Annotated in this window: 61 protein-coding genes, 1 tRNA gene and 3 pseudogenes (1 of these 65 cut by a window edge); 30 read left to right on the plus strand and 35 right to left on the minus strand. The window is 52.0% G+C overall.

Annotated features, from left to right (window positions below):
• Positions 1-77: 77 nt before the first annotated feature.
• Positions 78-527, plus strand: a pseudogene (locus AMM03_RS13670) (ATP-binding protein); the annotation flags it as partial.
• Positions 528-719: 192 nt separating this feature from the next.
• On the opposite strand, the pseudogene AMM03_RS13675 reads toward AMM03_RS13670, so the two are convergent.
• Positions 720-929: pseudogene (locus AMM03_RS13675) on the minus strand (IS256 family transposase); the annotation flags it as partial.
• 403 nt (positions 930-1,332) lie between these two features.
• Here AMM03_RS13675 and AMM03_RS13685 point away from each other — a divergent pair.
• A pseudogene (locus tag AMM03_RS13685) lies at positions 1,333-1,578 on the plus strand (transposase); the annotation flags it as partial.
• A 163-nt stretch (positions 1,579-1,741) separates the two neighbouring features.
• Here the strand turns inward: AMM03_RS13685 and AMM03_RS13690 are convergent.
• From AMM03_RS13690 to AMM03_RS13700, 3 genes are all read right to left on the minus strand, one after another.
• Positions 1,742-2,074, minus strand: a complete 333-nt coding sequence (locus tag AMM03_RS13690) for a hypothetical protein (protein WP_228764710.1) — start codon at positions 2,072-2,074, stop codon at positions 1,742-1,744.
• Positions 2,075-2,224: 150 nt separating this feature from the next.
• Positions 2,225-2,713: a hypothetical protein gene (locus AMM03_RS13695; protein WP_090132515.1), complete on the minus strand. Its 489-nt coding sequence runs from the start codon at positions 2,711-2,713 to the stop codon at positions 2,225-2,227.
• A gap of 10 nt (positions 2,714-2,723) precedes the next feature.
• Positions 2,724-3,521 (minus strand): SDR family NAD(P)-dependent oxidoreductase, encoded by a 798-nt coding sequence (locus tag AMM03_RS13700; RefSeq protein WP_090132517.1) that lies wholly within the window; start codon positions 3,519-3,521, stop codon positions 2,724-2,726.
• Positions 3,522-3,764: 243 nt separating this feature from the next.
• Between AMM03_RS13700 and AMM03_RS13705 the strand changes: the two genes are divergently transcribed.
• The 4 genes from AMM03_RS13705 to AMM03_RS13725 all read left to right on the plus strand — a co-directional run bounded on the left by AMM03_RS13705 (position 3,765) and on the right by AMM03_RS13725 (position 6,374).
• Complete coding sequence (locus tag AMM03_RS13705) at positions 3,765-4,226, plus strand: MerR family transcriptional regulator (RefSeq protein ID WP_090132520.1); 462 nt, start codon at positions 3,765-3,767, stop codon at positions 4,224-4,226.
• Positions 4,227-4,646: 420 nt separating this feature from the next.
• The gene (locus AMM03_RS13715) at positions 4,647-4,916 is read left to right on the plus strand and encodes a type II toxin-antitoxin system Phd/YefM family antitoxin (RefSeq protein WP_090132524.1); all 270 of its coding nucleotides are present in this window, start codon (positions 4,647-4,649) and stop codon (positions 4,914-4,916) included.
• The gene (locus AMM03_RS13720; protein ID WP_228764711.1) at positions 4,855-5,238 is read left to right on the plus strand and encodes a CcdB family protein; all 384 of its coding nucleotides are present in this window, start codon (positions 4,855-4,857) and stop codon (positions 5,236-5,238) included. Before AMM03_RS13715 ends, AMM03_RS13720 begins: the two co-directional genes overlap by 62 nt.
• Positions 5,239-5,276: 38 nt before the next feature.
• Positions 5,277-6,374: an MBL fold metallo-hydrolase gene (locus AMM03_RS13725; RefSeq protein ID WP_090132529.1), complete on the plus strand. Its 1,098-nt coding sequence runs from the start codon at positions 5,277-5,279 to the stop codon at positions 6,372-6,374.
• A gap of 54 nt (positions 6,375-6,428) precedes the next feature.
• Here AMM03_RS13725 and AMM03_RS13730 read toward each other — a convergent pair whose 3' ends face one another.
• Positions 6,429-7,007: a GNAT family N-acetyltransferase gene (locus AMM03_RS13730; protein ID WP_194942911.1), complete on the minus strand. Its 579-nt coding sequence runs from the start codon at positions 7,005-7,007 to the stop codon at positions 6,429-6,431.
• Positions 7,008-7,219: 212 nt separating this feature from the next.
• On the opposite strand from AMM03_RS13730, the gene kynU reads away from it, so the two are divergent.
• Positions 7,220-8,506: a kynureninase gene (gene kynU / locus AMM03_RS13735; protein ID WP_090132535.1), complete on the plus strand. Its 1,287-nt coding sequence runs from the start codon at positions 7,220-7,222 to the stop codon at positions 8,504-8,506.
• A gap of 113 nt (positions 8,507-8,619) precedes the next feature.
• On the opposite strand, the gene AMM03_RS13740 is transcribed toward kynU, so the two are convergent.
• Together AMM03_RS13740 and AMM03_RS13745 are read right to left on the minus strand one after the other, a co-directional pair.
• Positions 8,620-9,765: an FAD-binding domain-containing protein gene (locus tag AMM03_RS13740; RefSeq protein ID WP_090132539.1), complete on the minus strand. Its 1,146-nt coding sequence runs from the start codon at positions 9,763-9,765 to the stop codon at positions 8,620-8,622.
• Position 9,766: 1 nt separating this feature from the next.
• Positions 9,767-10,282: a hypothetical protein gene (locus AMM03_RS13745; RefSeq protein ID WP_194942912.1), complete on the minus strand. Its 516-nt coding sequence runs from the start codon at positions 10,280-10,282 to the stop codon at positions 9,767-9,769.
• 310 nt (positions 10,283-10,592) lie between these two features.
• Here AMM03_RS13745 and AMM03_RS13755 point away from each other — a divergent pair, with 310 nt between their 5' ends.
• From AMM03_RS13755 to AMM03_RS13770, 4 genes are read left to right on the plus strand one after another with little or no spacing between them, the layout of a single operon-like run.
• A complete protein-coding gene (locus tag AMM03_RS13755) occupies positions 10,593-11,045 on the plus strand; it encodes a (2Fe-2S)-binding protein (RefSeq protein WP_090132546.1) in 453 nt (150 codons plus the stop codon).
• Positions 11,042-13,309 (plus strand): xanthine dehydrogenase family protein molybdopterin-binding subunit, encoded by a 2,268-nt coding sequence (locus AMM03_RS13760; RefSeq protein ID WP_090132549.1) that lies wholly within the window; start codon positions 11,042-11,044, stop codon positions 13,307-13,309. The genes AMM03_RS13755 and AMM03_RS13760 overlap by 4 nt, the downstream gene beginning before the upstream one ends.
• Positions 13,310-13,353: 44 nt before the next feature.
• Positions 13,354-13,746 (plus strand): Co2+/Mg2+ efflux protein ApaG, encoded by a 393-nt coding sequence (gene apaG / locus AMM03_RS13765; RefSeq protein ID WP_090132675.1) that lies wholly within the window; start codon positions 13,354-13,356, stop codon positions 13,744-13,746.
• Positions 13,747-13,752: 6 nt separating this feature from the next.
• On the plus strand, positions 13,753-14,646 hold the full coding sequence (locus tag AMM03_RS13770; RefSeq protein ID WP_228764712.1) for a DMT family transporter: 894 nt from the start codon (positions 13,753-13,755) through the stop codon (positions 14,644-14,646).
• On the opposite strand, the gene AMM03_RS13775 is transcribed toward AMM03_RS13770, so the two are convergent.
• The 3 genes from AMM03_RS13775 to AMM03_RS13785 all read right to left on the minus strand — a co-directional run bounded on the left by AMM03_RS13775 (position 14,606) and on the right by AMM03_RS13785 (position 15,741).
• Entirely contained in the window at positions 14,606-14,947 is a 342-nt protein-coding gene (locus AMM03_RS13775) for a DUF6172 family protein (RefSeq protein ID WP_090132551.1), read from the minus strand. The two genes, AMM03_RS13770 and AMM03_RS13775, sit on opposite strands and share 41 nt — an antisense overlap.
• Positions 14,948-15,031: 84 nt before the next feature.
• Entirely contained in the window at positions 15,032-15,517 is a 486-nt protein-coding gene (locus tag AMM03_RS13780) for a DUF2442 domain-containing protein (RefSeq protein ID WP_090132680.1), read from the minus strand.
• On the minus strand, positions 15,514-15,741 hold the full coding sequence (locus AMM03_RS13785) for a DUF4160 domain-containing protein (protein ID WP_369793719.1): 228 nt from the start codon (positions 15,739-15,741) through the stop codon (positions 15,514-15,516). The genes AMM03_RS13780 and AMM03_RS13785 overlap by 4 nt, the downstream gene beginning before the upstream one ends.
• 72 nt (positions 15,742-15,813) lie before the next feature.
• Between AMM03_RS13785 and AMM03_RS13790 the strand changes: the two genes are divergently transcribed.
• Positions 15,814-16,602, plus strand: coding sequence for an enoyl-CoA hydratase/isomerase family protein (locus tag AMM03_RS13790; protein WP_090132686.1), 789 nt, complete (start codon positions 15,814-15,816; stop codon positions 16,600-16,602).
• 57 nt (positions 16,603-16,659) lie between these two features.
• Here AMM03_RS13790 and AMM03_RS13795 read toward each other — a convergent pair whose 3' ends face one another.
• Together AMM03_RS13795 and AMM03_RS13800 are read right to left on the minus strand one after the other, a co-directional pair.
• Positions 16,660-19,740: an efflux RND transporter permease subunit gene (locus tag AMM03_RS13795; RefSeq protein WP_090132554.1), complete on the minus strand. Its 3,081-nt coding sequence runs from the start codon at positions 19,738-19,740 to the stop codon at positions 16,660-16,662.
• A 2-nt stretch (positions 19,741-19,742) separates the two neighbouring features.
• Entirely contained in the window at positions 19,743-20,735 is a 993-nt protein-coding gene (locus AMM03_RS13800; RefSeq protein ID WP_194942913.1) for an efflux RND transporter periplasmic adaptor subunit, read from the minus strand.
• A 255-nt stretch (positions 20,736-20,990) separates the two neighbouring features.
• On the opposite strand from AMM03_RS13800, the gene modB reads away from it, so the two are divergent.
• Complete coding sequence (modB, locus tag AMM03_RS13805) at positions 20,991-21,671, plus strand: molybdate ABC transporter permease subunit (protein ID WP_090132560.1); 681 nt, start codon at positions 20,991-20,993, stop codon at positions 21,669-21,671.
• The gene (gene modC / locus AMM03_RS13810; protein WP_090132563.1) at positions 21,668-22,765 is read left to right on the plus strand and encodes a molybdenum ABC transporter ATP-binding protein; all 1,098 of its coding nucleotides are present in this window, start codon (positions 21,668-21,670) and stop codon (positions 22,763-22,765) included. The genes modB and modC overlap by 4 nt, the downstream gene beginning before the upstream one ends.
• 9 nt (positions 22,766-22,774) lie before the next feature.
• Here modC and AMM03_RS13815 read toward each other — a convergent pair whose 3' ends face one another.
• Together AMM03_RS13815 and AMM03_RS13820 are read right to left on the minus strand one after the other, a co-directional pair.
• Complete coding sequence (locus tag AMM03_RS13815; protein ID WP_228764713.1) at positions 22,775-23,176, minus strand: type II toxin-antitoxin system tRNA(fMet)-specific endonuclease VapC; 402 nt, start codon at positions 23,174-23,176, stop codon at positions 22,775-22,777.
• Positions 23,173-23,406: an antitoxin gene (locus AMM03_RS13820; RefSeq protein ID WP_090132689.1), complete on the minus strand. Its 234-nt coding sequence runs from the start codon at positions 23,404-23,406 to the stop codon at positions 23,173-23,175. The genes AMM03_RS13815 and AMM03_RS13820 overlap by 4 nt, the downstream gene beginning before the upstream one ends.
• 195 nt (positions 23,407-23,601) lie before the next feature.
• Here AMM03_RS13820 and AMM03_RS13825 point away from each other — a divergent pair, with 195 nt between their 5' ends.
• The 6 genes from AMM03_RS13825 (at position 23,602) to AMM03_RS14210 (ending at position 28,464) form a co-directional block, all read left to right on the plus strand.
• Entirely contained in the window at positions 23,602-24,594 is a 993-nt protein-coding gene (locus AMM03_RS13825) for a sulfate ABC transporter substrate-binding protein (protein ID WP_090132692.1), read from the plus strand.
• Positions 24,595-24,597: 3 nt separating this feature from the next.
• Positions 24,598-25,464 (plus strand): sulfate ABC transporter permease subunit CysT, encoded by an 867-nt coding sequence (cysT, locus tag AMM03_RS13830; RefSeq protein ID WP_090132568.1) that lies wholly within the window; start codon positions 24,598-24,600, stop codon positions 25,462-25,464.
• A complete protein-coding gene (gene cysW / locus AMM03_RS13835) occupies positions 25,461-26,378 on the plus strand; it encodes a sulfate ABC transporter permease subunit CysW (protein ID WP_090132569.1) in 918 nt (305 codons plus the stop codon). Before cysT ends, cysW begins: the two co-directional genes overlap by 4 nt.
• Positions 26,375-27,457: a sulfate/molybdate ABC transporter ATP-binding protein gene (locus AMM03_RS13840; RefSeq protein WP_090132572.1), complete on the plus strand. Its 1,083-nt coding sequence runs from the start codon at positions 26,375-26,377 to the stop codon at positions 27,455-27,457. The genes cysW and AMM03_RS13840 overlap by 4 nt, the downstream gene beginning before the upstream one ends.
• Positions 27,458-27,540: 83 nt before the next feature.
• Complete coding sequence (gene ypfH / locus AMM03_RS13845; protein WP_090132575.1) at positions 27,541-28,224, plus strand: esterase; 684 nt, start codon at positions 27,541-27,543, stop codon at positions 28,222-28,224.
• A gap of 66 nt (positions 28,225-28,290) precedes the next feature.
• Positions 28,291-28,464: a hypothetical protein gene (locus tag AMM03_RS14210; protein ID WP_194942916.1), complete on the plus strand. Its 174-nt coding sequence runs from the start codon at positions 28,291-28,293 to the stop codon at positions 28,462-28,464.
• Here AMM03_RS14210 and AMM03_RS13850 read toward each other — a convergent pair.
• The 6 genes from AMM03_RS13850 to AMM03_RS13875 form a co-directional block, all read right to left on the minus strand.
• On the minus strand, positions 28,461-29,060 hold the full coding sequence (locus AMM03_RS13850; protein WP_090132578.1) for a LuxR C-terminal-related transcriptional regulator: 600 nt from the start codon (positions 29,058-29,060) through the stop codon (positions 28,461-28,463). The two genes, AMM03_RS14210 and AMM03_RS13850, sit on opposite strands and share 4 nt — an antisense overlap.
• A 94-nt stretch (positions 29,061-29,154) precedes the next feature.
• Complete coding sequence (locus tag AMM03_RS13855; protein ID WP_090132580.1) at positions 29,155-30,501, minus strand: tryptophan--tRNA ligase; 1,347 nt, start codon at positions 30,499-30,501, stop codon at positions 29,155-29,157.
• Between the two features lie 13 nt (positions 30,502-30,514).
• A complete protein-coding gene (locus tag AMM03_RS13860; RefSeq protein WP_090132583.1) occupies positions 30,515-31,171 on the minus strand; it encodes a site-2 protease family protein in 657 nt (218 codons plus the stop codon).
• Positions 31,172-31,183: 12 nt separating this feature from the next.
• On the minus strand, positions 31,184-31,807 hold the full coding sequence (locus AMM03_RS13865; RefSeq protein ID WP_090132585.1) for an L-threonylcarbamoyladenylate synthase: 624 nt from the start codon (positions 31,805-31,807) through the stop codon (positions 31,184-31,186).
• Between the two features lie 11 nt (positions 31,808-31,818).
• Positions 31,819-32,715: a DMT family transporter gene (locus AMM03_RS13870; protein ID WP_090132588.1), complete on the minus strand. Its 897-nt coding sequence runs from the start codon at positions 32,713-32,715 to the stop codon at positions 31,819-31,821.
• Positions 32,712-33,566, minus strand: a complete 855-nt coding sequence (locus tag AMM03_RS13875; protein ID WP_090132589.1) for a 3',5'-nucleoside bisphosphate phosphatase — start codon at positions 33,564-33,566, stop codon at positions 32,712-32,714. Before AMM03_RS13875 ends, AMM03_RS13870 begins: the two co-directional genes overlap by 4 nt.
• Positions 33,567-33,640: 74 nt before the next feature.
• On the opposite strand from AMM03_RS13875, the gene AMM03_RS13880 reads away from it, so the two are divergent.
• Positions 33,641-33,892, plus strand: a complete 252-nt coding sequence (locus AMM03_RS13880; protein WP_090132591.1) for a YfhL family 4Fe-4S dicluster ferredoxin — start codon at positions 33,641-33,643, stop codon at positions 33,890-33,892.
• A gap of 7 nt (positions 33,893-33,899) precedes the next feature.
• Here the strand turns inward: AMM03_RS13880 and pth are convergent, their stop codons facing one another.
• From pth to AMM03_RS13915, 7 genes are all read right to left on the minus strand, one after another.
• Positions 33,900-34,508: an aminoacyl-tRNA hydrolase gene (gene pth, locus AMM03_RS13885; RefSeq protein ID WP_090132695.1), complete on the minus strand. Its 609-nt coding sequence runs from the start codon at positions 34,506-34,508 to the stop codon at positions 33,900-33,902.
• 75 nt (positions 34,509-34,583) lie between these two features.
• Complete coding sequence (locus AMM03_RS13890) at positions 34,584-35,216, minus strand: 50S ribosomal protein L25/general stress protein Ctc (protein ID WP_090132594.1); 633 nt, start codon at positions 35,214-35,216, stop codon at positions 34,584-34,586.
• A gap of 87 nt (positions 35,217-35,303) precedes the next feature.
• Complete coding sequence (locus AMM03_RS13895; RefSeq protein WP_090132596.1) at positions 35,304-36,281, minus strand: ribose-phosphate pyrophosphokinase; 978 nt, start codon at positions 36,279-36,281, stop codon at positions 35,304-35,306.
• A 108-nt stretch (positions 36,282-36,389) separates the two neighbouring features.
• Positions 36,390-36,466 (minus strand) — tRNA-Gln (locus AMM03_RS13900).
• 41 nt (positions 36,467-36,507) lie between these two features.
• Entirely contained in the window at positions 36,508-37,386 is an 879-nt protein-coding gene (gene ispE, locus AMM03_RS13905) for a 4-(cytidine 5'-diphospho)-2-C-methyl-D-erythritol kinase (protein ID WP_090132598.1), read from the minus strand.
• The gene (locus AMM03_RS13910; protein WP_194942914.1) at positions 37,383-37,883 is read right to left on the minus strand and encodes a lipoprotein insertase outer membrane protein LolB; all 501 of its coding nucleotides are present in this window, start codon (positions 37,881-37,883) and stop codon (positions 37,383-37,385) included. Before AMM03_RS13910 ends, ispE begins: the two co-directional genes overlap by 4 nt.
• Before the next feature lie 74 nt (positions 37,884-37,957).
• Positions 37,958-39,658, minus strand: a complete 1,701-nt coding sequence (locus AMM03_RS13915) for a tetratricopeptide repeat protein (protein WP_194942915.1) — start codon at positions 39,656-39,658, stop codon at positions 37,958-37,960.
• A 76-nt stretch (positions 39,659-39,734) separates the two neighbouring features.
• On the opposite strand from AMM03_RS13915, the gene mutM reads away from it, so the two are divergent.
• Both mutM and mutY read left to right on the plus strand, forming a co-directional pair.
• Complete coding sequence (gene mutM / locus AMM03_RS13920; RefSeq protein WP_090132605.1) at positions 39,735-40,550, plus strand: bifunctional DNA-formamidopyrimidine glycosylase/DNA-(apurinic or apyrimidinic site) lyase; 816 nt, start codon at positions 39,735-39,737, stop codon at positions 40,548-40,550.
• Positions 40,535-41,641 carry an A/G-specific adenine glycosylase gene (gene mutY, locus AMM03_RS13925; RefSeq protein ID WP_090132608.1) on the plus strand — a complete coding sequence of 369 codons (1,107 nt, stop codon included), beginning with the start codon at positions 40,535-40,537 and terminating at the stop codon, positions 41,639-41,641. The genes mutM and mutY overlap by 16 nt, the downstream gene beginning before the upstream one ends.
• Here mutY and rapZ read toward each other — a convergent pair.
• Genes rapZ through AMM03_RS13940 form a run of 3 tightly spaced genes read right to left on the minus strand, consistent with a single transcriptional unit; the run spans position 41,617 to position 45,059 of the window.
• Positions 41,617-42,474, minus strand: a complete 858-nt coding sequence (gene rapZ / locus AMM03_RS13930; RefSeq protein WP_090132609.1) for an RNase adapter RapZ — start codon at positions 42,472-42,474, stop codon at positions 41,617-41,619. The genes mutY and rapZ overlap by 25 nt on opposite strands.
• 20 nt (positions 42,475-42,494) lie before the next feature.
• Entirely contained in the window at positions 42,495-44,159 is a 1,665-nt protein-coding gene (recN, locus tag AMM03_RS13935; RefSeq protein WP_090132612.1) for a DNA repair protein RecN, read from the minus strand.
• A gap of 3 nt (positions 44,160-44,162) precedes the next feature.
• Positions 44,163-45,059 (minus strand): NAD kinase, encoded by an 897-nt coding sequence (locus tag AMM03_RS13940; RefSeq protein WP_090132614.1) that lies wholly within the window; start codon positions 45,057-45,059, stop codon positions 44,163-44,165.
• 28 nt (positions 45,060-45,087) lie between these two features.
• Between AMM03_RS13940 and hrcA the strand changes: the two genes are divergently transcribed.
• The 3 genes from hrcA to AMM03_RS13955 all read left to right on the plus strand — a co-directional run bounded on the left by hrcA (position 45,088) and on the right by AMM03_RS13955 (position 46,916).
• Positions 45,088-46,092 (plus strand): heat-inducible transcriptional repressor HrcA, encoded by a 1,005-nt coding sequence (gene hrcA / locus AMM03_RS13945; protein WP_090132617.1) that lies wholly within the window; start codon positions 45,088-45,090, stop codon positions 46,090-46,092.
• A 204-nt stretch (positions 46,093-46,296) separates the two neighbouring features.
• Entirely contained in the window at positions 46,297-46,572 is a 276-nt protein-coding gene (locus AMM03_RS13950) for a type II toxin-antitoxin system Phd/YefM family antitoxin (protein WP_090132620.1), read from the plus strand.
• On the plus strand, positions 46,572-46,916 hold the full coding sequence (locus tag AMM03_RS13955) for a type II toxin-antitoxin system RelE/ParE family toxin (RefSeq protein ID WP_228764714.1): 345 nt from the start codon (positions 46,572-46,574) through the stop codon (positions 46,914-46,916). Before AMM03_RS13950 ends, AMM03_RS13955 begins: the two co-directional genes overlap by 1 nt.
• A gap of 5 nt (positions 46,917-46,921) precedes the next feature.
• On the opposite strand, the gene AMM03_RS13960 is transcribed toward AMM03_RS13955, so the two are convergent.
• The 4 genes from AMM03_RS13960 to AMM03_RS13975 all read right to left on the minus strand — a co-directional run bounded on the left by AMM03_RS13960 (position 46,922) and on the right by AMM03_RS13975 (position 50,471).
• Positions 46,922-47,449 (minus strand): VOC family protein, encoded by a 528-nt coding sequence (locus AMM03_RS13960; RefSeq protein WP_090132623.1) that lies wholly within the window; start codon positions 47,447-47,449, stop codon positions 46,922-46,924.
• A 9-nt stretch (positions 47,450-47,458) separates the two neighbouring features.
• Entirely contained in the window at positions 47,459-48,538 is a 1,080-nt protein-coding gene (gene hppD / locus AMM03_RS13965) for a 4-hydroxyphenylpyruvate dioxygenase (RefSeq protein WP_090132626.1), read from the minus strand.
• A 190-nt stretch (positions 48,539-48,728) separates the two neighbouring features.
• Positions 48,729-50,012: a Y-family DNA polymerase gene (locus tag AMM03_RS13970; RefSeq protein WP_090132629.1), complete on the minus strand. Its 1,284-nt coding sequence runs from the start codon at positions 50,010-50,012 to the stop codon at positions 48,729-48,731.
• Between the two features lie 27 nt (positions 50,013-50,039).
• Positions 50,040-50,471 (minus strand): LexA family protein, encoded by a 432-nt coding sequence (locus AMM03_RS13975; protein WP_228764715.1) that lies wholly within the window; start codon positions 50,469-50,471, stop codon positions 50,040-50,042.
• A 95-nt stretch (positions 50,472-50,566) separates the two neighbouring features.
• Here AMM03_RS13975 and AMM03_RS13980 point away from each other — a divergent pair, with 95 nt between their 5' ends.
• The gene (locus tag AMM03_RS13980; RefSeq protein WP_090132632.1) at positions 50,567-50,854 is read left to right on the plus strand and encodes a DUF1330 domain-containing protein; all 288 of its coding nucleotides are present in this window, start codon (positions 50,567-50,569) and stop codon (positions 50,852-50,854) included.
• Between the two features lie 42 nt (positions 50,855-50,896).
• Here AMM03_RS13980 and AMM03_RS13985 read toward each other — a convergent pair whose 3' ends face one another.
• Complete coding sequence (locus tag AMM03_RS13985; protein ID WP_090132635.1) at positions 50,897-52,018, minus strand: Fic family protein; 1,122 nt, start codon at positions 52,016-52,018, stop codon at positions 50,897-50,899.
• A gap of 157 nt (positions 52,019-52,175) precedes the next feature.
• Here AMM03_RS13985 and AMM03_RS13990 point away from each other — a divergent pair, with 157 nt between their 5' ends.
• From AMM03_RS13990 to AMM03_RS14000, 3 genes are all read left to right on the plus strand, one after another.
• Entirely contained in the window at positions 52,176-53,141 is a 966-nt protein-coding gene (locus tag AMM03_RS13990) for an MBL fold metallo-hydrolase (RefSeq protein ID WP_090132638.1), read from the plus strand.
• 49 nt (positions 53,142-53,190) lie between these two features.
• Positions 53,191-53,838, plus strand: coding sequence for a TetR/AcrR family transcriptional regulator (locus tag AMM03_RS13995; protein WP_090132641.1), 648 nt, complete (start codon positions 53,191-53,193; stop codon positions 53,836-53,838).
• A gap of 105 nt (positions 53,839-53,943) precedes the next feature.
• Positions 53,944-54,088, plus strand: partial view of a Bug family tripartite tricarboxylate transporter substrate binding protein gene (locus tag AMM03_RS14000; protein WP_090132643.1) — the start only. It continues 857 nt past the right edge of the window; the window shows 145 of its 1,002 coding nt (coding positions 1-145); its start codon is at positions 53,944-53,946; its stop codon lies off the right edge, out of view.

The raw sequence follows: 54,088 nt of genomic DNA on the forward strand, positions 1-54,088 counted from the left end.
TAAAGCCCAAATGAAATATTGATTTCAAAGCCTTTGACGCCAGCTTCTGCAATGGCCGGTGTGTTGGGCAAAGAAGGCAAGCGGTAAGGGCCAAGGGCAAGCGAGTTCGCTTCTTCTCAACGGTGGAGCTTGTGAATGCGCTGGAGCTAGAGAAGTCTCAAAGCAAACACGGCCAACTGGCTCACCGCTTGATGTACGTGGACCTGGTTGTTCTGGATGAGATGGGGTACTTGCCGTTTACGCAGTCTGGAGGCGCACTGCTGTTTCATTTGCTGTCCAAGCTTTATGAGAGAACCAGCGTGGTGATCACAACCAACTTGAACTTCTCTGAATGGGCTAATGTGTTTGGAGATGCCAAGATGACCACAGCTCTTCTAGACCGCCTGACGCATCGCTGTCACATTGTTGAAACTGGCAATGAGAGTTGGCGCTTCAAGCAGTCCCAAGCGAGCAATCAAAACGCAAAGAAATCAAAAGGGAAAGGAGCAAAAAACGCAGAACAGTTAAACTTATCCACAACCGACTAGGCCAAATTATTTAAAAACTGGTGGCTCAATATTGGTTGCAAATAGTGGCTCACTTTGCGTTGCAATTCAACATCAGTGAGTAAGCAATGAGGGAAATCGCTCCATCAAGTTGGATGGGGCAAAACTGAATTTGAACCGTACCAATTGCATGCTGTTTTATGTGTCGCTGCCCCGCCAAAGTACAAGCAACGACGCGCCAGCGGGGTGGCTCAGGTGGTGCCCCAACTCGGCAGCCATGGACCGCTCGATCAGCGCCTTCTTAAACGCCATGGAAGCGACGTTAACCGTCTCTCCGTTTATCGGACCGGTCACAAACTCCTCAATCAGTTCTTTGGAAATCTTCGGCAGCGCTGCCGACTTTGCCGCGATCGCGGCGTTCTTCAACTTCGTTTTGGTGGGCATAAATAGTCCTTTTGGTCATGTTGTGCCTCAAACACGGAATTAAGAACTGGCTTCACTCCGGTGGGTTTTTTTGTTCGGGGTAGTGATCCATCACCCACCCCTTTGATCGGCTTGACGGGTTGCATCGGGTATGGTCCTGCTGCGCAACAGGTTGCGCAGGGAAATCAGTAGCAAGGACGGGGCCTGAGCCCATCATTTTTTGGTCGTAACCCATATCCCCGTTAGCTCTTGTTAGGACTCGCATGGAGCAGTGTTCCATGATTCGTAACTTTTAAAGACTAATTGACAACGCTTTGATTGCCTGCTCGCAATTCCTTCGTCTGCAAGGGGGTACTCAAGCCCGGTAATCCCCCCAATAGACCAAAGGCCCGAGAAGTAGAATTTTCCACAAAGGAATTTCTACATGAAGAAGTCAAGATTTACCGACGGCCAGATCATGGCTGCGCTCAAACGGGTTGAGGCTGGCCTGGCAGTACCCGAGATTTGCCGGGAATTGGGCATCAGCAGCGCCACGTTTTACAAGTGGCGCGCCAAGTTTGGCGGCATGGACACCTCCATGATGGCGCGCATGAAGGAACTCGAAGACGAGAACCGGCGCCTTAAAAAGATGTATCTGCAAGAGAAGCTCAAGGTTCCAGCGCTGTCTCAACATTTAGAATGATGAATTGAACCCCAAGTGCTTGATTTGCTTGTCCTTGGGAAACTTAGCCGGTTTGTGATGAGGTATGTTCTGCCCCGCCAAGACTATTTCGAACTGATTCCAATTCGTTCGAACAATTTACAACTCGTTCGGGGCCTCTTTGGGTACGCCCCTAGAGCACTTTCCGGATCAGACAGGCTTCTTCATAGGCCTCAATGTCTTTGAGCCGGTACAAAACTTTCCCCACGATTTTCAAGTACTGCGGCCCCTCGCCGACGGTGCGCCACCGCTGAAGGCGTGCGACTGAACACACCCAACGATCGGCGAGCATTATTTCGGTCAGGAGTTGACGGGTAGGTTTGGCCGGGACCTCTGCAACCAGGAGTTGGGGCTCGAACTTGGGTTCGTTGGCTGCGGTTTTGGCGATGCCGCTGGACAGGACGTCCAGCACGTCACCCATTTTTTCAGCCCGTGGGTTCGAAGATGAGGTGTTGTTAGTAGCCATGGCCTTGCTCCTTGATGCCTATATGCAGTGGTTTCATATAGGTTCATACCGGTTGGCTAGGTGTTTTTTCTCAGCGGGGGGGTTAGTGCATGCACGGGCAAGCATGGCCCTTGCAGTTTCGCAATCCGACCACACGTGGGACCAAGTGACTCAGATTGCTATTCTTTGCACCGCTGACAAGTAATCTGCACCTCTGGCCTCAGCAAATAGGTCCAGCGTCAGAGTGAGTGCAGCCTGCAATACGAGCCCTACGCCAATGCCCGCTGCCATGTCGTGGCGCTGCAAAAAGGCAATCATCCCGACACCTATGATCAGCAGCAGCATTTCGATTCCTTTGTAGATCGAAAAGTTTTTCATGACGGTCTGCATGCGGGTGGTTTCCTCGGCTTTTAGTACCGAAGGGTTCAACTGCAACTGCGCGCTCAAGGTTGACACTTGCAAGTAGGTGCGGAGGTATACGGTGCCACCCACCACTATCTGCATCAAACCAATGACTACCAGCGGATAGGCCATAGACTTCAGGCGGTGCCCATTCACCCAGAGCCAGACGCTGATAGCTAAGGCCAGAAGGCCAACGGCAATAAAAATCACGCTCTCTTGCTTCTCTGCGACGAAGTAGCTGTTCATGTTATCAATCATGGTGTTGGCTTTATGAGATGGGTCTGGTCAAAATTTTCACCACCTTAGTGGCCAGATTTCGCGGCGTGAAACGCATGCTTTGGGCCATCGCCCAATTGACGAAGCCAGGGATGTAGACGCGCTGTCCGCGTTGCATGGCGCGGTAGCCCAATTCAGCAACTTCCTCAGACGTGGGCAGTTTCTTGCCTTTAATCAGGGCAGAGTTTCCAAGGTCAGCCTTGTCCTGAAAACCTGAAGCTGTTGGGCCGGGGCACAGTGCAGTGACAGTTACGCCTGTGTCTTCCAACTCCGATGCAATAGCTTCCGAAAAGCTAAGAACGAAAGATTTGGTGGCGTAGTACACCGCCATGTAGGGGCCTGGCTGAAAGGCCGCTGTGGAGGCTGTGTTGAGAATTTTGCCGCGTGTCGCCAAGAGATCTGGCAGGAAAAGCTTGGTCAATACAACGACTGTGTTCATGTTGAGCTGCATCATGGCCAGCTCAGACATCAATGCAGAGTCTTTGAACTCGCCAAAGGCCCCGTACCCAGCGTTGTTCGCCAGCGCGCTCAGCACGATACCCCGCGCTTTGATATCGGCGTGCAGCCGTGCGGCACCATCATTGGTTTCCAAGTCCGCGCCAATGACAGTGACGGCAACCTTAAACTTCTGCTGCAGCTTATCGGCCAAGGCCTGCATTTTGGCCACGCCCCGGGCTGCCAGCACGAGCTGATAGCCATCTTGCGCAAATTGGTGGGCTAGCGCCATGCCGATACCTGATGAAGCACCAGTGATGAGCGCGGTTTTGTTGGATGTTGATAGTGTGGTCAAGATTATTCTCCATAGTCGTTTTGTCGATTAGGAGATTAAAAACCCGGTAGAAAGGTGCCAGGTCAAGACATTTCTTTGCCTTGATTTTGCGCACACAAACACTTGACCTGGCACCCAGGCGCCAGGTTTAACATGTGTTGACGGCTATGTAGTCGTCTAGGCCGCCCCGAACTTAATCTGGCTTAACGGCCCTGACGCAGGCTTCAGGAATACGCCCTTGCTCTCAATAACCGGAAAAATAATATGAAAAGCGTAATGCCCGTAAAGGCTTTCAAGACTTTGCAGACGACCAGCGCCTTGTGCAAGGCGGCCAACGTGACCCGTGGTCAATTGCGCTTGTATGAAGAAGAGGGGCTGATTGCACCCCAGAGCAGAACGGAAGCTGGCTATCGACAATATGGCAGCGAAACGCTGGACCGGCTCAGGGCCATATTGCATCTGAAGGAACTCGGCCTCACGCTGGCCGAAATCGCACTCCTACTGTCTGATCGCGATCACGGCGTCCTCGATGAACAAGCGATACAGCAACTGGCGGGAGAAGTATTGTCGAAAATTGATGAACGCATTGCTGGTTTGAAAGTTATTCGAGGCTATATGGCTCCGGTTGCCATGGGTGACATGAGCGTGTTGCAGGACGATGACTGCAACTTCGTCTTTGAATTCATGACCGCTCTGTCCGTCGAGAAAACCAAGCGCCGCGCCTGAACCTGACGTTTAGGTAAGGTGTGTTTTATCCAGACCGGCTACTCGAATTGAAGATGTCTCAACATTTAGAATGCTGACCTAGACCCCAAGTACTTAATCGGCTTGTTCTTGGGAAACTTAGGCGGTTTGTGATGAAGCATGTTCTGCTCCGCCAAGTCAATAGCCTCGCTAAATTGCGGGGCTATTTTTTTGCTGGGCTCGCTGGGTGAGTGTGCATTGGGCGGGCGCCTCATACTGGGGTACCAGAAATCGTTGCCCGCCCAATGCACACCCACCCAGACTGCGAACAGCTCAACGCACTTCAAAGAAACACCCTTTAGCGAATCAAACCAATGGTTATCCGCAAGAAAATGCAAGCCTGCGCCATTGCCATGCTAGAGCCATAATGGCTAAAATGGCTAATCACTTTGGAAGCTCGTTATGCGCGTCACCGCCACAGAAGCCAAAAATCGATTCGGCAGCCTTTCTGCTCAAGCAAAGCGAGAGCCAGTCTTCGTGGAAAAATCGGGTCAGCTCGATACCGTCATTTTGTCTGCAGAACACTATCAAGCGCTAAAAGCCAATCATGACAAGAGCACCTTAGCGGCTCGCAAGAAAAAATTTGAAAAAGAGTTTGGCGATTGGATTGATGTTCAAAATTCTCATTGCGAAACTCACGGGATACCTGGCGCTGATCTGCGCCCTTGGTAAATTTCCAATGGCTCAATATGACGTCTATCCCAACCCAAGCAGAAGCGTCTCCGAAGGAATTCCTTATGTGGTCGTTATTCAGAGCGATCTGCTTGACGCATTAGCCACCAGGCTGACCATGCCGCTTGCTATTTCAGATACTGCTCTTAAGACGCCAATCTCGCTGTGCCCAGTTGTTATGGTGAAGGGGCAACGATGCCATGCACTAGCCCATTTTGCTGCACCTTTGCCTGCTAAGTTACTTAGAAAACCTGTTGCCAATGTTGCTGCGCAAGGCAGTGCCCTGGTATCTGCCATGGATGCAGTCTTATCTGGAATTTAAATTGTTTGCTAATCAAGCATTCTTAAAATTCATTGAAGATGAAATTTCGAAAATTCATGGTCTTTAGTGGTGCCATTACTTTGGCTTGCGCATTGCTAGCCGCCTGCGTCAGCATGGCCCCTCGTTCAAACCCCGACTACGACGCTAGCAAACCACATCACCGCCCCGACGGATTCTCCAACCGTTATGTAGAGAGATCAGACAAACCAGGTCTCTTGCGCTGGCAATGGGAACGTCTGCGAGATGGTTTGCCCAAACCGCCTGCTCAGCCCATCATGGGCATCGAGCCAAACCTTGAATTGATTGGTAGTGAAAGTACACAGCCCAGAGTGACATGGGTTGGACATTCAACGCTATTGGTTCAAATCGACGGCTTGAACCTACTGACCGATCCACATTGGGGTCAACGTGCTTCGCCTTTCAGTTTTGCTGGGCCTAAACGGCATCAGGCCCCCGGTATTCCTTTCGACAAACTGCCAACCATCGATGCTGTCGTGATCTCACACAACCATTGGGATCACTTAGACAAAGAAACCATCCAAGCACTCATGTCGGGTCATGCAGGCATTCGTTTTTATGTGCCGCTTGGAATTCAGCATTGGTTCAAGAAAGAAATTAAGGGAACTGTTTTGAAGGGGCCCGCACAAAACGTTTTTGCTTTGGATTGGGATCAACAAGCCAGCCTGCAAGGCAAATCAAAAAATCTCGAGTTGCACTTTTTAGCGGTACAACATTGGAGCGCCAGGTCGGTGAGCGATCGCTACGAAACACTCTGGGGCAGTTGGGCTCTGATGCACCCTGACTTTAAATTTTGGTTTTCTGGCGATCTGGCTTATTCGCCAGACACCCAAGACATTGCACGGCGCATGGGAGGCTTTGACCTGGCGGCCATTGCAATTGGCGCTTATGAACCAAGATGGTTTATGAAGGACTCGCATATCAATCCTTCAGAGGCGCTTCAGGTACAAAAGGATGTCAATGCCAAAGCGGCCATCGGCATTCACTGGGGTACTTTTGACGGTATGAGCGATGAGTCTTTGGATCAGGCTCCCAAGGATTTAGAACTGGCTAAAAAAGATGCTTCTTCGCCTGTTAACTTCTTTGTGTTGAAGCACGGACAGACTTGGCAGAAATAAAACTTCATTTCTACTAAATGGCTGCATCAACCGCTCGCTGAAATTAGCAGTTTTTCAAACGAGATTTCCTTTGAAATTTTCATTTCGCAATGCAAACATCACATGGTCGTGCCAAGCATCATGGATGAACAAGTAGTCTTTCGCAAACCCTTCCCGCTCGAAACCCAGTCGTTCCAATAACTTGAGACTTCGAAGATTTTCAGGGCGTACGTTGGCTTGGATCCGGTGCAAATTCAGTTCAGTAGAGAACGCATATTCAATAGCGGCAGCAAGTGCCTCTTGCATCAATCCCTGGCCCTGAAATTTTTCGTCAATTGCATAGCCGAGCATTGCATTTTGAAAGCCCCCGCGGACGATGGCAGTTAAACCGATGCTACCTACCAAGACATTGGGTTCGTTGCGAAGACAAAGCCACCATCTCACCGCTGTGCCGTCTTTGGCAGCTTGCTCAGCTTGTGCCAATCGATTGCGCTGATGGATTTCGGTATCAAAGGCTAAGGGTTTAGGGGGTTCCCAGGGCGTTAAGTGTGGCTCGTTGCGTTGGTAGAACTCGACGACCCTTTTGGCCAAGTCGATGCTGGCTGGAATCAGTTCTAGGCGCGGGGTGTGGATGATGGATAAAGGCTGACTCATGGGTGGGCATGATAGCGCTACATGTGTCGGCATGCAGAAAGCTTTTATCTAGCTGATTGCACTGGCGCTTGAAGTGGTGAATAATGAATTTCAATCAGCACTTAAGCAGTGCCCATCTTGAACTCAAATACTTTGAGCGTGCTTTGAAATTTGCTGCGCCATAAATCATAGCGACATGCTTGCAGCAGCGCGTTAAACATGAAAGACAGACGATGAGTTCTCTCGTCCCCTCACTTCAAGACTGCGAAGTCTTGGACCTGAACGACCCACTGCGTTCTTTGCGCCAGCATTTTGAGCTACCGCAGGGTGTGATTTACCTCGATGGCAATTCGCTGGGCGTGCTGCCGCGTGCCACCGCGGCACGCGTAGCCCAGGCTGTCACACATGAATGGGGACACGATCTCATCAAAAGCTGGAATACAGCGGGCTGGTTCAAGTTGCCGCAGCAAGTGGGCGATAAGATTGGCCGATTGATAGGTGCGCAACAGGGCGAAGTTGTGGCTGCTGATAGCACCTCCATCAACCTCTACAAAGTTCTGGCGGCAGCACTCAACATCGCTGCAGCTGATGCACCGCACAAAAAGATAATCGTCAGCGAGCGCAGTAACTTCCCCACCGACCTCTACATCGCAGAAGCGCTTTGCAAGGAGCGTGGTTTCACATTGCAATTGGTGGAGGCTGAAGGCATCGCTGAAGCCCTCCAAGACGATGTGGCCGTCCTCATGCTCACCCATGTGAACTACCGAACTGGTGCAATGCACGATATGGCCGCTGTGTCTGCCTTGGCACATGTGCGCGGCATTCTGACCGTCTGGGATCTGGCCCATAGTGCAGGTGCCGTGCCCGTTGACCTGCATGGGGCAAAAGCCGACTTCGCAGTAGGCTGTGGTTACAAATATCTCAACGGCGGACCCGGTGCGCCAGCCTTTGTGTGGGTGCATCCCCGTCATACCGACAGATTCTGGCAACCACTGGCAGGCTGGTGGGGACATGCTGCGCCGTTTGAATTTACGCCGGACTATCGGCCGGCTAAGGGTATTGCCCGTTACCAGTGCGGCACGCAACCCATCCTTAGCCTGACGGCACTGGACTGTGGTCTTGACGCCTTTCTAGCTGCCGAGTCGCTGGGCGGCATGGCTGCGCTGCGGCGTAAATCATTGACCCTCACGGGTTTGTTTATGCAGCTGGTGCGCGCGCGACTTCACGCGCACGGCTTTGACATCGTCACGCCCAACCAAGAGAGCCTGCGCGGTTCTCAGGTAAGTCTTGCGCGAGCCGAAGGTGCCTACGCCATTGTGCAGGCCTTGATTGCACGCGGTGTGATTGGCGACTTTCGTGCAGGTGATGGCGGCCAACACCCCGATATTCTTCGCTTCGGTTTTACACCGCTCTACATTGGGTATGCCGATGTATGGCTTGCCGTGGAGCAACTTTGCCAGGTGATGGACAGCGGCGAGTGGCGCGAGGCACGTTTTGCACTTAAGAATGAAGTGACTTGAAGTTCAAATTTTGTTCTGAGCTCGCTGGGTGGGTGTGCATTGGGCGGGCGCCTCATACTGGGGTACCAGAAATCGTTGCCCGCCCAATGCACACCCACCCAAAAAAGCGAACACTATCGAGAAACAATATTCCACCACTTAGAGAACGAGTCGCAACGTTTATCGACTTCAGCAAACAAAGCGGGCGCAGGACTGAAATGTCCCATAGCAGGCAGCAAAGAAGCAATATGCGCTTCCATCACACCCCTTACACGAGTTGCCCCCTCTAACGCCGCCGCAATGGATAAAGCATCTCCAAACCAACACTCACTTGCCAACTCGTTCATGCGAGTTTGAACGAACATCCAGCGTCTTTCATCCCAAGGCCAATCACGGTGAAACTCAGACAGATAGACGCCAATCACCAAAGTGTTTTGGTCAAGATCTGCAGGCAAATCTCCCAAACTCCAGGGGTGAACCAGCCACACATCACGACCCTGAGCCTTCGAGGCATTGGGCTTTGAAATATTCAAACTTGCAGGAGGCTCGGTCATTAACTCGGGCTCTTGAATCGAGTTTGACGCATCGAACGAAGATGCTAAAGGCAACGGCTGCTTAGCAATCTCATCCAATGCCTCATAAGAAGTATCAATCACGCTACCCGCACTGTGCCAAGCTGCTGGTGCATAACGCGCCACATTTTCTGCATTGAACAAATAGGGTTTGTGACTGCCCGTGCCAGCCACCCATTGCCAACTTAAATGATTGCTGGCCAAGTCGCCATCTAGCAAATGACCATACAACCAGTCAGCACCCGCCCGCCAATGCACCTTGCGCAAATGGACCATGTAACTGGCCAGCCACATGCGCGCGTGGTTGTGTAAGTAGCCGGTGTTGTACAAAGTTTGCACTGACATATCGATGGCAGGAACGCCTGTGCAGCCACTCAAAATATCCAAAGGAATTTCATGGCTGTAGGCCTCTTCAGGCAACACACCTTCATGCAAAGATTTGAAGATGCCATTGCCCCGGTGCTGCCAAACATGCCGGTAGTACTCTCGCCAACCCAACTCAAAAACCAGCTTGTCTTGCGAACTCACTCGGTGTTGTGAACGTACCCCCTCAAGCACCTCGGGTACGCTGACAAACCCATGAGTGAGATAGGGTGAGAGACAGGTCACTGCACCATTCAATGAATTTCGGCTGCGTGCATATTCAGCAGGTTGAACCGCAGCAATGCGAGCCAATGCGGCTTCGCGCGTTGGAGGAAATTGCGTCATATTAGTTGAAAGACTTAGAGCGAGGGGCAAAGCAATTGAGTAATTCTGTGGGTATTTCGGGCACTTGTTTTTTGAGGTAGGTCCGAATTAAAGGCGCCGCCATCCAAGGCTTAGTGAGACCACTCCAAATGCCACGCGGCACGATTCGTGTTTCGTTATCACGGGTCTGAAGGGTCACCACGGCGGGCAGCAATTCATCAAACTCAACCTCAGCCAAGGTCCATTCACCCATTGACCACATGCTGGCTACCTTTGCAGATTGCGATTGGGGTGGGCTGTATGCTTTGATGGCGTTTGACGCTGCTACATGAGTAGTTTCTTCTTTCGGAAGTTGCTTCACGTTTTGGCAATTTTGGGTATGCGTTAGCCATTGGTTTTGCATTTTCCCAAGAACATCTATCTCTATACCGTCCACAACCATCAGGTAACTGTGGTCTGCTTGCTTGACGCTGATGTGCGATGCCGTAACTGCCACCAAGACAATCAATAACAGGGGTAGGGCTACTTTCTTCTTCATCATTTAAGGCAGGAGGTGCTGAGCTCGCTGGGGGAGAACGGGTTGGGTGAGTTCCTCATACTGGAGTACCAGAAATCGTCACCCACCCAACCCATTCTCCCCCAGACTGCGAAGCGGGGTTCTGACCGGCGACAAATTCCCCACCTGCAATAAGTTGAGTAGTCAGCCTATAGGGGGCTGACGATTTCTGGTACTCCAGTATGAGGAAGCCCCCTATAGGCTGACTACTCAACGTTCTAAAAAAGAAACGAATCTCTAACCCTGCTAGCATCACAACATCCAAGCAAATGAGTCATTTAGGAATAACGCCATGAACCTCAACATCAACGGCAACAACGTCACCTTAGACGTCGACCCGCAAATGCCCTTGCTCTGGGTTCTACGAGACTCCCTCAACCTCACGGGTACCAAATTTGGCTGCGGCGTTGCTGCGTGCGGTGCCTGCACCGTTCACAAAGACGGCCAACCTGTTCGCTCATGTGTCACCCCCGTATCAAGTGTGGCAGGCGCCAACATCAAAACCATTGAATCCTTGGGTACCCCCGACAAACCCAGCGCCTTGCAACAAGCCTGGATAGAAGAACAAGTGCCCCAGTGTGGTTACTGCCAAAGCGGCATGCTCATGGCCGCCGCGGCGCTCTTGGCCAGAAAACCCAAACCGACCGATGCAGATATCGACGAAGCCATGACCAACCTGTGCCGATGCGGCACCTACCAACGCGTGCGTGCAGCCATTCACCGCGCAGCAGGAGCACAAGCATGAAGCGCCGCAACCTTATTCTGAGCGGCCTGGGTCTTACCGGTGCACTCGTGGTTGGCTGGGGCGTTATGCCGCCGCGCTCTCGTTTGGGCAGCCCAGGCAATATGCTTCTGACCGAGGGCGAAGTGGCCCTTAATGGCTGGATCAAAATTGCCAAAGACGGTGGTGTGGTGTTGGCCATGCACCGCAGTGACATGGGTCAGGGTATTCACAATGCTTTGACCATGTTGGTGGCAGAAGAACTCGATGTTCCTCTAAATCGCATTCGTTTAGAGCAAGCAGGTCACGACGCTATTTATGGCAACGTTGCCATGTTTGTTGGAACCTTGCCATTTCACCCCATGCAGTCAGAAGGCAAAGAAAAGCCCATGATGGTCAAGACGGGGGAATGGATGGTCAGCAAAGTGGCGCGCGAATTGGGTGTCAATGCCACCGGCGGTTCTTCGTCTGTCAAAGATGCATGGGAACATTTGCGCGCTGCAGCTGCCACTGCCAAAGCAAGCTTGTTGCTGTCTGCTGCAGACCAGTGGAAAGTACCTGCCAAAGAACTGACCGTTAAAGAGGGTGTGATTAGCCATCCATCTGGCAAGTCTGCTCACTATGGTGAGTTGGCTAAAGGCGCTGCAGCGCAAACACCCGCCAACGTCGTTCTCAAAGATCCCAAAGATTGGCGATTGATTGGTCAGGTCACGCAGCGTGCAGATGTACCACCCAAAACAAATGGCAGCGCTGTGTTCGGCATGGATATTCGTCTACCCAATATGCTGTTTGCCAGCATTGTTCAGGTACCGCAGATGGGGGGAAGCCTTACCAGCATCGATGCTAAAGATGCCTTGGCCATGCCGGGTGTTGTCAAGTGCATTCAGCTGGCCAGTGCTGCAGGATCTGCACCTGGTTTTGCGGTCATTGCCAAATCCACTTGGCATGCACAGCAAGCTGCTCAAAAAGTCAAAGCGCAATGGGCTCAGCGCCAAGAAGGCGCTATTGATACAAAGCGCATTGAGTCAGAGCTAATTGAAAAACTTAAATCAGAAAGTGGTTTTACGTTTCACGAGCAAGGTGATGCAGCTAAAGCCGAAGCAGGTGCTGCGCGTGTCGTTCAAACGCAATACAAAGCGCCTTACCTGGCGCACGCCACCATGGAGCCCATGAACTGCACAGCGCAATTCAAAGGCGGTCAATTAGAAATTTGGGCGCCCACCCAAGTGCCGGGCTTGGCACGTGCTGCCGCTGCCAAAGTGGCCGATTTGTCTGAGGACAAGGTCAAACTCAATGTCACTTTGCTAGGCGGTGGATTTGGTCGGCGTTTAGAAGTAGATGTGGTGGTGCAAGCCACACAGTTGGCCATGGCTGCTGATGGCGCGCCAGTGCAGTTGGTCTGGTCGCGTGAGCAAGATATGACGCACGACTATTACCGCCCAATGCATGTGGCTCAGTTGAGCGCTGCCGTAAATGCGCAAGGACAAGTTGAGAGTCTGCAAATTAAATCGGCGGGTGATGCTATTTCACCGCGTTGGATGTCTCGTGTGCTGCCAGCACTGTCTGGCCCTATCGATGCACCCGACAAAACAACAGCCGAAGGCTTATTTGATCTGCCATATGGCTTTGCGCATCAACGCATGACGCATGTTTCTACCAAGATGGGCGTGCACATTGGCTTTTGGCGTTCGGTGGGTCATTCACACAATGCATTCTTCACTGAAAGCTTCATCGATGAGTTAGCGCTTGAATCGAAACAAGATCCCGTAGCGTTTCGGTTGGCACTTCTCAAGGATGCGCCCCGTTATGCGGCAGTTTTAAAGTTGGCCGCAGAAAAAGCCAATTGGGGCGCAGCCTTGCCTTCAGGTCACGCGCATGGCGTGGCTTTGCACGAGTCGTTTGGCTCTATCGTGGCGCAAGTGGCCGAGGTATCGATGCAAGACGGCAAACCCCGAGTTCATCGGGTGGTCTGTGCCATCGATTGCGGCACGGTGGTCAACCCTGGTACCGTGGCGCAGCAGGTTGAGAGCTCAGTTAACTTTGCTTTGACGGCAGCCTTGTTTGGACAAATTGACATTCAAGACGGTGTGGTCCAACAAACCAACTTCACCAATTATCCCTTGGTGAGTCTGGCGCAATCGCCTGTGGTTGAAACATGGATTGTGCCCAGCAACAATTCGCCGGAAGGGGTGGGCGAGCCAGCAGTGCCGCCGTTGGCGCCGGCGGTGGCCAATGCGATATTTAAACTGACTGGTCAAAGAATTAGATCTTTGCCTTTGAAAGCTTAAGACCGTTGAATTCATTGAGTTTGTATTTCGATCAAAATCACACCATGCCAAATTACAAATTCCAAGTTGAAGTCACGCCCCAGTATCTGCCGGAGCAGTCAGATCCCACGGGTGACCTCTATACATTTGCCTACAACATCACCATTACCAATACGGGCACCATCGCCGCACAACTGATCTCAAGATCTTGGAGCGTGAACGATGCCAATGGACTTCATGAGAAAGTGAAAGGCCTGGGCGTTGTGGGCTACCAGCCCTTGTTGCAACCCGGTGAAAAATTTCAGTACACCAGCGGCACGCGCTTAAGAACTCCCACAGGCACCATGCACGGCAGCTATTTTTGCGTGGCCGAAGATGGCGAAAAATTTGATGTCGATATTCCCATGTTTGTTTTGGATGCCCTCAGTAGCGAATCAGGCAAGCGCAACTTGCATTGATGTCTCATGCTTGATTCAGTCCAGGCGCGACGCAACAATTTATTAGGCATTTTTTGGATGATTGCATCCATGGCTGCGTTTGCTATTGAAGATGCATTTCTCAAGACAGTCACCAAGCAGGTGCCGGTGGGACAGGTGTTAATGATATTTGGCCTCGCCGGACTGATTGTGTTTGCCTTCATGGCTAAGCGAGTGAAAGCACCCATTTTTCAAGCGCACGTTTTGACTCGGAACATGCTGTTCAGGGCGATGTTTGAATTTTTTGGTCGCTTGTTTTACATCTTGGCCATTGCCTTAACGCCCATGTCGTCTGCCACTGCCATCTTGCAGGCTGCCCCTTTGTTTGTCGTCTTGGGTGCACGTGTATTTTTGCGAGAAAAAGTGAGTGCTCAAACTTGGGTCGCTATTTTTGTGGGTCTTGCGGGCGTGCTGATTATTTTGCGGCCTTCTGCAGATGACTTTTCAGCTTTATCCTTGCTTGCGGTGGTGGGTACTTTGGGTTTCGTGGGACGAGATTTGTTTTCACGAACTGCCCCCTCATCCTTGACCAAAGAGGTGCTGGGTTTTTACGGCTTTAGCACCATGGTCATTGCGGGTGCTTGTTATGCGGTGTGGGATGGCAAAGCATTTGTCTCTTTGCAATCACATCAGATGTTGATGATTGCCGCAGCGCTGGTTGCCGGGGTCTTTGCATACACAGCGCTGATGACTGCAATGCGAACTGGCTCTATTGGCGCCGTCACACCTTACCGATATTCGCGCCTGTTGTTTGGCACTTCCATTGGTGTGATGGTGTTTGACGAACAACTCAATGCACCCATGGTCTTGGGTTGCGCCGTGGTCATCGGCGCCGGACTATTTATCGGTTGGCAAAACCAGCGTCGTCAACCCGCTCAATGATGATCGGATCGTTTTCTGGGCGAATGACGCGAATGCCATGCTTACTCAAAATCTCTACATAGACCGAAGCTGCGCCTTCTTTGGCCAAGGCATCTAAGCCTTCAATCACGGCACTGACTTTGACTGCTTCAGCGGTCTCTGCGGTCAAACCTACTTTGCAGTCAAAGTCCCAGAAATCAACCTCTTTAGGCAAGACACGGTTGCGTTCCCGTTTGAAGTATTTGCGTATCTCGTGCTTCACAGCTTCCAACACACGGTCAGGGTTTTTGCCTTCAATTAACAGGGGGAAGTTTTTTTTCATCTTGAGATCCTAGAGGGGCAAGCGCCCTTAGAGGACGTTGATGCAAGGCTTGATTATCGCCGAGTGAACCAAGGGTTCAATCAATCATGCAGCTCTTAAGGCTGCATATTCAGTGGATGAAGGCAATTCTCTGGGCAAAGAATGCGTGGGTTTGGTAATTTCCCAGCCTAGACAAGCCAACCAAATGGCGCGCGGAATAGGTTTGGCAGCTGTTCTGTAATAACTGACCATTCTGCGGCTAATTCCCAAAGCGGCTGCTGCTGTACTGAGGGACAAGCTATTTCTAGCGATCCACGCGCCAAACATTTCATGGCTGACTTCACCAGATTGCTCCTTGGCCCAAGCATAGACATTGTCTGCGCCTAGTTCAGTGTCGAACCATTCAATACAGCCTTGATTGAGATGGACTTTTTTGAAAACCTCTGGTTGACGGATCTCTGCAAAGGCTTTGCGCTTGAAAACAGTGTGAAGATTGACCTCGAATGTTTCACCTGTGCTCCAAATCGTCCGGATGATCCAAGGCTCGAGTGCTTTGACGCTTTTTAGAGTGGGGTAGAAATAATCGTTCATGCATTGCACCTTTGCCATTCATGGCCAAGAAAATTTCGTTCAATTTCAATCCAATCCAGGGCGTCTTTAATCTCTCTGTATGAAATTTTGCCTATGATCTTGAGAGTTTCAATTTCTACAATGCAATCTCGGCCATCCGACAATTGAATATGAACGTGGGGTGGTGGATGGTCACCAAAATACATCAAGACACGACTTTGAGGAAAAACTTGTAATGTAGGCATTGTAATAGGTATAGTGCAATCATTGCACTATAGTGAGGAATGCCTTTAGGTCACTTTTTTGCAATTCAATGTATGACTGAAATATCCCAAACTGCCAGTACACCTGTCCTTCATATTAGGGCAGGTATTGCCACCATCACCCTGAACAGGCCAGCTCAACGCAATCGTCTAGAAAACGAAGACTTGCAAACTTTGTTGGCACAGTTTCAACAAGTGAACGACGATCAGACGGTTCGCGTACTGGTTCTCACTGCCAACACTCAGGGCCAGCCCAAGCCTGTGTTCTGTGCCGGTTATGACATCGGCGGCTTTGACGAGCAAGGACAAGGCGCAACGTCATTCGAAAGAGTGCCAGAAGCCTTGGCAGTGTTGCGACCCATCACCATTTGCGCCTTGAATGGCAGTGTGTATGGCGGCGCAACAGACATTGTGTTGGCTTGCGATTTGCGCATTGGGCTACAAGGTATTGAGTGGCGCATGCCAGCCACAGCCATTGGTTTGCATTACTACCCCAGTGGTTTGGCGCGATACATCGATCGAATGGGTTTATCGGCTACCAAGCGGGCCTTCCTGACTGCGCGGCCCTTTACATGGCAGCAGCTGGACAAGCTGGGTTTGTTTGAAGACTTTGTTGCAGCCGACGAATGGCAAGATGGTTTGAACCGATTGACACAAGACATCATTGCCCTTGCACCCATGGCGTCCGAGGAAACCAAGAAGTCGATTAATGAAATTGCCACTGGCCTGGGCGATGAATCGGTTCTGCGTTCGCGCGTTGAGCGAACAAGCCTCAGCGAAGATTTTGCAGAAGGTCGGGCCGCTTTTGCCGAAAGGCGAAAACCGGTTTTTCGAGGTAGGTAAATCAGTCAACGCGAATGGCGGCATGGCCCTCGTAATCGAGGTTGTGCCGCCATCCGATCAAAAATTGAAGCGCTGAGCCAGCTTCTGAAGGCGCCTCCCCCAGGCTTCTCTGGACAACTCGATGCTGTCATAAAAGCTTGGAATGACCAGTAGCGTCAGGATGGTTGATGTGATGGTACCGCCAATGATGGCCACGGCCATGGGCCTGTAAAACTCACTGCCTTCACCAATGCCAATGGCCACGGGCATCATGCCTGCAATCAATGCAAAAGTGGTCATGATGATGGGTCGTAGACGTTTGCGACCGGCCGCCATCAGCGCTTCTTCTCTGTCGACACCTTCAGACTCTAAATGCCTGGCCGCATCAAGCAACAAAATGGCATTCTTGGCCACCAAGCCCATGAGCATGATGACGCCAATCAAGCTCATGAGGTTGAGCGTGCCGCCGGTCATCAGGAGTGCCAGAACAACACCAATCAGCGACAAAGGCAAAGAGAACATCACAGCCAAAGGCGCTGTGAACGAGCTAAATTGCATGACCAAAATAAAGTACATCAAGCCAATGCCCGAAATAAGCGCAATGCCCATTTGAGTAAACACTTCTTTTTGATCTTTGGAGGCGCCTTCTAGCTCTAAGCCATAGCCTTCAGGAAAGTTAATGCTCTTTGCAATTTTGAGTGCATCGGCGGTAACTTCGCCCGGTGAGCGACCTTGCGCATTGGCTGAGACACCGATGTTTCTTTTGCCGTCTGCATGCTCAATTTTGGAGGGGGCTTTGCCCATCGATACTTTTGCAATTTGTGACAAAGGGATGACCGTGTTCATGCCGTTGACCGTAATGGGCAAGCGTTCAATGTTGGATGCGTTCATTCGATCTTCAGGTGCCAAACGAACGGCCACATCGCGTGACTCACCCGTGGGGTCGACCCAATCGCCAACCTCAATGCCTGCAAACGCTACACGAAGCGCATTGGCCGTATCGGTGACAGAGATGCCCAGAGAGTTGGCCAAGCCACGGTCGAGCTCAATTTGCAATTCGTTTTGTGGATCTTGTTGAGACAAACCCACATCAACTGCGCCTGGCACTTGTCGCAACTTCTCCATGAATTCGCTGGTAATTTCTAAGAGCTTTCGCGAGTCGGTGCCGCTGAAGCTAATTTGAACGGGTTTGGCTGCGCCATTGGACAGATCGTCAAGCACTGTGTATTCGGCGCCAACCAGCTGTGCTGTGCGCTTGCGCAGATCGATGGCTATTTCTTGCGCGGAGCGCTTGCGTTTGGTGCTTTCTCCAATGTCCACATAGATTCGTCCACCACTTGGATTGACGTAGCTGTTGGTGGCTTTGGTCTCTGGAAGGCTTCTGGCCAAGACGGCTGCAGCTTCTAGCTTCATGCGGGAATATTCAAGGTTGCTGCTGGAGGGCGATCTAACGTCAATGGCCAGTGTTTTGCCATCCGCTTTGGGCAAGAAACTGGAGCCTCCAAATTTGGCTTGCAAAAAAATTGCACTGAAAAAACTAATGACTGCAAAGGCAATCATCCAGCGACGGTGATGCAAGGCCCAAGCAATGACATTGCCATAGCGATCTGCCTGATGATCAAACCAAGCATTGAATTGTTGTAATTTGAGGCTGATGCCTTTTTTTGTTTTGAGGTGCTCATTGGGTGGATCACCCCAGTAGGCAGACAGCATGGGGTCTAAGGTAAATGAGATCAAAAGACTGACCAATACCGAAGCCACGACTGTCAGGCCGAAGGGTCTGAACCATTCGCCAGATACGCCAGGCATGAAAGCCACAGGAATGAACACCGCCACAATAGAGAAAGTGGTGCCCATGACGGCCATGCCAATTTCGGCTGTGCCATTGAGGGCCGCAGTGCGGCGATCGGCGCCTCGTTCCATGTGCCGCACAATGTTTTCTCGAACCACAATGGCATCGTCAATGAGCACGCCGATGGCCAAAGAAAGGCCCAGCAAGCTCATGAAGTTCAAAGTGAAGCCACAAAGCCACACCGCAATGAACGCCGTAATGACGGACGTAGGCAAGGACAGTGCGGTAATCAGTGTGGAGCGCCATGAGTTCAAAAACACGTAGACCACAAAGATGGTAAGGCCTGCACCAAAGATCAATGCATCCACCACATTGTTCAGGCTATTTTGAGCTTCTTTACCGCCGTCTTGGGTCACTTCCAAAACAGTGCCTTCTGGAAATGTTTTGTTGAGTTCAGCCACCAAGGCCCTGATTTGGTTGGCCGTACTGACGGTAGATGCATCGCGTGCCCGCGTAATGGCCAAGCCAACATTGGGCTTGCCGCTTCGAACGCTCAAGCCCGACATTTCTGCAAAACCATCTGACACGGTGGCAACCTGACCCAAACGAATGAGTTCGTTACCGTTACGTTTGACAACAATTTGATTGAACTCAGCAGGCGTTTCGATGCGGCCCAACAAGCGAATGCTTTGATTTTCAAAAGCCCCCCGAACTTTGCCGACAGGTGCAGTCGCATTTTGTGTCCGCAAGGCGCTCACGACTTCAGTGACCGACAGGTTGACTTCTCGCAATTTTTGCGCGTGCAGTAAAACACTTAGTTCGCGGCGAAGCGCGCCATTGACGTTGACCTGTGCCACGCCTGGAAGGCCACGAAACTTGTCAGATATTTGATCTTCTGCCAGCCGCGAAATTTCGGCATGACTTTGGCTTGAAGAAGACAAGGCCAGTTGCATGATGGGTTGTGCAGCTGGGTCAATTCGCAAAATAACAGGTTCGCGAATTTCTGTTGGCAATTTGTACCGAATTTTGCCGATGGCATTGCGCACCTCATCAGTGGCCTCCACCATGTTCTTTTTAAATTCAAAGAACACCAAGATGTTGGCGTTGCTTTCGTTGGCAGTGCCGCGCAATTCCTTGATGCCGTTGACCGACTGCAAAGCTTTTTCGACACGGTTGAGGACTTCGCGCTCGACGGTGTCTGGCGATGCACCAGGGTAGACAATGTCGACGACCAACAAGGGCACATCGACATCTGGAATTTGGTTGACCTTGAGTTTTTTCAATGCCATGAGCCCTGCGGCCATGAGCATCAACAAAATGACAACCGTGACAATCGGTTTTTTGACGCTGAAGTTAGACAGAAACATTTTTAGGAACCCACTTTGCCAGCTGTCTCAGCACGCAGGGTGTAGGCCTGACCGTCTTTCAAAGAGCTTCCCGAATTGCGAAGGATCTTGTCGCCTGCAGCCAAGCCTGATTGAACGACCCACTGTCCTAGCCGAGTATCGCGATCGCCAATCTCAATGCTTCGCTTGTTGATTTTTGTGCCATCCAACACCCATGCAAAAACTTTGTCACCTTCCCGTCTAAGGCTACTTTCAGACACCATGACTGCAGGTTTGACTTGGGTTTCAATGACACCTTCTGCGTACAGACCCACCACTGGGGGGCGGTCTTTGCCGCTCATTTCAACAATCACCGCAACCTGTCGGGTAATTGGGTTGGCCGCACTGTCAATGCGCTTGACAGTTCCTTTGTTGCCCAATTGATCGCCTGATTGAGCCATGCCATTGATTCGAAAGTTAACGCGTTGCCCCACTTTGACCACGCTCATTTGGTCTGCAGGAACTTGGCCCTCAAATCGCATGCTGCTGGGGTCAATCACTTGAATGAGCTCCTTGCCAATTTGGGCGGTATCGCCGGCAGAAGCCTTTTTAGCGCTCACAACGCCATTGAAAGGTGCACGAACTTCGGTTCTTTCGAGTTGTTGTTTGGCAGCCGCCACACGCGCTTTGCTGGCTACAGATTCACTTTGAGCAGCGTTGCGCTTGATTTCTGATTCCTCAAGCCCTTGCGTTGACACCATGCCCTGCGCTTGCAAAGACTTCATGCGTTGAAACTGTCGCTCTGCGCCATCCAAAGATTGTGCGGCGGCTCTGAATGACTCTTCTGCTGACTGGAGGTTGTCACGCAAGACAGTGCTATCAAGGGTCACTAGCAGATCGCCTTTGCGAACTGCTTCACCGTTTTCTTTGTGCACTTTCACGACCATGGCGCTGACCTCGGCACGCAAGTCGGCGCGAAGTTCGGCTTGCAAGGATCCCGAAATGACGGGGCCTGTACCATGATCACTTGTGCCCATTTGAACAATATCTTCATTGCCTAAGCTCAGGGCAACAGATTCAGTTGATTTGTTGGTGTCTTCAGCGGGCTTATTGCAAGCTAGCAAAAAAAGACTGAGCGAAAGGCAGGATGCAAGTCCAACGGGTTTAAATAAGCTAGCCCAAAAGGATGAACGCAACATGGCAACTCCGAGTACGAAAAAAGTACTGGAATTACATCACGAAAATTCAAGCTAGCGAAGTCTGTATGGAGAGTTAGACGTAAACTTGCGCACATGATTTTGACGCCCGATTCTTGGCAAGCCATTCAATTGACAGTGGCTTTGGCCACATCAACCACCGTGATCTTGTTGATCTTGGCCACGCCATTGGCCTGGTGGCTGTCGCAAACTCAGTCTGTGTGGCGTGCACCCATTCATGCGCTGGTCACTTTGCCCTTGGTGCTTCCGCCTTCGGTCTTAGGCTTTTATTTGCTCATCGTGATGGGGCCACAGGGACCCTTAGGACAGTTCACGCAGGCCATGGGTTGGGGTGTTTTGTCTTTCACATTCACTGGCTTGTTGATAGGTTCTATCTTGTTCTCCTTGCCCTTTGCGGTACAACCGTTACAGCACGCCTTTGATGCCATCGGATCACGACCCATGGAGGTTGCAGCCACTTTGCGTGCCAGCCCCTTAGATGCTTTCTTTTCTGTGGCCTTACCTTTGGCCAAGCCCGGTATGGTGACGGCGGCTATTTTGAGCTTTGCCCACACCGTGGGTGAATTTGGTGTGGTGCTGATGATTGGCGGCAACATCCCTGGCAAAACACGGGTGGTGTCGACAGAAATTTACGGGCATGTTGAGGCCATGGAATATGCGCAAGCGCATGTGTTGGCTGCAGGCATGTTGGTCTTTTCTTTTGTGGTCTTGTTGGCGTTGGCGTTAACGAATCGCCGTCAAAGGCAGGTGGTATGAACAGCCTTCACCTGCACATTCAATTGAACCGATCAGCTTTCAAGCTGGATGTAGACCTTCAATTGCCTGGGCAGGGTATTACCGCTATTTTTGGTCCGTCTGGATCTGGCAAAACAACATTGCTGCGAGCTGTTGCGGGTTTAGAAAAAAACCAGCTTGGCCGCATTCAAATTGGCCCGCACGTTTGGCAAGATACGCATCAAGGCATTGATCTGCCGACTTGGCAACGACCTATGGGCTATGTATTTCAGGAATCAAGTTTGTTGCCCCACCTCCGTGTGAGCGATAACCTCAATTTCGGATTGAAGCGCGCCTTGAAATCGGCTGGCAATGCCCAGTCAGATGCAGCCAGAGCACTCCAAGCTTCCATCGAACTTTTGGGTATTGGCAGTTTGTTACAACGCATGCCCCATCAGCTTTCAGGCGGTGAGCGTCAGCGAGTCGCCATTGCCAGAGCCATTGCCATGCAACCTCAATTGCTCTTGATGGACGAGCCCTTGGCGTCACTGGATGCCGCGCGTCGCCAAGAGATTTTTCCTTGGCTTTCAAAGCTGCGTGATGAACTCAAGATGCCGATGTTGTACGTCACGCATTCAGCAGATGAAGTCGCACGTTTGGCAGACCATTTGGTGGTGCTCGATAAGGGAAATGTCAAAGCGCAAGGTCCGGTGAGTACCGTACTGACGCAAGTGGTGAACCCTGTTGTGGTGGGTGAAGATGCTGGCGCCTTGATTGCAGGGCACATTGGCCAGGTAGATACGCAATGGCATTTGTCGCGTGTCGACTTTGATGGGGGTTTCCTGTGGATGCGTGATGCAGGCCTGCATGTCGGCAAAGCAGTACGCATTCGCATCTTGGCGCGCGATGTCAGTTTGGCCACCACCGAGCCGCAAAACACCAGCATTCAAAACCAACTGCGCAGCAGCATTCAAAGCATTACGCCTGATGCACATCCTTCTCAGGTGATGGTGGTTTTAAAGTGTGGCGCCGAAGAGGTGTTAGCCCGAGTCACAAAGCGGGCGGTGGAAGAGCTAGCCCTGCAGGTGGGCCAGACAGTGTGGGCGCAAGTGAAGTCTGTAGCCTTGGTGGCTTGAACAGGCTGATTAGATTGCCTCAAACCAGTTGTCGAGTTTGAGTTTTGGAACACGCATAAATTCTTTGATGTTGTTCGTCACCAGTGTGCCGTCAATGCTAAGTGCTTGCGCTGCAATCAAGGTGTCCATGGGTCCTATCGACAGGCCTTGTTTTTCTAATGAAGCTCGCAGATCTGCATAAAACCAGAGGCACTGGCTGTCGAATGGAAGAATCTGCAATGGCGCCAAAAACATGTCTAGAGCTTTTCGATTCTTGGCAGACCCAGATTTGGCGACGCCATAAGCTAATTCGGAAGCAGCAATGCTGCTAATACCGACTTCGCCGGCTTTGTACTTGCGAAATTTTTCTAATACGTTGGGGGGGCGATTGTTGATGATGTAGATACACGTGTTGGTGTCTAGCAAAATCACAATAAAACCTCAGGGCGAATTTGATGTTCAGGCTGTTGTCGCTCTATCTTGAAGCCTGGCTCGAAATCGTTCAATGCGGCTTCAATCGTGATCCAGGGATCTTCGATCGGCATCAATAAAACGCCTTCACCCACACGTTTGATCACGACTTCTTTGGTGTTGAATCGGTATTCCTTTGGGAGGCGAACAGCCTGACTGCGACCCGTTTGAAATATTTTTGCAGTGTCCATGTTGGCTCCTGTGGGTGTTAAATGTTGGTATGTATCAATGATATGCATCATATGTCACTTCACTTGAATTCGGTCATACCTTGCCTTGCGATGTCATCTTTATATGACGGATATGCATAAACAAACAACAAATGATTCGTTTGAGTTTTGAGGATGGGCTCAGACAATCACGTCCTTACTCATTTGAGACCCACCATGACCAAAATCAAATCCATTGCCGCCGCCACCTTGCTGGCCGTTTCTGGCCTCAACGTATCCGCTCAAACTTTGCTGAATGCCTCCTACGACGTGGCCCGCGAGTTTTACAAAGACTACAACGCCGCCTTCATTGCCAATTACAAAAAGACCACAGGCAAAGACGTCAAGATTGATCAGGCCCATGGTGGCTCTAGTGCACAAGCTCGCGCTGTGAACGATGGCTTGGATGCCGATGTGGTGACCATGAACACCACCACTGACATCGACTTTCTGGCCAGCAAAGGCATCGTGGCTGCCGATTGGAACAAACGCTTTCCACACGCAGCGTCGCCCACCAGCTCCACCATGTTGTTCTTAACACGCAATGGCAATCCCAAAAATATCAAAGACTGGGATGACTTGATCAAGCCTGGCATTCAGGTCATTGTGGTCAACCCTAAAACCGGTGGCAACGGCCGCATGGCCTACATGGCTGCTTGGGGCTATGTGCGTAAAAAGGGCGGTAGCGATGCCGATGCTGCAGCCTTCGTCGCCAAGCTCTACAAAAACGTGCCTGTTTTGGCCAAGGGTGGTCGCGATGCCACCACCATCTTCTTGCAGCGCAATATTGGCGATGTACTGGTCACGTTTGAATCAGAAGTGATTTCTGTCGACAACGAATTTGGTGCCGGCAAGGTCGATGCCATTCACCCTTCTATTAGCATCGTGGCCGAAAACCCAGTGGCCGTTGTAGAGCGCACTGTGGCTAAAAAGGGCACAGGCGATTTGGCCAAGGCCTATTTGAACTACCTCTATTCCGATGAAGCGCAAGAGATTGCTGCCAAGCACGCCTTGCGTCCCAGCAATCCAGCCATCTTGAAAAAATACAGCAAGACCTTCAAGCCTTTGCAGTTGTTCACTGTGAACGAAGTATTTGGCTCTTTCGCTGAAGCGCAAAAAGTGCACTTCAACGATGGCGGCCAGTTCGACAAGTTGTACACCGTTAAGTAATTCATGCTGTCTCGTTCCGCTGCGGCGGCGCCTGCCAAGCGCAGAGCGCCCGCCCGGGTTTTACCCGGTTTTAACATCACCTTGGGGTACACCTTGATGTACCTCTGCTTGATTGTGCTCATTCCATTGTCGGCACTGGTGTTCAAAACGTTCACACTCACGTGGGATCAGTTTTGGGCAGCAGTCACAGGCCCTCGCGTGATGGCTTCTTACCGCCTCACCTTTGGTGCCTCATTAATTGCGGCACTGGTCAACGTGGTGTTTGGTTTGTTGGTGGCTTGGGTGCTGGTACGTTATCAGTTCTTTGGCAAGAAAGTGGTGGACGCATTGGTCGATTTGCCATTTGCTTTGCCCACCGCAGTGGCCGGTATTTCTTTAACAGCCTTGTTGGCTGGCAATGGCTGGGTGGGCCAGTACCTAGAACCCCTGGGCATTCAACTGGCCTTCAACCCTAACGGCATTGTGATTGCGCTCATCTTCATCGGCTTACCCTTTGTGGTGCGTACAGTGCAGCCCGTGCTGGAAGATGCAGAAAAAGAATTGGAAGAAGCCGCAACGTGCTTGGGTGCCTCACGTTGGCAAACTTTCAGCAAGGTCATCTTTCCTTCTATTGCGCCTGCCTTGCTCACAGGTTTTGCCATGGCCTTTGCACGAGGCATGGGCGAGTATGGCTCGGTCATTTTCATTGCGGGCAACATGCCCATGATTTCTGAAATCACGCCGCTCATCATCATTGGCAAATTAGAGCAATACGACTATGCGGGAGCCACTGCAGTGGCCACAGTCATGTTGGTCATCTCCTTCATCTTGCTCTTGATCATCAATGGCTTACAAGCCTGGCAGCGCCGTCACTCGGGAGCGGCCGTATGAGTATGAATTCGATTCGCCGCGCAGAAGCCGGCACCACAGAGTCTGCATGGATGCGTTACATCCTCATTGGTATTTCGCTCGTCTTCTTGTTTCTGTTTTTGGTGTTGCCTCTGGCTGCAGTATTTGCAGAAGCATTGCGCAAAGGCTTTGATGCCTATTGGGAAGCGCTCAAAGAGCCTGATGCTTGGTCTGCCATTCGCTTGACCTTGATCACTGCCCTGATAGCAGTGCCCCTGAATTTGGTGTTTGGCATTGCCGCTGCTTGGTGTATTGCCAAGTACGAGTTCAGAGGCAAATCTGTGTTGACCACCCTGGTCGATTTGCCTTTCTCAGTGTCACCTGTGGTGGCCGGTTTAGTCTATGTGTTGATGTTTGGCGCACAGGGTTGGTTCGGTCCTTGGCTGCAAGAACACGATATCAAGATTATCTTTGCTGTACCAGGCATTGTGTTGGCGACGGTGTTTGTTACGTTCCCTTTCATTGCGCGCGAATTGATTCCGCTCATGCAAGCGCAGGGCAATGAAGAGGAACAGGCCGCAATTGTGCTGGGTGCAACAGGCTGGCAAACATTCTGGTACGTGACCTTGCCCAACATCAAATGGGGTTTGATCTACGGCGTCATTTTGTGCAATGCGCGTGCCATGGGTGAGTTTGGTGCGGTGTCGGTGGTGTCAGGTCACATTCGCGGCCAGACCAACACCATGCCTTTGCACGTTGAAATTTTGTACAACGAATACCAATCGGTGGCCGCCTTTGCGGTTGCGTCTTTGTTGGCTTTGCTGGCGCTGGTTACATTGGTAATCAAGTCGGTGGCCGAGTGGCGCCACGAACGCGAGATGAAAGCCATTGGCGATTTGTCACCAGAAAATACCAAGGCAGCGCCTTTAGATCTGTCATTGAAAGCTGCATCATGAGCATCGAAATCAGAAACGTTCACAAACAGTTTGGCGACTTTCACGCTTTGCGCGATGTCAGCCTAGACATTGACTCTGGCGAGTTGGTCGCTTTGCTTGGGCCATCAGGCTGCGGCAAAACCACGTTGCTGCGCATCATTGCCGGTTTAGAAACAGCCGACGCGGGTAGCATCGCTTTCAGCGGTGAAGACACTACACACGTGCATGTACGCGAGCGTCAAGTGGGCTTTGTGTTTCAGCATTACGCCTTGTTCCGCCACATGACCGTGTTCGAAAACGTGGCCTTTGGCTTGCGCATGAAGCCTCGCAGTGTGCGTCCTTCAGAAGCGGTCATCAAGCAAAAAGTGCACGACCTGTTGGGCTTGGTGCAACTCGATTGGTTGGCCGATCGTTACCCTTCACAACTCTCGGGCGGTCAACGTCAGCGCATCGCCTTGGCTCGCGCATTGGCCGTCGAACCCAAAGTCTTGTTGCTCGATGAACCCTTTGGCGCCCTCGATGCCAAAGTGCGCAAAGAACTGCGCCGCTGGTTGCGCCGCCTGCATGACGATTTGCATGTCACCAGTATTTTTGTCACGCATGACCAAGAAGAAGCCCTGGAAGTGGCCGACCGCGTGGTGCTCATGAACAGTGGCCGCGTGGAACAAATTGGCTCGCCCCAACAAGTGTGGGACCATCCTGCCAGCCCCTTTGTGTATGGCTTCTTAGGCGATGTGAATTTGTTCCATGGCCGCGCACACGAGGGTGAAATGCTGATTGGTGGCGATGCCGTCAGCTTGAACAGTCCAGAGCATCAACATGTGCAAGACAGCAAAGCCTTTGCGTATGTTCGTCCGCACGATATCGAAGTGAAGCGTTACAGCTCAGGCGATACTGGCATCAAGGCCAAGCTCACGCGAGCCATCGTGGTCGGTCCTATTGCACGCCTGGAATTTGAGCCTGTCGATCACCATGAGTTTGCCAAAGACACGGTCATTGAGGCGCAACTGTCTGCCCACTTGTTTGCAGAACAGCAATACAAAGAAGGCGAAACCTTGGTGCTCACCCCTCGCAAGGCACGCATCTTTGTGGAAAGCTGATCGAACACATCGCTTCCCGCCAAGCCAGCACTGAATTTCAAAAGTGCTGGCTTTTTTTTGCTGAGCCAAGGCAAAATATCAGCATGACTCAAGACATCGTCGTTCAAGCTCCCGCGCAAGCCGCACAACTCTTCTTGCTGTTCCATGGCTACGGTGCTGATGCCCAAGACATGCAGCCTTTGGCCAAGCGCTTTGCAGAAGAATTTCCGCAGTCTTGTGTTGTGTGTGTGCAGGCCACAGAACCGGCAGAGGCTGGTTTTGGCTGGCAGTGGTTTGCGCTGCAAGGCGTGACTGAAGAAAACCGTCCGCAACGCGTGAACGATGCCATGCCTGGATTTGTATCGCTCATTCGCGCATGGCAACAACGCGCGGGCGTGAGTCACGAGGCCACGGCCTTGGTGGGCTTTTCGCAAGGCGGCATCATGTCTTTGGCGGCCAGTTTGCAAGAGGTCAACTTGTGTGGTCGCGTCATGGGCTTCGGCAGCCGCTTTGTTGACTTACCTGTGCAAGCGCCAGAAACGGTCACTTACCATTTGTTCCACGGCAAGTCCGACAACGTCATTCACTATGGTTTTGCGGTCAGTGCGGCCGAGCGCTTGGTGGCCATCGAAGCCGACGTCACAGCCGATGTGCTGCCCTACATTGGCCACGAAATTCATCCTAACATGATCGATTTGGCCATCGAACGGCTCACCACCCATTTGCCCAAGCGCTTTTACAAACAAGTTCAGGAAGCCGATCCAGGTGACTCACCGGTTCGTCACTGAGCACGTTAGAATCGCCATCATTCAAACTTGCTGCCTTGTAGGTGGCGCATTCTTGAGAGCTTGATGATGAAATTTGGTATCGCCTTTGTGTCCCTGGTCATGTGCTTCATGTTGCAGGGCTGCGCCGTGGTTGCAGTGGCAGATGCTGTGGCATCAACGGTGGTTTATACCGGCAAGACAATCATCAATGTGGTTGACGCTGTCACGCCCGACATCGTCAACAAAAAGACAAAAGATTAAATACCCAACCAGCCGTTGGTGCGCGCAAAGTGCAAAGCTTGCGTGCGGCTGTTGACACCCAGACGGCGGAACAAACGCCAGAAGTGAACCTTGACCGTGTGCTCGCTGATGGTCAGTTTGTCGGCAATGTCTTTGTTGCTTAAACCTTGGTCCAACATCAAGATCAATTGCTTTTGACGCTTTGACAATTTGGTGGGTGCGCTAGGGCTACCTTCGGACATCTCTTCTTCAGGCGTTGGCAAGAAAGTGCGCAGACCTTCAATGATGGTGTTGGGGGGGCTGGCTTTTTCTAAAAACAGATTGGCACCCGCTTCTAAACAAGCCGCTTCGCATTCGCTGGCCTCTGAGCCTGTGACCACGACCAAAGGCACATCAGGGAATTTGGCTTTCACAGCATGCACGCCAGACAAACCCAAGGTGTCAGGTAATTTCAAGTCCAAGCAAAACAATTCAGGCGGGCCTTGACGCTCGACCGTCGATTCCAAACTGTTGAGTTTGGCCACTGAGACCACTTTCAAACCAGGGCGTACCCTTTGGACCAACATGGTCAGGGCATCGCGCATCAGAGGGTGGTCGTCAATGACGTAAACGGTCATGGTGTTCTCAAGAATGAAACGTAAAGTATGAGGGTATCAGCAAAGTCAGGAACAAATCAAGCAACTTTTGTGAAAATTGTTAACTTCTTTCGATTCATGCTTTCGATTTTGCCTTTTCAGCCAACTCGGCTCTGAGCACCTCTAAGGCGCTTGTCGCTTCTGAGGCCGCCACGCCTTCACCCAAGCTGACTTGGGCGCCCATTTCTGCCAAAGCTTTGGCGTCGTTTTGTTGCAACTGGCCAATGGCCAATCCAGCTTCTTTGGGAGAGGCAAAGCCAAGGCTTTGCAATAAGACGCGACCCTGTGAGTCAACCAGCTTGAAATAAAAGAGGCTGTCTTTCTCGCGATATTGCTTGAAGGAGGGTGCCGCTGCTCGCGCAGCTTTAGACGTTGAAGGCGCTTTTGCATTGGCTGTGCTGGCCAAAGCCCTCAAGCCCACAGCATGGCGCAATTCTTGTATCAAGGGCGTTGCCAATTCACGCGCTTTGGCTGCACCTTTGAGCAAGATGGCATCGACCTTGGCGGGGTTGTTGATCAATTCTTCATATTGCGCGCGCATCGGTGCCACTTCGCGATCAATGCGCTCAAACAAAATTTGCTTGGCGTCGCCCCAACCAATGCCATCGGCATAAGCTTTGGCCAAGGCCGCGGTTTCTTCGGCACTTGCAAACGCTTGGTAAATTTGAAACAAGGCCGAGCCTTCTGTGTCTTTGGGTTCGCCGGGCGCGCGTGAGTCAGTCACGATGCCTGAGATCAATTTTTTGAGTTGGGCGCTAGAAGAAAACAGCGGAATGGTGTTGTCGTAACTTTTGCTCATCTTGCGACCATCGAGGCCAGGCAGCAAGGCTACAGATTCTTCAATGACCGCTTCGGGCAACACCAAATGCTCGCCATACAAATGATTGAAGCTAGACGCCATGTCGCGCGCCATTTCAATGTGCTGAATTTGATCGCGCCCGACAGGAACCTTGTGCGCTTTGAACATCAAAATGTCGGCGCCCATAAGCACGGGGTACATGAACAAACCAGCAGACACATCGGCATCGGGGTCGTTGCCTGCCAGATTGTTTTTGTCGACGGAGGCTTTGTAGGCGTGGGCGCGATTGAGGACACCTTTGCCTGTGACGCACGTTAAAAACCAAGTGAGCTCTGGAATTTCTGGAATGTCAGACTGCCTGTAAAACATCACGCGATCGGGGTCAAGGCCTGCGGCAATCCAGCTGGCAGCGATCTCCAATGTAGAGCGTTGAATGCGGATGGGGTCATCGCACTTAATGAGCGCGTGATAGTCAGCTAAAAAATAAAACCCTTGCGTGGCAGGATTCAAGCTGGCCTGCACCGTAGGCCGAATGGCACCCACGTAATTGCCCAGGTGAGGCGTGCCGGTAGTGGTAATGCCAGTTAAAACGCGCGTGCGTTGATTGCTTGTAGGAGTCGTCATAGCAAATGGATGTTCAAGAAATTAATTTCAACATGATTTCGATCAAACCAAAGGTGGCACTCATGACAGGGTCTAACCACAAATGATTGACCACACCGGTGACTGCCAAAGCAATCACAATGAAAAATCCGTAGGGCTCGATGCGAGAAAACTGGTAGGCCTGTTTCCAGGGCAACAAGCCCACCACAATGCGGCCACCATCGAGGGGCGGCAAGGGAAACAAATTGAAGGCAAACATCACCACGTTGCTAAGTACGCCAGCCTTGCACATGGCCAAGAAGAACTTTTCTGTGACGCCAAAATCGGTGTACACCACATACAGCAAGGCCCAAACAATGGCCTGAATCAAGTTGATGCCGGGTCCTGCCAATGCCACCCAAATCATGTCGCGCTTGGGATGGCGCAGATTGCCAAAATTGACGGGCACAGGTTTGGCATAACCAAACAAGAGCGCACCACTGGTGCTGAAGTAAAGCAAAAGCGGCAGCAGAATGGTGCCTACCCAATGGATGTGCGAAAGTGGGTTGAGCGTGACGCGGCCCATCATGGCGGCTGTGCGATCGCCAAAATACTTGGCGGCATAGCCATGTGCGGCCTCATGCAAAGTGATGGCAAAGATCACCGGAATGGCATAGACCGAAACGGTTTGAATGAGGTTAGAAGTTTCCACAGCGTGATTGTCTCAAAGTCCAAGTAAAGCCACATCGCCCTGGCCTTGGCGAATGACCTCAATGCCGTCGCCCGAGCAATCTACAACGGTGGTTGGCTCGCGACTGCAAGCACCTGCATCAATCACGCCAGCGATGAGTTTCTCATAACGTTCTCGAATTTCTTCTGGATCGTTCAAGGGGTCATCTTCACCCACAGGAATCAGGGTGGTGGCCAAGAGGGGGGCACCATGCATGGCCAACAGCTCTTGCAAAACAGCATGCTCAGGCACCCGCAAGCCAATGGTTTTTCTTTGGGGATGGCTGACTCGACGCGGCACTTCCTTGGTGGCTTCCAAGATGAATGTGAAAGCGCCCGGCGTGGCTTGTTTGAGCATTCGAAACTGCGCGTTGTCTACCTTGGCATAGTTGGCCAACTCGCGCAGGTCTCGGCAAAGCAGGGTGAGGTGATGTTTTTCATCGACGCCCCGAACTTTGCGCAAATGGTCGGCTGCGGCCTTGTCGTCCATGTGGCAGACCAAGGCATAGCTCGAGTCGGTGGGAACAGCGAGCACGCCGCCTTGATTGAGAAGGGTAACGGCTTGCTTGAGCAAGCGCGCTTGTGGATTGTCGGGATGAACAGAAAAGTACTGTGCCATGATTTAACCCATCAAGATTCAGCGGGCATGACGGCCATTCGACTTTCGCGAACGGTCAATAAGGCGCCCAATGCACCGCACAGGGCCACAATGCCAATGCCCACTAGGGTCCAATGATCGGGTACGTGGTCAAACATCAGCCAACCGCCCAACATCGCAAACGCAATTTGAACGTAAAAGTAAGGCGTCAAGACAGTGGCCGGTGCTTTAGAAAACGCCATGATGAGCAAGTAGTGGCCCACCGTAGCAAAGCTGCCCATGATGAGTAGTTGCAACCACAAGTGCCAGTCGGTTGGCAGTTCCCAAACGAAAGGCAATACCAGTGCGCCCAACAACGTACCGACCCAACCCGTGAGCACATTCATGGTGACAGGGTCTTCCGTGCTGGTCATTTTGCGGGTGAGCAATTGAAAGCTTGCGTTGGTCAAAATGAGCAACAAAGGAAAAATCAAAACCCAATCGAAGTGTTGACTGCCTGGCCTGACAATTACCATGGTGCCAGCAAATGCACCCAGTACCAGAGCCCAGCGTAGCTTTCTAACCTTCTCACCTAAAGAGATGGTTGCCATGAGTGTCACGACCAAAGGCGTGACGGAAGCAATGGCTGTGAACTCGCCCACAGGCAAATACTTGAGGCCATAAAAAGCACACATGCTGCTGCCAAACAAAAGAACACCACGCGCTACTTGAAACCTAGGGTGTTCTGTTTTAAACAAGGCCATGCCGCGTTGAGGCAAAAAGAAAACGGTACTAAACAAAGCTTGTATGAGGTACCTAAACCAAAGCGCCAACATCAAGGACATACTGGCACTGACGTTTTTGGTGACCGTGTCTAAGATGGCAAAACATGCCACTGACAAAACGACATAGGCTATACCAGCAAGGGTGTTGGCAGAGGGGTGTTTCACTGGATTTGGTTTGACAACAATTCCCACACGGGGGTCAGTTGTCCCGGTAGCCAGGGCAGTGTGCCTAAGTCGGTGTGACTTTCGTCAGGACTGTGGAAATCGCTGCCTCGTGAAGCAGCCAATTCAAACTCGAGCGCTGTATCGGCATAACGCAGAGCATCAGCGCTAGAGTGGCTGCCCGTAATGACTTCGACGGCGCGGCCACCATGATTTTTAAATTCAGTGAAGAGTGCGTATTCTTCGTTGGCTGTAAAGCCATAGCGCGCAGGGTGGGCAATGACGGCCACACCACCTGCTTGGGTAATCCACTTGACGGCGTTTTCTAGTGAGGCCCAGCGGTGGGGCACAAAGCCAGGTTTGTTGTCGGTTAGGTATTTGCGAAACACTTCGGAAGTGTCTTTGCACACACCCGTTTCAACCAAAAACCGCGCAAAGTGAGTGCGTGAAATGAGTTCGTGGTTGCCTGCGTACTTGAGTGCGCCTTCGAATGCGCCGTGAATGCCCACCTTGGCCAAGCCATCAGACATTTCTTTGGCGCGTTCGGCGCGGCCACCGCGGGTATTGCGCAGGCCTTGCACCAAGGCTTCGTTGGTATGGTCAAAGCCCAGACCCACAATGTGGACAGTTTTGCCGGCAAAGGTAATGGAGATTTCGACGCCAGTGAGGTACTTCATGCCTTCGGCTTTGGCCGCAGCCATGGCGCGCGCTTGGCCGCCAATTTCGTCGTGATCTGTGAGCGCCCAAAGCTGAACGCCGTTGGCTTTGGCGCGAGAGGCCAAGGCCTCGGGCGTTAGCGTGCCATCGGAGACCACGGAGTGGCAATGAAGGTCGGCGTTGAGTAAGGGTTCCACAGGGGTATTTTAGGGCTTGCGGAAGAGGTCATCGCCTCTGGACGATAATTCCAACTGATTTAAGTGAGATTTCTATGGCCTTGATGATCACCGATGAATGCATCAACTGCGATGTCTGCGAACCTGAGTGTCCCAATCAGGCGATCTACCTCGGCCCTGAAATTTATGAAATCGATCCCAACAAGTGCACCGAGTGTGTGGGGCACTTTGACGAGCCCCAGTGTGTGCAGGTCTGTCCTGTGGCTTGTATTCCGGTCAATCCAGCGCACGTTGAGAACAAAGAGACGCTGTTCCAGAAGTACCAGCGCTTGCAAAACTCGGCTTGAACGTTTTTTAAACGCCTTCTGGGCGGGGCGGCTTGGGCCTAGGCGGCTTGCTGGTGTGAATTTGCACCGTGGCCTTCTCCATCTCGCCTTGAATCAGCATGTCGGCCGCTTTGACAGAGCGGGCAATGCTCTCTTGAATCAGATCGCGCTGCTCGGCCATGGGTTTTTTCAGTACCCAATTCACCACTTCGGCCTTGACGCCTGGATGGCCAATGCCCAAACGCAAGCGCCAATAATCGCCGGTGCCCAGCTGGGCGTGGATGTCGCGCAGGCCGTTGTGCCCTGCGTGGCTACCACCAAATTTGAGTTTGGCTTGGCCAGGGATCACATCGAGTTCATCGTGGGCCACCAAAATTTCTTGGGGTGCTATTTTGAAAAACTTGGCCAAAGCGCCCACTGATTTGCCAGACAAATTCATGAACGTTTGGGGCTCGAGCAGCCAAACGGTTTGACCCTTGACTTGCGTGCGCGCCACTTTGGCAAAGTAACTTTTGTCGGGCACCAAGTTGACATTGAGCTCGCGTGCCAAAGCATCTATCCACCAAAAGCCAGCGTTGTGGCGGGTGTCTTCGTATTCGGCGCCTGGATTGCCCAAGCCTACAAACAGTTTGATCATGGCTAAGTATAAAAACAAAACAACCCGCACAAGGCGGGTTGTTGAAACACAGAAGTGTTTAGGCTGAGGGAAGAATTACTTCTTCTTGGCCTTGCCTTTGGCATCGGCTGCAGGTGCTGCATCGGCAGCAGGCGCTGCTTCTTCAACAGCTGGGGCCACCACAGACACCAACACAGGGTTTTTCTTACCGTGTGTGATGGCTTTCACGCCCTTAGGCAATGTGATGTCGGCCAGGTGCAATGAAACACCTTTCTTCAAACCAGACAAATCAACGTTGATGGCTTCTGGCAAATCGGCTGGCAAGCAAGCGATTTCGAGCTCATTCATGATGTGGTTGATCAAGCAAGCATCCACCTTGACGGCGGGAGATGTGTCTTCGCCAGAATAATGGATTGGCACTTTGCGGTTCAAAGTGGTTTTGGCATCGACGCGTTGGAAGTCGATGTGCAAGACCAATTGTTTGTAGGGGTGCATTTGGAAGTCACGGAGCAACACTTTGGTTTCTTTACCGTTCAATTCCATGTCCAAGATGCTTGCGTGGAAAGCTTCTTTTTTCAGGGCGTGCCACAGGGCATTGTGGTCGAGTTCGACCAATTGGGGTTGTTGATCTACACCGCCATAAACAATACCAGGTGTCTTACCTGAATTGCGCAGACGGCGGCTCGCACCCGTACCTTGCATAGAGCGCTCAAAAGCGACAAATTTCATAACTAACTCCAAGTTGAGCCGACCGCGACCAGTACGACTCTGTTTTAAAAAGGACTGCCAAACGGCAATCCACATTGATGTTCCAGATCAGTCTTTGTCTGAGAACAAACTCATGACCGACTCACCGTGTGCCATGCGCTGGATGGTGTTGGCCAACAGCGGCGCCACAGTAAGTTGGCGAATTTTGGGGCAGGCTGCAGCGGCTTGTGACAACGGGATGGTGTTGGTCACTACCACTTCATCGAGGGCAGAGCCTTTGGCAATGCGATCGATGGCGGGGCCCGAGAAAATAGGGTGTGTGCAATACGCGTAAACTTTTTTGGCGCCGCGCTCTTTGAGTACTTCAGCGGCTTTGACCAAGGTGCCTGCGGTGTCAATCATGTCATCCATGATGACGCAGTTGCGACCGTCGATGTCGCCAATGACGTGCATCACTTCGCTCACGTTGGCCTTGGGACGACGCTTGTCGATGATGGCCAAATCGCAATTGAGTTGTTTGGCTAGCGCACGTGCGCGAACCACACCACCTACGTCGGGGGAGACCACAATGAGGTCTTCGTAGTTCTTTTGGCGCAGGTCGCCCAACAGCACAGGAGAGGCGTAAATGTTGTCGACGGGAATGTCGAAGAAGCCTTGAATTTGGTCGGCGTGCAAGTCCATGGTGAGGACGTGATTGACGCCCACCGCTTGCAACATGTTGGCCACCACCTTGGCCGTAATAGGCACACGCGTAGAGCGTGGGCGACGGTCTTGGCGGGCATAGCCAAAGTAAGGAATGATGGCGCTGATGCGACCGGCTGAGGCGCGCTTCAAAGCGTCGACCATGATCAGCAGTTCCATCAGGTTTTCGTTGGTGGGGGCGCAGGTGGACTGAATGATGAACACGTCGCGCGCGCGTACGTTTTGCTTTAGCTCGACTGTGACTTCGCCATCTGAGAAGCGGCCCACGTCGGCCAAGCCCAAAGAGATGTCCAACTCATACGCCACTTCGGCCGCCAACACAGGGTTGGCGTTGCCAGTGAAGACCATGAAGTCTGATGATGAATTTGTGTTGGATGGCAGCATGAGCGTCTCAGCGATCAAATGATGGGCCGATGCGGGTTAGTGCATCAATTTCAATCCGCAACACATTTGACTGTGTTGTTTGAACGCATGTGACTGCGTGCAGTTATTTGGCAGGGGAAGAAGGACTCGAACCTTCGCATGCCGGAATCAAAATCCGGTGCCTTAACCAACTTGGCGACTCCCCTACACGGGTTAGTAGCTTTAGAAAACCAAAGCTGCCGACCGATCAATCGTCGCTGGAGGCCCAACCCTTTTGGGGGTGAACTTCCAAATTGCCACGCATTTGGATTTTCCAATTTTGCCAAGTTGCTGGAACTTGAGGCATTTGGCTTAAATCTGTACCGCGTGGCACTTGCGCAAACACTGCACTCCCGGAGCCCGTCATTCTGCCTTTGACAACAGCAGAAGCAAGTCTGGCGGAATCTAGCCAGGCGATTGCATCGCTGATTTGGGGGCAGAGGCGCTGGGCCACTGGTTGCAGGTCGTTGTGGCCAAAGCCATACGGGTCTGCTGCAAAGACCGAAATTGTAGCAGGCTTTGTATCCCGCTTTAAAGCCTCTGAGCCAAAAATTTTGGCAGTTTCAAGGCCTTCTGAAGGTTTGATCACCGCAAACTGGGCGGGCGGCAAAGAAATGGGGGTCATGATCTCGCCCACGCCCTCAACCCAAGCGTTCTGTCCGTGCAAGAAAAAGGGGACGTCTGCACCCAGTTTTAAACCCAGTTCAGCGAGCTGTTTGACGGACAAGCCCAAGCCCCAGAGTTTGTTCAATGCCAACAGACAAGTGGCCGCATCTGATGATCCGCCACCCATCCCTGCTTGGGCCGGGATGGACTTTTCAATGGCAATGTGAGCCCCTTGAGCGGTACCAGTGGCATGTTGTAACAAGCGTGCTGCTCGGGTGATCAGGTCATCAGGGGGCAGTGGCACATTAAGGTCTTCACGGCTAATGTGCCCATCACTTCGGCTCTCAAAATGAAGCGTGTCGTACCAATCGATCAACATGAAAACCGATTGAAGCAAATGATAGCCATCGGGTCGACGGCCCGTGATGTGCAAGAACAAGTTGAGTTTGGCGGGTGCCAAGACGTTGTTCAAGGATTTCATGATTCAAATGCGATTCGCAGAACAGTGCGCGGCGCGGGTTGAACGCGTTCAAGCACCAGCCGCCTGAGGTGCCATTCGCTGACATCGACGTTCCACCCCTCAGCCGGCGTGGGCTTGCCGCTAAGCCAATCGACCAGTGCAGCAGCAGGTAGCCGGGTACCTGTTGTTTGATAAATGAGTTTTTCGAGATTTTCAAATTCTCTAATTTGGTTGCCTTGCAAAAGCCGGGCAGCTTGAGGCGACCATTCAACTTTGGCCATCTGCATGCCCAGCGGGTTGTAGATGGTCAAAACTCCGTCTGGCCAGCCGCCAAGAATATCGAAGGACGATAAAAATGACTGCTGCGGTTCAGTATCGATCACCAAGGAAAATCTGCCGGCTCGATAAGCGGCTTGTGCAGGCTTGGTGCCTGTGGCAACTTCTTGGGCGTTGGTATCTGTTGGGCTGGATGGCTTTGCAAGTTGACTTGGCAGGCTACAAGCGCTTAGAAGACACATTGCAGCGCATGTGCACCACACCTTGATAGGCCGCGTACTGAATCTCGACATGCTATTGACTTAGGGCTTAGGGCTTAGGGCTTGAACTTGAATTGCTTGAGGGTTTCAAGCAGGGTTTCGTTGTCCGACTTGAGCATCAGCCCTTCGCGCCAAATGGTGCCGGCTTTTTCTTTGTTGCCACTGACCCAATGCACTTCGCCCAAGTGAGCAGCTATTTCGGCATCAGGTCTTTCCTTGTAAGCCGCTTCCAAAATTCGAAGGGCTTCTTGGGTATTGCCAACGCGGTATTCAAGCCAACCTAGGCTGTCTTGAATGAAAGGATCGCGCGGGGCCAACTGGATGGCTTTGAGAATCAGTTCACGGGCTTCGTCTATTCGAATTTTTCGGTCGGCCAATGAGTAGCCCAAAGCATTGAAGGCATGGGGGTCGTTGGGTTTGACTTTCATGAGTCCGCGCAACAAACTTTCCATTTGATCGAAGCGGCCTAATTTTTCGCAAAGCATGGCCATTTCGGACTGCAACTCAGGATCTGCTGGAAATTGCCCCAAGGCTTTTTCGATGGTGCTGAACGCTGCACTGATTTGCTTGTCTTCTCTGAGCCATTGCGACAAAGCCAGTGCTTTGAGTTTGGCGTCTTGAGGTGACTGAACCTTGACCTCTTCTAGGATCTTGAGCCCTTCAGCTTTGCGACCCTGTTGCGCCAGCAAGGCCGCGCGTCTTGACGCCACTTTGAGTGGGTCTGCAGTGGGTGGGATTTTGGTCAGCCATTCATCCGCTTGAGCCCACAAACTTTGTTTTTGGGCCATCTGCGACAACGCCAAATAGGCTTCTGCAAGGCCGCCAGACAGATCAGGGTCTGGCTTTTGACTGGCCAAGGCAATGTATTGCTTGAGGGATTGTTCCGCTTGGACCGCCTGAGACAAATCACTTTGCAGCAGGCCTAAAAATAACCAGCCAGGCGCAAAGTCAGGATTTTGCTGCGACAGTTGAATCAGTTGGGCCAAAGCTGGCCGCATCTCACCCATGTCAATGAGCGTTCTGGCATAACCCAATCGCAAGTCGGGCAGGGCCTCGCCAGCCATGTATTGGGTAATTAGGGGTTTCACTTCGTTGGGCACAAAGTTCAACAAACTCAGTGCCAACATGATGGGCCCAGGGGCTTTGCGATTGGCGGCATGACCCGCGCGTGCTGCCTCTGCTGCTGGTTGAATTTCGCCAGCTTGGCGTTTCATGCGACCAATGGTGGTCCAAGCTGTGGCGGCAGTTTCTGGATTCTGAATGGCCGACGAAAGTGCTTGCTCCACCACTTTGGCGGCCAAATTTTTGTCTTGAACACGATTAAAAACACGCGGAACGGAGCCAATCGCGGCAGATTGTTCATTGACGGGCAATTCGGCAATGCTGGACTTCAGCGCACGACCCGCTTCTTCAACGCGGTTGAGTGCCAACAAAATTTGAAGGGTGTAGCGGTTGGCTTCTTGCGATTCGGGCAAGCTGGATTTCCAACTCTTGGTGGCTTGGAGTGCCGCTTCGCCAGAGCGCGATTGAAGTGCCAAGTCGGTGGCCCGTTGAAACAGGGCTTCGTTTTTTGTTTTGCGTGCAGCATCCAGCAAGATGGAAAAGCCTGCTTCAGGTTCTCCATTTTGCACGCTGAGTTCACCCAACAAGAGTTGGTAAAACAAAACGGCATTGAGGTTAGAGTTTTGCACAGGCGGCTCGGCGCAAACACCCGTGGTGGCCCAGACTAATGCAAACGAAGAAAGCCAGTACTTCATAGAGCCATCATAATCGAGTGGACGTATTGAAGTGCTGACGAATGCGCAATTAATCCCTTCATTTAAATCCGATTTCATGCCCGAATTACCCGAAGTTGAGGTCACCAGACTGAGTTTTGCCAGTCGGATATCTGGCGCGCGCATTTTGGCCATGCACATGGGCAAGCCCTTGCGCTGGCCGCTGGGTGTATCTCCCGCTTCTTTGGTGGGCCAAACGGTTTTGAGGGTCAGAAGGCGCGGCAAATATCTGCTCTTAGACACCGAGCGCGGCATCTTGATGCTGCATTTGGGCATGTCCGGCAGCTTGAACTTTGCGCCATCACAAGGGCCCGCAGGCAAGCATGACCATATGGATTTGGTCACCAATCAGGGGGTTCTGCGATTGCACGATCCACGCCGATTTGGCGCCGCCGTTTGGTCTGAGTCCGAGAACCATGAGCCAGCTGCCAAGCTACTGGGTAAATTGGGCATGGAGCCGCTCACGGATGGTTTTGAGATGAAGTTGTTTCAGCAGGGCCTCAAAAAACGTGCTGCACCCATTAAGCAGGTGCTGCTAGCTGGCGATGTGGTTGTGGGGGTAGGCAATATCTATGCTTCAGAGGCTTTGTTTTTGGCGGGCATCCGACCCACCGTCAAGGCCCAAAAAATCAGTGGCCCCCGCATTGCCAAACTTCATGCGGCCATTCGGCAAGTGCTTGCCAGAGCCGTGGAACAAGGTGGCAGCAGCTTGAAAGATTTCGTCAACGCACAGGGCAATACAGGTTACTTTCAGCTCGAAGCCTCGGTGTATGGCAGAACTGGTTTGCCTTGCCGTGTTTGCGAGACGCCTATCAAGCAGATTGTTCAAGGTCAGCGCTCCACTTTTTATTGCCCTGTATGTCAAAAGTTGTGACGTCCGATAAGTCGTTTGCAGAGACCTTGGTGGCTTGGCAAAAAAAGCACGGTAGAAATCATTTGCCTTGGCAAAACACACAAGACCCTTACCGTGTGTGGCTCTCAGAAATCATGCTGCAGCAAACGCAAGTCAGCACCGTACTCGATTACTACGCCAAATTTTTAAAGCACTTTCCAACGGTGGCCGATTTGGCAGCGGCATCCCAAGATCAGGTGATGGGTTTGTGGAGTGGTTTGGGTTATTACAGCCGTGCTCGAAATTTGCATCAATGTGCCAAAGATGTGATGACAAAATTTGGCGGCCAATTTCCTCAAACGGCAGAGTCGTTGATGAGCTTGCCCGGTATTGGTCGATCGACAGCCGCTGCGGTGGCCTCGTTTTGTTTTTCCGAGCGTGTGGCCATCATGGATGGCAATGTCAAACGGGTGCTCACACGTGTCTGGGCTTACGGCGCCGATTTGTCAGTGAGCAAGAACGAAAAAGTGCTGTGGCAAATGGCTGAAGAAGCCTTGCCCACCCAACAAATTCAAACCGCCATGCCCCGATATTCGCAAGGGCTGATGGACCTGGGCGCAACAATATGCTTATCGCGCAAGCCTTTGTGTGAGGCGTGCCCTGTGCGCGGTGAATGCCAAGCATGTGCCTTGGGTGAGCCCGAAAAATTTCCTGTTAAGACTCGCAAAATCAAACGCAGCAGTGAGGTTTTGTGGTTGTTGCTGGCGCAAAACAAGCAAGGCCAAGTGTGGTTGGAAAAGCGACCCGCATCGGGCATTTGGGCCAGCCTTTACAGCGTGCCTGTCTTTGACTCAGAAGAGTCACTCAGGACGGCTGTTTTTGGCAATGCAAGTTCATCTGAATCTAAAGCAAAAGCAAAAGCTAAAACTCAAGCCATGTCCAAAGTCAGCATGGAAATTTTGCCCACCTTTAAACATGTCTTAACGCACAAAGATTTGCATTGCCATGTGGTCAAGTTGGCGCTCAGCAAAGACCCAAGTTCATCGGAGACTGGCGCTTGGTGGTCTGAAGAAGATTGGCAAGTACTGGGCTTGCCCACCCCAATACGTCACTTGCTGTCTAACTCTCTATGACGCTTGAGCGTTAGCCACTTGGTGCTGAAATATTGACTGAGCTTTTCAACCAAATACACAGAGCGATGTTGTCCGCCGGTGCAGCCGATGGCTACGGTGATGTAGTTGCGGTGGTCTTTTTCTAGCGCAGGCAGCCAATGATCCAAGAAGGACTGAATGTGCCCTTGCATTGTTTTGACGTCTGGATATTTTTCTAAAAACAGTTGAACGGGTTCATCTTTTCCCGACAGAGGTCGAAGCGCATTTTCGTAATGCGGATTGGGCAGCATGCGAACATCAAAAACATAATCGGCGTCGATGGGAATACCACGCTTGAAGCCAAACGACTCGAACACCAAAGTCATCTTGGCGCCATAGGAGTTCACCAGGGACTTGACGTAGCTCTGCAATTGGGGCGCACGCAAAAAACTCGTGTCAATCACATGGGCTTGTTCACGCAAACGCGATAAAAGTTCGCGTTCAAATTCGATGGACTCTGTTAGCGCCAGTTCGCCTTCAGAAGCCACGCGACCCGACAAAGGGTGGCGCCTTCTGGTTTCAGAATACCTGCGAAGCAAGGTGTCAGACGAGGCATCCAAAAAGATAGACGTTGTTTTGAACCCCATGTTCTTCAACTTCATCAATTGACTGGGCATGAGGGGCAATGAATTGGCGCTGCGCACATCAATGGCAAGGGCAACGCGCTCTTCGTTTCTTTCGCGCTCTAGCTCTGCAAAGGGGATGAGAAGTTCGGGGGGGAGGTTGTCAACACAATAGAAACCATAATCTTCTAGCGCATGCAAAGCAACAGATTTGCCTGAACCCGACATGCCAGTGATGAGAACGATTTCCATGATTTCAAGACTTCAGAAATTTACTTGGTGAGCATCTCACGGGCATGCGCCAGCGTGGTTGCTGATAATTTTTCGCCGCCCAACATGCGTGCAATTTCTGTCACGCGTTGTTCGCCTGCGATGGGTGTCACGTTGCTGCTAACGCCTTCTTTGGAGCTGGCCTTGCTAACCAACAAATGATGGTCGGCGCAAGATGCAACTTGTGGCAAGTGGGTGACAGCCAATACTTGGCGATGCACACCCAGTTGCTTCATGAGGCGGCCTACTGTTTCGGCCACTGCACCACCCACGCCAGAGTCAACCTCGTCAAATATCAGAGTGCCTGCTTCGCCCAATTCGCTGGTAGTGACGGCAATGGCCAAGGCAATTCGCGAAAGCTCGCCACCCGAGGCCACTTTGCCGACGGGCCTGGGTGTGCTGCCAGCATGGCCGGCCACCAAAAACTGAATGTCTTCTAGGCCGTGTTGTGCCGCTTGATCTAAGCCAATTAAAGCCACCTCAAAGCGGCCACCTTGCATGCCCAAGTTTTGCATAGCCTGCGTGACGGCTTGCGCCAGTTTGGGCGCTGCTTTTTTGCGTTGTTGTGACAGCTTTTTGGCTTCTGTTTGATAGGCTTGCGACGCGGCTTTTTCTTGGGCTTCTAAGCCTTCCAAATCGCTGGCAGCTTCGAGGGCATTGAGCTCTTGCTTCCAGCCTGCCAGCAGGGCGGCCAATTCCTCTGGTGGGCGTTTGTACCTGCGGGCCAATGACAGCCACTGCGACATGCGCGTGTCCAACTCGTTTAGGCGATCGGGATCCAAATCGGTTTTGCGCAAATAGCTTTGTAGGCTGTGTGCCGCGTCTTCGGCTTGTGCCAAGCTAGATTGCAAGACATCGACAATGGCCTGAAATTCTGGCTCAAGGTGCGACTGATCTTGCAGACTGCTGATACCTTGCGACAGCATGCCCAACGCGCCAGTGTCAGAGCCTAATCTAGAAGACTCGTCGCCATCTAAAGCCGTAAGAGCCGATTGCCCTGCATCAATCAAGGCCTGCGCATGCGACAAGCGCGTGTGCTGTGCGTTCAATTCTTCCCACTCATCGAGCGCTGGCGCCAATTTGTCGAGCTCGCCTATTTGCCACGCCAAACGTTCTTGCTCGCGGCTGAGTGAGTCTTGTGCAGTGCGCGCAGTTTGAACCGCTTGCTGTGCTTGGCGCCATGTCTGCCAAGCGGCTTTTAAAGCGTCCGTGCTGATACCTGCATAAGCATCTAGCAAGCCGCGGACTGCGTCGGGTCGTGTGAGGCTTTGCCAAGCGTGCTGGCCATGAATGTCTAACAGCATTTCGCCCAAGGCGCGCAGTTGTGTGGCGGTGGCTTGGCTGCCATTGACCCATGCGCGGCTTTTGCCGTGCGCATCCACACTGCGCCTTAAGAGCAGCGTGTCTGAAATTTCAAACCCAGCATCTTCAAGCACAGCGTGGGCTTGTGGGGGGCAATCGAATTCTGCAGTGACTTCGCATCGCGCAGCACCTTCGCGCACCACGCTGGCGTCTGAACGTTCACCCAGTGCCAGTTGCAAGGCGTCAATCAAAATAGATTTGCCCGCGCCGGTTTCACCTGTCAGAACGCTAAAACCTTGAGACAAATTCAAGTCGAGTTCGCGAACAATGACAAAGTCGCGCAGGCTGATGTGTCTGAGGGCCATGGCTTAGGCGCCTCCTTCGTTCCAATGCATTTTTTTACGGAGCGTGTCGAAATAATTCCAGCCTTGCGGGTGCAAGAAACGCACTTTGTGCGATGACTGCTCCACCGTGATTTGATCGCCAATCATGAGACTGGCCAAAGACTGCATGTCAAAGTTGGCGCTGGCATCGCGGCCAGAGACAATTTCAATGCTGATTTTGGAAGTGTCAGGCAACACAATAGGGCGATTGGACAGGGTGTGGGGTGCAATGGGTGCAAGGACCCAGCCGCCTAAGTTGGGATGCATCAAAGGACCGCCAACTGACAATGAATAAGCCGTTGAACCCGTGGGCGTGGCCACAATGAGACCGTCGGCGCGCTGTGTGGCCACAAAGCGGCCATCGACTTCAATGCGCAACTCCACCATGCCGGATGTGGCGCCGCGGTTGACCACCACGTCGTTCAAGGCAAAAGCATCAAACACGCAATGCTTGTCACGCCAAACCTGTGCGTGCAACATGCTGCGTTGTTCTTCTTCGAAGTTGCCCATGAGCATGGGCTTGAGGGTTTGCGCATATTGCTCGATGGGGATGTCGGTAATGAAACCCAGGCGGCCTTGGTTGATGCCAATGAGGGGCAAGCCGTAAGGCGCAACTTGGCGACCGATGCCCAACATGGTGCCGTCGCCGCCCACCACCAAACCTAAATCGCATTGCTTGCCAATTTCGGACATTTTGAGGGTGGGATAAAGGTTCAGGCCCAGATGCTCAGAGGTTCCTTCTTCCAGAACCACGTCGGCGCCAATTCGGCTGACAAACTGGGCAACATCGTCCAAGACCCGGCGCGAGCTTTCCAAAGCGGGGCCCGTGACGGTGGTGTGGTGCTTGCCAAATAGCGCAACGTGACGAAATTTAGATTTCATTCTCAAATTACATCATTAAAATGACCGAATGCTAGATGATCGTGCCAAGTTATTACTGAAAGCGCTGGTTGAACGCTACATTGCGGACGGCCAGCCGGTGGGGTCGCGCACGCTTTCAAAGGCGTCGGGGCTTGAATTATCCCCTGCCACCATCCGCAATGTCATGTCTGACCTTGAGGAATTGGGCTTAATTGCCAGTCCGCATACATCGGCTGGCAGGATCCCAACCAATAGGGGTTATCGCTTATTTGTCGACACCATGCTGACGGTTCAAACGGGTGAATTGCCCACGCACCGTTTGGCACCCGATCAGCCGCAGAAGGTCATTGCCAATGCGGCCAACATGCTGTCTAGCTTGTCGCACTATGTGGGTGTGGTCATGGCGCCCAAGCGCGCTTCGGTGTTCAGGCACATCGAATTTTTGCGGCTGTCCGAAAAGCGCGTGCTCTTGATCATTGTCTCGCCCGAGGGCGATGTACAAAACCGCGTCATCTTTACTGAGGCTGATTATTCGCAAGGCCAGCTCATAGAAGCTTCTAATTATTTGAACGCTCACTATGCTGGCATGGCCATCGAACAAGTGCGCATGCGTGTGAAGCAAGAGCTGGTCAATTTGCAATCTGAAATTGCAAGCCTCATGCAGGCAGCCGTGCAAATGAGCTCAGAAGCTTTGAGCGAAGACGAAGGCGATGTGGTTATTTCTGGCGAGCGCAACTTGCTGTCGGTTAGCGACTTCTCCAGCGACATGGGTAACTTGCGCCAGGCCTTCGATTTGTTCGAGCAAAAAACGCAGCTCATGCGCTTGCTGGATGTGTCTAGTCAGGCCGATGGTGTTCGCATCTTTATTGGCGGCGAAAGCCAGTTTGTGCCCATGCAAGAGTTGTCGGTGGTCAGTGCGCCTTATGAGGTGGATGGCCATATCGTAGGCACATTGGGTGTCATTGGTCCTACGCGTATGCCCTATGAGCGCATGATTCAGATTGTGGACATCACGTCCAAGATGGTGGGCAATGCTTTGAGTCAGTCGAAGTAAATCTGATTCTTTCTGAGCTCGCTGTGTGAAGATGGGGTGAGTGGGTTCCTCATACTGGGGTACCAGAAATCGTCACCCACTCACCCCATCCTCACACAGCTGCGAACAGCAGTGTTGGTACCCGGAAGATTCATTGCAAGCAAATGTTTGTTGACTTGGTCTTTTAAAAGACTATATTAGGTTCACTTCAAGGCGGACCACATCATGCTCACCACTGCTCAAATCAAACCCATTAGCTACCTCAAGGCCAACGCTGCCGAGGTACTACAGCACCTCACAGAGTGCCGTGAGCCCATGGTCATCACTCAAAACGGCGAGGCCAAGGCAGTCCTTCAAGATGTGGCTTCCTATGAAAAGACACAAGAAACTTTGGCCCTGCTCAAAATCCTTGCCATGGGTCAAGCTGATGTCGATGCGGGGCGTGTTCACACCATGGATGAGGTGATGGACATGATTCGCGCCAAAAAGAAAAACAAGTGATGGTGAGCCGGTTCGCTAACTCACATCAAATTCGAATTTCAACAGCTGCAGCCAAAGACATTCTCGAAATTTATGACTACGTTGTTGAGTTCGATTCAGAAGCTAACGCAGATCGATTGATTGACAAAATCAAAGCCAGTATTAATACGTTGGCAAATTTCCCCAAGCGTGGAAGCATGCCAAGCGACTTGTTAGACATCGGTATCCGTGATTACCGCCAAATTTTTTTCAAGCCCTATCGCATTATTTATCTGGTGAATGAAAAATTTGTCACCATCAATGCAGTACTCGACGGGCGAAGAAATCTACAGACTCTCTTAAGTCGCAGATTACTCCGCCTTTAAAAATATCAACCCGGTTCATGCATCCAAGCCGCATGCTTGGGCGCGCGCTTGGTTTTGCTCCACTCGTTCAGCATGTCCCACTTCACTTCGTCCAAGGTTTTGTACATCTCGGGGGTGCCTGTGTTGGTAGCCAGTTCCAAGCGGTGTCCGTTGGGGTCAAAGAAGTAGATGCTTTTAAAGATGGTGTGGTTGGTCGGGCCCAACACTTCTACGCCATTGGCTTCTAGCTTGGCTTTGGCGGCCAGCAAGGTTTCCATGCTGTCCACTTCAAAGGCCATGTGCTGCACCCATGCGGGGGTGTTTTCGTCACGACCCATTTCGGGGGCGTTGGGCAATTCAAAGAAGGCCAAGACGTTGCCGCCGCCCGCATCTAAGAAGATGTGCATGTAAGGATCAGGTGCCTTAGTGGAGGGCACTAAGTCTTCGGCAATGGCCAGCACAAAATCCATGTTCAAGTTTTTGGCGTACCACTCGACAGTTTCTTTGGCGTCTTTGCAGCGATAGGCTGCATGGTGAATTTTGCTAATTTTCATGACTTTCCTTTAGGCGTCTATTTGAAGTGCGCCACGTCTAATTTGATCACGTTCCAAGGACTCAAACAATGCTTTGAAGTTACCTTCGCCAAAGCCCTCGTCGGCCTTGCGTTGGATAAATTCGAAGAACACTGGGCCCAACAAAGTTTGCGAGAAGATTTGCAACAACAAACGCTTTTCGCCATTGGCCGTGGTGCCATCCAACAAGATGCCGCGTGCCTGCAATTCTGCCACTGGTTCGCCATGGCCCTTTAGGCGCTCTTCTAGCATCTCGTAGTAGATGTCGTTGGGTGCTGTCATGAGGGGAATGCCCGCCATTTGCAGGGCGTCAACGCTTTTCATCAGGTCGTCCGTGCGCAAAGCAATGTGCTGAATGCCTTCGCCGTTGAACTGCATCAAATACTCTTCAATTTGCCCGCCATTTTTGCCAGATTCTTCGTTCAACGGAATCCGAATGAGGCCATCGGGTGCCGTCATGGCGCGACTGGTGAGGCCTGTGTGCGTGCCCTTGATGTCGAAGTAACGAATTTCTCGGAAGTTAAAAATCTTCTCGTAAAAAGCGCCCCAAAACGCCATGCGACCTTTGTACACGTTGTGGGTGAGGTGGTCGATGATTTTGAAGCCATGGCCCACGGGATGGCGGTCTGCACCATCTATGAATTCAAAGTCAATGTCGTAAATGCTTTTGCCGTCTTCGTAACGGTCGATCAAATACAGGGGGGCACCGCCGATGCCTTTGATGGCAGGCAGTCTTAACTCCATCGGCCCTGTCGGTACCTCGACGGGTTGCGCGCCCATGTCTAGCGCACGGGCGTAGGCTTTGTGAGAGTCTTTGACCCGAAATGCCAGCGCACATGCGCACGGACCGTGCTCTGCAGCAAAGTAACCCGCTAGGCTTCTAGGCTCGCGATTGACAATGAAATTGATATCGCCTTGGCGGTACAGCACCACGTCTTTGGAGCGATGTTTGGCGACCAAAGAAAACCCCATCTTTTCAAACAAGGGCTCGATAACTCCCGCCTCAGGGGATGCAAACTCTACGAACTCGAAACCGCACAAACCCATTGGGTTTTCAAACAAATCAGCCATGAAGCTCTCCAGAAATTAAAAAACGCAAACAGAAAAAATCAGTTGCGTTGTTTTGGAGGCGAGCAGATGCGCCCGCGGGTGCTGCGGGCGAGGTGAATACCGACGATGAGTGTTTGTGGTTGCATGGCGATTGGGCCTTGTCCGCAGTTTCGCATATCTTGTGTGTGAATGCACCCTTTTTCTGAGGCGCTTAAACCACCGGCACCTCCGCCCAGTCGGTGGTGTAGTTGGGCGATCGTCTTTCTTGTCGCATTTGCCAACCGCTGTAGGCCCCTTGCGTGGACACCTTCACCGCGCCGCGGCCAAAGCGCTGGTTCAGCGCGTCCAAGGTTTGCATGAGCGTGCCTTGTGCTGGCGCAGGCTCTTGGAGCAAGTCGCCTTGGTGGTGTGACAAGGGGCTGATTTCGCTCAGCATGATGCCGGCTTTTTTGTATTGGTACTCGGGCTTGTACATGCGCTCGCACAGCGCGTCCACCCATCTAAAAATGACCAGGCTGTCGTTGGTGGGGTAGGGCAGTGGTACCGTCAAACTGGGCGAGTACTGCGGCAAGTCTTTTCTAAAACGGTTGGTGTGCAAGAACACTTGAATGAGGGCGGCTTGGCTGTTTTGTGCGCGCAGTTTGGCGCAGGCGTTGGCCACAAACGTAGACAGCGCATCTTTTAAAACGGGCAGCTCGGTCACCATGTTGCCAAACGAGCGACTGGAAATGATTTGCTGTTTGTCGGGCGTGACTTCTTGCAAATCGACACACGGAATTTCTTGCAATTCGCGTTGCGTTTTTTCAATCACCACGCCAAAGTCTGCGCGCAGTGTGGGGGTGTGTGCGGTTTTTAAATTTTGCACCGTGTGAATGTTGTACTCGGCCAAGCGCTTGGTGAGCTTGCGGCCCACGCCCCACACTTCTTCCACAGGCAATTGCGTGAGCAGCTTTTCTTTTTGCGCTTCAGTGAGCGCGTTGAAATTGAAAACGCCTTGCGAGCGAGGATGCTTCTTGGCCACATGGTTGGCCAGCTTGGCCAGCGTTTTGGTGGGGCCAATGCCCACGCACACCGGAATGCCCGTCCACTGCACCACGCGCTGGCGCATGGCGTAACTTACCTCGCGCAAGTTGGGCGTCCCAGTGAGGTCGACAAAACATTCGTCAATGGAATACACCTCGGAGCGCGGCGAATATTCGCTCAAAATTTGCATCACGCGGTTGGACAAGTCGGCGTACAAAGCGTAGTTGCTGCTGAGTGCAAACACGCCGTGCTCGGACACCAAAGCTTTGCACTCAAACCAGGGCTGGCCCATGCGTACACCCAAAGCCTTGGCCTCGTTAGAGCGCGACACCACGCAGCCATCGTTGTTAGACAGTACCACCACGGGCACGTTGCGCAGGTCGGGGCGGAACAAGCGTTCGCAACTGACGTAGAAGTTGTTGCAATCGACCAAGGCCAATTGTTGAACAGATGCTGGTGTGGCAGAACTCATAGCAATACACGACAGATTGAGGTGCCCTCAATACAACTTGTGTAAGTTGTACGTCACCACGCCCCAAACGCTGAGCTCTTCGCCGCTCTTGACCACAATGGGCGGATACAAATTGTTTTCGGCCACCAGCTTGACCACACCACCGCGCTTGTACAAACGCTTCACGGTGAACTCGTTGTTGAGCACGGCCAACACAATGTTGTTGTGCTTGGCTTCAATGGAGCGGTCGATGACCAGCGCATCGCCTTCGTAAATGCCGGCGCCCACCATGGAGTCGCCCTTCACTTTGAAAATGAACGTGGCTTCTTTGTTGCGAATGAGGTGGTCGTTAAGGTCGATGCGTTTTTGGGTGTGGTCGGCTGCGGGCGAGGGAAAGCCAGCGGGCACTTTCCAGGCGCACATGTTGAGCCACAGCTTGGGGGCGGAGGGGTCTAAAGGAAGGGGCTGATGGCTTGTCATGCCTCAATAATACTGTATATAAATACAGTATTTCAAGTGTAATATTTAAGCTCGCAAATCAAGCGGCTAGTAAGCCCCAAACACAAGGAGAACGCATGAGCGCTTATGTGATTTTTGATGTGGAAATTTTTGACCTAACCCGCTACCAAGAATTCATGGCGGGCGTTAAACCTGCCCTAGAAGCAGCCGGTGGTAAGTACTTGGCACGTGCGGGCGAGCACCGCGTTTACGAAGGCGATTGGGAGCCTAGGCGCATTGTTATTTTGGAATTTCCCGATATTGCTGCATTTGAAGGCTTTTACAACGGGCCCATTTATCAGGGCCTCAAAAGCATTCGAGACGAATGTAGTCGGGCACGCTTGGTGGCTGTTCAAGGTTTGTAGAGACCGCGCGAAAACATGGCTCAATATGAACTGCTCATCGCTTTAACGCAGCGGTGTGAGTTCATAGCTCGTACTTCTTCCGCTGGCTTCTGAGCGCATGAGCACTTGGCGGTCTAACAATTCTGCAATGTCACGCAGGGCTGTGTCTTGCGAGCATTTGCCAATGGCGGCCCACTTGCTGGTGGTCAGTTTGCCTTCTAAACCATCTAGCATTTTGTTTAGCAGTTTGACCTGGCGTACGTTAAGGGGTGTGCCCGCCCAAGCGTGCCAATAACGAGCTTTGTTGAGTACCGCTGCCAAAACTTGGTCTGCGCCTTGCAGTGCTCTGAGTAAACAGCCCAGAAACCACGTTAACCATTGCGTGGCATCAAGCTTGCCCTTTTGTGTTGCTTCTAGTTGCTCGTAATAGGTTTTGCGTTCACGTTGTATTTGGGCTGACAAACTGTAATAGCGTTGCACCGAGCCTTCTGCGCGTGCAAGTGCCATGTCGCCCACAGCGCGCGCAATGCGGCCGTTGCCATCGTCAAAGGGGTGAACTGTGACAAACCACAAATGTGCAAGACCGGCCTTGATGACGGGGTCGTCTTGATGGTCTGCGTTGAACCAGCGAATGAAGCTTGCCATCTCGGCATTCACTTGGGGCGCAGGAGGCGCTTCGTAATGAATTTTTTGTCGAGTCATGGCGCCCGAGACCACTTGCATCGGACCTTGTGCATCATTGCGCCATTGGCCCACCCGTATTTTTGAAAGACCGCTGTAGCCTGTTGGGAACATGGCGGCATGCCAACCGTACAAGCGTTTTGCCGTGAGCTTTGTGCTGTGTTGCTGGATGGCATCGAGCACCATTTCCACCACGCCATCGACATGCCGGTCGGAGGGGGCTAATGCGCCAATGTCGACGCCTAGCCTGCGTGCAATGGATGATCTGACAGACGCGGGGTTGAGGGATTCACCTTCGATTTCACTGGTTTTGAGTACGTCTTCAGTCAGAACGCGAAGGGTAGCTTGGTCGCGCAGATCCATGCCCAGGTCGTGCATGCGCCCCTGTAGGCGGCCTTGTGCCAAATACACTTGTGCTAGCAAGGAGGCCAGTGACGGCTGGTCGTAAGTCCATTGGGGCCACGTTTTTTGCTGCCAAATGTAGATTTTTTCTCCGCGTTTCATGCGGTGATTGTGGGGCGTAATCACCGCATGGTCAAGCGAAGGTCGGTCCAATACGGAATGACTTAACGTGCTAAGAGGAGGGACATTTCGATAAGCCACCCATAACTTGGTGTGCCATTGGTATATTGAGTGTTTATAAAACTGAGGAGACCTCACCATGTTAGACAGACGCTTGTTTTTGGGTGCTGGCATTGCCGGCGCATCCGCTCTTACTTTCTCCTCAGTATGGTCGCAATCTGCGCCCAACTTTGGCTTGCCCGACTTGCCCGCCGTGGGCCACAAGCGCATGAAGCTAGGCAAGATGGAAATCATCGCCTTGAACGATGGCGCCGTGCGCCGTCCTTTGGGCGAAGAGTTTGTAACCAACGCGCCTCTTGAGCAAGTCAAAGCCTTGCTGGCCAGCCAAAACCTGCCCACCGATTACATCGATGTGCCCTACACCCCCTTCTTGTTGATCAATGGCGATCAGCGCTATTTGTTTGACACTGGCTTTGCCGACAACGGCCCGCCCACCACCGGCAAACTGGCCGCCAACTTGGCCGCTGTGGGCCTCAAACCCACCGACATCAACAACGTGGTGTTGAGCCACTTCCACGGCGACCACATCAACGGCTTGCGCAATAAAGCGGGCCAATTGGTGTACCCCAACGCCCGCGTCCACGTGCCCTCTGCAGAACATGCTTTCTGGATTGACGATGCGCGCATGGAAGCCGCACCCCCCGCCATGAAAGGCGCCTTCATGGGCGTTCGCCGTGCATTGGGCAATTTGGGTGGCGATCAGTTGGTCAAGTTTGAATCGGGTGCTGCGGTGGCGCCTGGTATTACTTCTGTGGCGGCATTCGGCCACACCCCCGGTCACACCTTGTTCCGCATGGATTCTGAAGGTCAATCGTTTGCCTACGTAGCCGACATCACCAACGTGCCTTCACTGTTTGCCCGCGCACCCGACTGGTCTGTGTTGTTTGACATGAACCCCGCCATGGCACGTGTGTCTCGTCGCCGGGTATTTGACATGTTGGTCAAAGACAAAATGATGGCTGGTGGCTTCCACTTTCCGTTCCCAGCGTTTGGCACGATGGAAGCCAGTGGCAACGGGTATCAGTTCAAGCCTGTCGCAGCCTGATCAACACATGCCCTTGACTTAATTAACGGTATGGTTAATTATTCGGGGCATGAGTGTCCAAAAATCATCACAAGTTATCAAGACGCGAGACGCTGAAAGGTCTCGCGCAGTCATCCTCAATGCAGCCCTCGAAGAGTTTGCGCTCTTTGGCTTGGGCGGCGCCAGAATTGATCGCATTGCAGAGCGGTCCAACCTGAACAAAAGGTTGATCTACTACTATTTCACAGACAAAGACCAACTCTTTCAAGCCGTGCTCGAAAGTGCTTACGAGCAGATTCGCGAAAGAGAAAAGAAGCTCAATTTGCAATCTCTTGAGCCAACCATGGCAGTCAGAACGCTGGTTGAATTCACCTGGAATTACTACTTAGAGCATCCGGAGTTTTTAACCCTCCTTAACAGTGCAAATCTGCATAAGGCAAGGCATATTCAAGAGTCGCCCAATGTGCGGGCGCTTAACTCACCGCTGATTGAGTTACTGGGTGAAATTTTAGAAAAAGGCCGGCTCTCTGGTGAGTTCCGGGGCGGCATTGATCCTGTGCAGCTTTATGTTTCTATTGCTGCACTTTCCTATTTCTATTTGTCCAACAATTCCACCTTGTCTTCCATCTTTGGCCGCGACTTGATGAGCCCCAAAGCCAAGAGCGAACGCTTGTCACACATGTGCGAAGTGATCCTAGGGTATGTCCTGAGGAACTAGATTTGATTGGATATTGACAGGCCATGAGCCCTCTCTAGAATTAACTGAATGGTGAATTGCCTGCTCATTTCACCGCAATGATTTTTCACCCAATGGAGATATGTCATGAAATTCACCCGTCGACCTGTATTTGCTTTGATGTTGGCTGCCTTGCTTGCCACGCCTGCATTTGCACAATGGAAGCCTACAAAACCCATCACTTTGATCGTGCCTTGGGCACCTGGTGGCTCCACCGATCAGGTCACGCGTG

This window comes from Limnohabitans sp. Rim11, assembly GCF_001269365.1.
GTDB lineage: Bacteria > Pseudomonadota > Gammaproteobacteria > Burkholderiales > Burkholderiaceae_C > Limnohabitans_A.

What these genes read in the sequence shown, in the direction of transcription:
- AMM03_RS13690 (WP_228764710.1), bottom strand. Translation starts at nt 2,074, where the DNA reads ATGGCTACTAACAACACCTCATCTTCGAACCCACGGGCTGAAAAAATG.
- AMM03_RS13695 (WP_090132515.1), bottom strand. Translation starts at nt 2,713, where the DNA reads ATGATTGATAACATGAACAGCTACTTCGTCGCAGAGAAGCAAGAGAGC.
- AMM03_RS13705 (WP_090132520.1), top strand. Translation starts at nt 3,765, where the DNA reads ATGAAAAGCGTAATGCCCGTAAAGGCTTTCAAGACTTTGCAGACGACC.
- AMM03_RS13715 (WP_090132524.1), top strand. Translation starts at nt 4,647, where the DNA reads ATGCGCGTCACCGCCACAGAAGCCAAAAATCGATTCGGCAGCCTTTCT.
- AMM03_RS13720 (WP_228764711.1), top strand. Translation starts at nt 4,855, where the DNA reads ATGTTCAAAATTCTCATTGCGAAACTCACGGGATACCTGGCGCTGATC.
- AMM03_RS13725 (WP_090132529.1), top strand. Translation starts at nt 5,277, where the DNA reads ATGAAATTTCGAAAATTCATGGTCTTTAGTGGTGCCATTACTTTGGCT.
- AMM03_RS13730 (WP_194942911.1), bottom strand. Translation starts at nt 7,007, where the DNA reads ATGAGTCAGCCTTTATCCATCATCCACACCCCGCGCCTAGAACTGATT.
- kynU (WP_090132535.1), top strand. Translation starts at nt 7,220, where the DNA reads ATGAGTTCTCTCGTCCCCTCACTTCAAGACTGCGAAGTCTTGGACCTG.
- AMM03_RS13740 (WP_090132539.1), bottom strand. Translation starts at nt 9,765, where the DNA reads ATGACGCAATTTCCTCCAACGCGCGAAGCCGCATTGGCTCGCATTGCT.
- AMM03_RS13745 (WP_194942912.1), bottom strand. Translation starts at nt 10,282, where the DNA reads ATGAAGAAGAAAGTAGCCCTACCCCTGTTATTGATTGTCTTGGTGGCA.
- AMM03_RS13755 (WP_090132546.1), top strand. Translation starts at nt 10,593, where the DNA reads ATGAACCTCAACATCAACGGCAACAACGTCACCTTAGACGTCGACCCG.
- AMM03_RS13760 (WP_090132549.1), top strand. Translation starts at nt 11,042, where the DNA reads ATGAAGCGCCGCAACCTTATTCTGAGCGGCCTGGGTCTTACCGGTGCA.
- apaG (WP_090132675.1), top strand. Translation starts at nt 13,354, where the DNA reads ATGCCAAATTACAAATTCCAAGTTGAAGTCACGCCCCAGTATCTGCCG.
- AMM03_RS13770 (WP_228764712.1), top strand. Translation starts at nt 13,753, where the DNA reads ATGCTTGATTCAGTCCAGGCGCGACGCAACAATTTATTAGGCATTTTT.
- AMM03_RS13775 (WP_090132551.1), bottom strand. Translation starts at nt 14,947, where the DNA reads ATGAAAAAAAACTTCCCCCTGTTAATTGAAGGCAAAAACCCTGACCGT.
- AMM03_RS13780 (WP_090132680.1), bottom strand. Translation starts at nt 15,517, where the DNA reads ATGAACGATTATTTCTACCCCACTCTAAAAAGCGTCAAAGCACTCGAG.
- AMM03_RS13785 (WP_369793719.1), bottom strand. Translation starts at nt 15,741, where the DNA reads ATGCCTACATTACAAGTTTTTCCTCAAAGTCGTGTCTTGATGTATTTT.
- AMM03_RS13790 (WP_090132686.1), top strand. Translation starts at nt 15,814, where the DNA reads ATGACTGAAATATCCCAAACTGCCAGTACACCTGTCCTTCATATTAGG.
- AMM03_RS13795 (WP_090132554.1), bottom strand. Translation starts at nt 19,740, where the DNA reads ATGTTTCTGTCTAACTTCAGCGTCAAAAAACCGATTGTCACGGTTGTC.
- AMM03_RS13800 (WP_194942913.1), bottom strand. Translation starts at nt 20,735, where the DNA reads ATGGGCACAAGTGATCATGGTACAGGCCCCGTCATTTCGGGATCCTTG.
- modB (WP_090132560.1), top strand. Translation starts at nt 20,991, where the DNA reads ATGATTTTGACGCCCGATTCTTGGCAAGCCATTCAATTGACAGTGGCT.
- modC (WP_090132563.1), top strand. Translation starts at nt 21,668, where the DNA reads ATGAACAGCCTTCACCTGCACATTCAATTGAACCGATCAGCTTTCAAG.
- AMM03_RS13820 (WP_090132689.1), bottom strand. Translation starts at nt 23,406, where the DNA reads ATGGACACTGCAAAAATATTTCAAACGGGTCGCAGTCAGGCTGTTCGC.
- AMM03_RS13825 (WP_090132692.1), top strand. Translation starts at nt 23,602, where the DNA reads ATGACCAAAATCAAATCCATTGCCGCCGCCACCTTGCTGGCCGTTTCT.
- cysT (WP_090132568.1), top strand. Translation starts at nt 24,598, where the DNA reads ATGCTGTCTCGTTCCGCTGCGGCGGCGCCTGCCAAGCGCAGAGCGCCC.
- cysW (WP_090132569.1), top strand. Translation starts at nt 25,461, where the DNA reads ATGAGTATGAATTCGATTCGCCGCGCAGAAGCCGGCACCACAGAGTCT.
- AMM03_RS13840 (WP_090132572.1), top strand. Translation starts at nt 26,375, where the DNA reads ATGAGCATCGAAATCAGAAACGTTCACAAACAGTTTGGCGACTTTCAC.
- ypfH (WP_090132575.1), top strand. Translation starts at nt 27,541, where the DNA reads ATGACTCAAGACATCGTCGTTCAAGCTCCCGCGCAAGCCGCACAACTC.
- AMM03_RS14210 (WP_194942916.1), top strand. Translation starts at nt 28,291, where the DNA reads ATGAAATTTGGTATCGCCTTTGTGTCCCTGGTCATGTGCTTCATGTTG.
- AMM03_RS13850 (WP_090132578.1), bottom strand. Translation starts at nt 29,060, where the DNA reads ATGACCGTTTACGTCATTGACGACCACCCTCTGATGCGCGATGCCCTG.
- AMM03_RS13855 (WP_090132580.1), bottom strand. Translation starts at nt 30,501, where the DNA reads ATGACGACTCCTACAAGCAATCAACGCACGCGCGTTTTAACTGGCATT.
- AMM03_RS13865 (WP_090132585.1), bottom strand. Translation starts at nt 31,807, where the DNA reads ATGGCACAGTACTTTTCTGTTCATCCCGACAATCCACAAGCGCGCTTG.
- AMM03_RS13880 (WP_090132591.1), top strand. Translation starts at nt 33,641, where the DNA reads ATGGCCTTGATGATCACCGATGAATGCATCAACTGCGATGTCTGCGAA.
- pth (WP_090132695.1), bottom strand. Translation starts at nt 34,508, where the DNA reads ATGATCAAACTGTTTGTAGGCTTGGGCAATCCAGGCGCCGAATACGAA.
- AMM03_RS13890 (WP_090132594.1), bottom strand. Translation starts at nt 35,216, where the DNA reads ATGAAATTTGTCGCTTTTGAGCGCTCTATGCAAGGTACGGGTGCGAGC.
- AMM03_RS13895 (WP_090132596.1), bottom strand. Translation starts at nt 36,281, where the DNA reads ATGCTGCCATCCAACACAAATTCATCATCAGACTTCATGGTCTTCACT.
- ispE (WP_090132598.1), bottom strand. Translation starts at nt 37,386, where the DNA reads ATGAAATCCTTGAACAACGTCTTGGCACCCGCCAAACTCAACTTGTTC.
- AMM03_RS13910 (WP_194942914.1), bottom strand. Translation starts at nt 37,883, where the DNA reads ATGTGTCTTCTAAGCGCTTGTAGCCTGCCAAGTCAACTTGCAAAGCCA.
- AMM03_RS13915 (WP_194942915.1), bottom strand. Translation starts at nt 39,658, where the DNA reads ATGAAGTACTGGCTTTCTTCGTTTGCATTAGTCTGGGCCACCACGGGT.
- mutM (WP_090132605.1), top strand. Translation starts at nt 39,735, where the DNA reads ATGCCCGAATTACCCGAAGTTGAGGTCACCAGACTGAGTTTTGCCAGT.
- mutY (WP_090132608.1), top strand. Translation starts at nt 40,535, where the DNA reads ATGTCAAAAGTTGTGACGTCCGATAAGTCGTTTGCAGAGACCTTGGTG.
- rapZ (WP_090132609.1), bottom strand. Translation starts at nt 42,474, where the DNA reads ATGGAAATCGTTCTCATCACTGGCATGTCGGGTTCAGGCAAATCTGTT.
- recN (WP_090132612.1), bottom strand. Translation starts at nt 44,159, where the DNA reads ATGGCCCTCAGACACATCAGCCTGCGCGACTTTGTCATTGTTCGCGAA.
- AMM03_RS13940 (WP_090132614.1), bottom strand. Translation starts at nt 45,059, where the DNA reads ATGAAATCTAAATTTCGTCACGTTGCGCTATTTGGCAAGCACCACACC.
- hrcA (WP_090132617.1), top strand. Translation starts at nt 45,088, where the DNA reads ATGCTAGATGATCGTGCCAAGTTATTACTGAAAGCGCTGGTTGAACGC.
- AMM03_RS13950 (WP_090132620.1), top strand. Translation starts at nt 46,297, where the DNA reads ATGCTCACCACTGCTCAAATCAAACCCATTAGCTACCTCAAGGCCAAC.
- AMM03_RS13955 (WP_228764714.1), top strand. Translation starts at nt 46,572, where the DNA reads ATGGTGAGCCGGTTCGCTAACTCACATCAAATTCGAATTTCAACAGCT.
- AMM03_RS13960 (WP_090132623.1), bottom strand. Translation starts at nt 47,449, where the DNA reads ATGAAAATTAGCAAAATTCACCATGCAGCCTATCGCTGCAAAGACGCC.
- hppD (WP_090132626.1), bottom strand. Translation starts at nt 48,538, where the DNA reads ATGGCTGATTTGTTTGAAAACCCAATGGGTTTGTGCGGTTTCGAGTTC.
- AMM03_RS13970 (WP_090132629.1), bottom strand. Translation starts at nt 50,012, where the DNA reads ATGAGTTCTGCCACACCAGCATCTGTTCAACAATTGGCCTTGGTCGAT.
- AMM03_RS13975 (WP_228764715.1), bottom strand. Translation starts at nt 50,471, where the DNA reads ATGACAAGCCATCAGCCCCTTCCTTTAGACCCCTCCGCCCCCAAGCTG.
- AMM03_RS13980 (WP_090132632.1), top strand. Translation starts at nt 50,567, where the DNA reads ATGAGCGCTTATGTGATTTTTGATGTGGAAATTTTTGACCTAACCCGC.
- AMM03_RS13985 (WP_090132635.1), bottom strand. Translation starts at nt 52,018, where the DNA reads ATGAAACGCGGAGAAAAAATCTACATTTGGCAGCAAAAAACGTGGCCC.
- AMM03_RS13990 (WP_090132638.1), top strand. Translation starts at nt 52,176, where the DNA reads ATGTTAGACAGACGCTTGTTTTTGGGTGCTGGCATTGCCGGCGCATCC.
- AMM03_RS13995 (WP_090132641.1), top strand. Translation starts at nt 53,191, where the DNA reads ATGAGTGTCCAAAAATCATCACAAGTTATCAAGACGCGAGACGCTGAA.